The sequence below is a fragment of the Streptomyces sp. NPDC107517 genome (assembly GCF_055582645.1).
Map to the genome: position 1 here is coordinate 825,700 of NZ_JBVJPM010000002.1, position 48,726 is coordinate 874,425.

The window sequence follows — 48,726 nt, forward strand, 5'->3', positions numbered from 1 at the left end:
AACGTGCCATGCGCCACAGGGTGGGCGTCGCGGTCGCGCGGGGCGAGCGGCGGGCGGGCGAGTCGCCGCGCAATCACCCGTCTGACGCCGGGGCCACGTCCCGCAGGAGCTGGCCGAAGGCCGCCTCGTCGATGACCGGTGTCCCGTACTGCTTCGCCTTGACGGCCTTCGACGTGTACGAGTCGGGGTCGTTCGTGACGAGGACGCTGGTGAGTCGGGACAGGCTCGTCGCGATGTGCAGTCCGGCCTCGACGGCGCGGTCCTCAAGGAGTTCGCGGTCCACCGAGGTGTCTCCGGAGAACGCCACCCGCATGCCCTGCTTGAGCCGTTTGCCCGGTTCGTACCGTCCGGGGTTCGGGTACGGGCACGGCTGGCGCTTGCGCGAGGGGCGCCACGTCCCGCCGCCCCCGTACGAGGGTGACGACGGGGCCGAGCCCTGGCGGCCGATCCGTGCCGCGCCGTCCGTCCACTCCGTGAGCGGCCTGCACTCGAGCAGGGGTAGGCGCACCCCGCCGCTCGCGGCGGCCCGCAGGCTCGGCCGGAACGCCTCGGCGAGCACGCGCGCGTCGTCGAGCGCGTGGTGCGCGTTGCGCTGGACGACGCCGAAGTGCGCGGCGAGGGACTCCAGCTTGTGGTTGGGCAGGGGGAGGCCGAGCTCCTTGGACAGCGCGATGGTGCACAGGCGCTGGCGGACGGGGGCGGTGCGCTCCGCGCGGGCGTACTCACGGGCGATCATCGACCAGTCGAAGACCGCGTTGTGGGCGACGAGCACGCGGCCGTCGAGCCGGGTCGCGAACTCCTCGGCGATGTCCTTGAAGAGGGGCGCGCCTTCGAGCACGTCGCTCGTCAGGCCGTGGATCCAGACGGGGCCCGGGTCGCGCTCGGGGTTGACCAGCGTGTACCAGTGGTCCTCGACCTCGCCCCGCGCGTCGAGCCGGTAGACGGCTGCGGAGATTATCCGGTCGTCCCGGGAAAGGCCGGTGGTCTCCACGTCGACGACCGCGTATCCCTGCGGATACGCGGCCGGCCACGGAGCGGCGGACGCGGCGGTCGTCTGGTCTTCGAGCATGGTCCATGAGGATACGGGCCACGACTGACACCTCTGTCGCCCGGCCCTGCGGCTGCGTCCGTTATGTCCGTAACAGGCCTGACACCAGAGCCCTGACGGAGACGTCGAACACCTTCTCCGGGTCGGCCGGAAGGCCGAGCGCGCGGGCCAGGGCGGCGTCGCCCTCCGCCGTCCGTGCGCCCCACAGCTCCTCCTCACCGGGCCGCTGCACGGGCGCGCGCTCGCGTTGACGCTCCACCAGGACATGGCCGACGACATGGAACTGCACCGCCCGTACGACCCCGGCGGCGCGGGTCCCGCGCAGGCCCGCGGCGTGCACCTCGCGCACGAGGACCTGTTGCGCGGGCAGGAACATTCTTTCGGTCAGGCCGCGTTCGTGGACCATCGCGACGAGGTGGGGATGGTCGCGCAGCTGCCGGCGCAGGGCGCGGGCGACGGAGACGACGCGCGCCTCGGGTGTGGCGCCGCGGGGGCGGATCTCGCCGAGGTCGGCGACGGTGCGCTCGACGAGGGCTTCGAGCAGCGACTCGCGGTTGCCGACGTGCCAGTAGATGGAGGTGACGGCGGTGCCGAGTTCGGCGGCGAGCTTGCGCATCGTCAGGGACTGCGGGCCCTGCTGTTTCACCAGCTTCGAGGCGGCGGCGAGGACCTGTTCCCGGTCGAGATGCGTGCGCGTGTCTTTACCCTTCACGGAAGCTGTTGTAACTGTGTTACAGAGCATCCGCAAGTGCACGCCCGTCCACGCAAGTCCGCGCCGACGAAGGGTGGTACGACATGGCACGCGTTCGATACGGAGCACGCACGGAGGCGGAGATCTCCGCCGCGCGCACCGCGAGCTCGAAGCTCCCCGACATCTGGTCCACGGGGGTGGTGGCCGTCTGGGAGAGCGACCCGGACGCGGTCGCAGCGGTACTTCCGCCCCCGCTCAAGCCCACCGAACGCCCGCTGGTGCGGGCCAACATCAGCAAGGTCGACCTGCCCGGCTATCCCCTGGGCGCCGGCTCGGTCGCCGTCGCCGCCGAGCACGGCGGCGTCGAGGGCTGGTATCCGCTCGTCATGCCGATGACGCACGAGCGCGCCCTGATCGGCGGCCGTGAGGTCTTCGGCGAACCCAAGAAGCTCGGCGAGGTGAGCGTCGAGCGCGACGGCCTCGTGGTGCGCGCCTCACTCGCCCGGCACGGCATCGCCTTCGTGGAGGTGCGCGGCGCGGTGAGCGGCGGCCTGCCCCTGCCGGAGCCGGCGCTCAAGACGGACTTCTACTTCAAATTCCTCCCCGCGGTGGACGGTTCGGGCTTCGACATGGAGCCGGTGCTCGTGCACTGCCAGCGCAACGAGAAGGTCCGCAAGCTGGAGCGGATCACCGGGGACGTGGTCCTGCGGGAGTCGATGTACGACCCGGTCGCCGACCTTCCGGTGCGCGCCGTCGTCGAGATCACGATCGGCGAGAAGACGACCGACCAGAAGGGCAGGGTCGTCGAACGCGTCAGCGCGCAGGCCCTGCTGCCGTACATCCACCAGCGGTACGACGACCCGCAGCAGATCCTCGACGGGCCGCCCGAGGGGAGCGTCTGATGCGGCTGGAGGCGGGACAGGTCGCCGTCGTCACGGGCGCGGCGAGCGGCATCGGCCTTGCCATGGCACGGCGGTTCGCGGCGGACGGCCTGAAGGTCGTGCTCGCGGACGTCGAGGAGTCCGCCCTGGGGAAGGCCGCCGCCGGCCTGCGCGAGGACGGTGCCACCGTGCACGCGCGCGTGGTCGACGTCGGAGACCGCGGCCAGGTCTTCGCCCTCGCGGACGCGGCGTACGAGAGGTTCGGCGCCGTCCATGTCCTGTGCAACAACGCGGGCGTCGGCTCGGGTGCCGAGGGCCGCATGTGGCAGCACGAACCGAACGACTGGAAGTGGGCCTTCGAGGTCAACGTGTGGGGCGTCTTCCACGGCATCCAGGCCTTCGTGCCGCGCATGATCGAGGGCGGCGCGCCCGGCCACGTCGTCAACACGTCCTCCGGCGACGGCGGCATCGCCCCGCTGCCCACCGCCTCCGTGTACGCGGTCACCAAGGCGGCCGTCGTGACGATGACCGAGTCCCTGTACGCGCACCTGAAGGCGGAGCACGCGCGCGTGGGCGCCTCCGTGCTCTTCCCCGGACCCCACATGCTGCGCACCGGGCTGTGGGAGTCGCACCGCAACCGGCCCGAGCGGTACGCCAAGGAGAGGCCGCGCAGGACCCCGTACCGCAGCCTCGGCCAGTGGGAGTCCGCGATGAAGGAAGCGGGCCAGGAAGTGGAGTTCACGCCGGTCGAGGAGGTCGCGGACTTCGTCGCCGAGGGCATCGCGGCCGGCCGCTTCTGGCTGCTGCCCGAGAGCGAGCACAGCGACCGGCAGATCAAGGCCAGGTCCGCCTCGATGCTGGAGCGCGCGAACCCGGCGTACCTGGAGAGCTTCATTCTGGACTGAAGGGCATGTGATGACCGACCAGGATCCCTACCTGATCATCTCCTCCGACTGCCACGCCGGGCTGCCCACCGAGGAGTACCGGCCCTATCTGGACAGCCGTTTCCACCGCGCCTTCGACGAGTTCCTCGGCGAGCGGGGCGCCCGCCGCGAGGAGGCGACGCGGCTCGGCATCCGCAACGACGCGTTCGCCGCCAAATGGTTCGCCGACAACTCGGAAGGCCTGCGCGGCGGTTGGGACTCCGCGCAGCGTCTCAAGGAGCTGGACGGCGACGGGGTGGCCGCCGAGGTCGTCTTCCCCGACGCGGACGCCGTGGACAGCCAGACTGCCGCGCCCTTCGGCGTGGGGCTCGGGCTCTCCGGTGACCAGGACCCGGAGCTCGGCATGGCGGGCGCCCAGGCGCACAACCGCTGGCTCGCCGACTTCGTGTCCGAACACCCCGAACGGCACTGCGGGGTCGCCCTGCTGCCCATCACCGGCGAGGTCGACCGCGTCGTCGCCGAGGTCCACCGCGCCAAGGAGTCCGGGCTCGGCGCGCTGATGATCCCCTCCATGTGGGTCGACAAGGCGCCCTACCACGACCGGCGTTACGACCCCGTGTGGGCCGCGGCCGCCGAGTGCGCGATGCCCGTGGTCACGCACTCCGGGGCGGCGCCCCGCCACGAGTACGGCGACCACCTCGGGATCTATGTCTCCGAAGTGACGTGGTGGCCGGCGCGACCACTGTGGTTCATGCTCTGGTCGGGCGTCTTCGAGCGCCACCCGGGCCTGAAGTTCGGCGTCGCGGAGTCGGGCTGCTGGTGGCTGCCCAACCTCCTGTGGTTCATGGACCGCCTCTACCTGGGCGCGCACGGCGGCAAGAAGCTCTCGCCGTTCGCCGAGCTCAAGCGCTCCCCGCACGAGTACCTGGACCGTCAGGTGTTCATCTGCGCCACCAACACCAAGCGCCGCGAACTAGCCCAGCGCTACGAGATCGGCGTCGACAACATCCTCTGGGGCAGCGACTTCCCGCACCCCGAGGGCACCTGGCCCGACACGCGCACGTGGCTGAGGAAGACCTTCCACGACATCCCGGTGGCGGAGACCCGGCGCATGCTGGGCCTCGCCGCCGCCGAGGTCTTCGGCTTCGACACCGGGAAGCTGGCCCCGCTGGCCGCCCGCATCGGCCCGACCCCCGCCGAGCTCGGCCAGGACGCCGACCAGTCGGCCGTCGAGGCCTCCTGGGCGCGCTCGCGTGAGGTGGGCCGCCACTGGCTGACCGACCACGACTTCCCCACCCTGGGGGTGACCTCATGAGCGAGCGCTACACCGTGATCTCCGCGGACTGCCACGCGGGAGCCGATCTCCTCGACTACCGGCCCTACTTGGAGTCCCGCCACCACGACGCGTTCGACGCGTGGGCGGCGAGCTACGTCAATCCGTACGCCGATCTGCTCGCGGACACCGCCGACCGCAACTGGAACTCGGACCGGCGCATCGCCGAGCTCGAACAGGACGGGATCGTCGCGGAGGTCGTCTTCCCGAACACGATCCCGCCGTTCTTCCCGTCCGCGTCCCTGATGGCCCCGGCCCCGACCCGCGAGGAGTTCACGCGGCGCTGGGCGGGGCTGCGCGCCCACAACCGCTGGCTCGCCGACTTCTGCGCCGCCGCCCCGGGGCGCAGGGCGGGCGTCTTCCAGATCCTGCTCAACGACGTCGACGAGGCCGTCAAGGAGATCAGGTGGGCGGCTGCCGCCGGGCTCAGGGGCGGCCTGCTGCTGCCCGGCACCCCGCCGGGCTCGGGCCTTCCCGAGCTGTACTCGGCCGCGTACGACCCGATCTGGGCCACCTGCGCCGAGCTCGGTGTGCCGGTCAACCACCACGCGGGCTCGGCGTCCCCGCCGCTCGGCGACGAACCGGCGGCGCGCGCCGTGTTCATGGTGGAGACGACGTGGTTCTCGCACCGGGCCCTGTGGCACCTGGTGTTCGGCGGCGCGTTCCGCCGCCATCCCGGCCTGAAGCTGGTCCTCACCGAACAGGGCTCGGGCTGGATCCCCGGGGTCCTGGACATGCTGGACTACTACCACGGGCGACTCGTGGCGGCGGCGACGCGGGCGAACACGGCGGAGTCCAAGTTCGGTGCGGGGCTCGCCGACTCCATGGGCAAGGGGCCGTCCGAGGTATGGCGGGAGAACTGCTACGTGGGGGCCAGCTTCATGCGCCCGCACGAGGTGCCGCTGCGCGACCGCATCGGCCTCGACAAGATCATGTGGGGCAGTGACTACCCGCACGACGAGGGCACGTACCCGTACACGCGTGAAGGGCTGCGGATCGCGTACGCGGGGCTGCCGCGCGAGGAAATCGCCGCGATGGTCGGCGGCAACACGGCCCGTGTCTACGGCTTCGACCTCGCTCTGCTCGACCCGATCGCCGCCCGCGTCGGACCGACCGTCCAGGAACTGGGCGAACCCCTCGACGAGGCGCCGAAGGACGCGACAAGTCCCGTGTTCGCCCGGGGAGGGTCGGTCCGGATCTGGTGACCCAGGTGCGATGCTCGTCGGGTGACTGACGATGTGCAGGACGCACCGCACGAGGAGTCCCACGGTGGCGCGCTCGGAGCGCGGCTCAACTGGCTGCGCGCCGCCGTGCTCGGCGCCAACGACGGCGTGGTGTCCACCGCCGGGCTCGTCGTCGGCGTGGCCGGCGCCACGCAGGAGCGCGCCACGCTCCTGACGGCGGGCCTGGCCGGGCTCCTCGCCGGCTCCATGTCGATGGCCGTGGGGGAGTACGTCTCCGTGTCCACGCAGCGCGACTCGGAGAAGGCGGCGCTCGCCCAGGAGAAGCGGGAGCTGCGCGAGTACCCCGAGGCCGAACTCATCGAGCTGACCGGGCTGCTGGAGGAGCGTGGGCTCACCTCCGAAGTGGCGCGGGAGGCCGCCGAGCAGCTCACCTCGCGCGACGCGCTGCGGGCGCACGCGAGCGTGGAGCTCGGTATCGACCCCGACGACCTCACCAACCCGTGGCACGCGGCCTGGGCGAGCTTCCTCGCCTTCACCGTGGGCGCGCTGCTCCCGCTGCTCGCGATCGTCCTGCCGCCGAGCGCCTGGCGGCTGCCCGTCACCGTGGTCTCCGTGCTCGCGGCGCTCGCCCTCACCGGCTGGAGCAGTGCCCGGATGGGCTCGGCGGCGGTGCGGCCCGCGGTGTGGCGGAACATGGCGGGCGGGGCGCTCGCGATGGCCGTGACGTACGGGGCGGGGTCGCTCCTGGGGGCGGCCGGGGTCTGAGCCAGCGATCGGGAACCGGCGGAGATCAATGGGGGAAGGCGCCAACAACGAGCGTCTTACCTCAGGTAATACTTGTCGGTAACACCGTCTAGCCGTGGCCCGTCCGTGGCTCTACGGTGCAGGCATGTCGCCGAACCTGCCCGATGTCGTGCTCTGGTCGATCCCGGCCTTCGTGCTGCTCACCGTCGTCGAGATCGTGAGTGTGCGCATCCATCCCGATGACGACGCCGCAGGCTACGAGACCAAGGACGCCGCGACGAGTATCGGCATGGGGCTCGGCAGCCTGTTCTTCGACTTCCTGTGGAAGATCCCGATCGTCGCGATCTACACGGCGGTCTACGAGCTGACGCCGCTGCGCGTGCCGGTCCTGTGGTGGACGATCCCGCTGATGCTCCTCGCGCAGGACTTCTTCTACTACTGGTCGCACCGCGGGCACCACGTCATCCGCATCCTGTGGGCGTGCCACGTCGTGCACCACTCCAGCCGCAAGTTCAACCTGTCGACCGCGCTGCGCCAGCCGTGGACGAGCCTGACCTCGTGGCCGTTCTACCTGCCGCTCATCGTGTGCGGCGTACACCCGGCCGCGCTCGCGTTCTGCTCGTCGGTGAACCTCGTCTACCAGTTCTGGATCCACACCGAGCGCATCGACAGGCTGCCCCGCGCCTTCGAGTTCGTCCTCAACACCCCCTCGCACCACCGCGTCCACCACGCCTCCCAGGGCGGCTACCTGGACCGCAACTTCGGCGGCATCCTCATCGTCTGGGACCGCCTGTTCAGGTCGTTCGTGTCCGAGGCCGAGCGTCCGGTGTTCGGCCTGACCAAGAACATCAGCACGTACAACCCGCTGCGGGTCGCCACGCACGAGTACGTGGCCATCGCCAGGGACCTGAGGGCGGCCGGCAGCTGGCGCGAGCGGGGCGGCAGGGTGTTCGGCGGGCCGGGGTGGCAGCCGAAGGACGCACCGGCGCCGGCCCCCGCCCCCACCGCGGGCCAGGCCGCCGAGACGGCAGCCGAGGGTGCCGCATGACGCCGGCTCCGGCCCCGGCGCCCGGGGACGTGCCCGCACCCGCTCGTGAACGCGCGGCCCGCCTCCTGCTCGCCGCCTTCGCGGTGGCGACCGCCGTCGACCTGATCGCCCTGCTCGCCGGGGCCGACCTCGTACACACCGTCGCCAAACCGCTCCTCATGCCGCTGCTCGCCGCGTCCGTCGTCGTGCGCGGCGGCCCGCGGCTCCTGACTGCCGCGCTGCTGTTCGGATGGGGCGGCGACCTGCTGCTGCTCTTCGACGCCGATGTCGCGTTCCTCGCGGGCATGGGGTCCTTCGCCGCCGGACACGTCTGCTACCTCGTGCTCTTCAAGCGCGCGGGCAGGCCACGCGCGCGTGGCGGGCTGCTCGCCGCCGCGTACGGCATCGCGCTCGTGACGACCGTGGCGCTCCTGTGGCCCGACCTGCCGGCCGACATGCGCGGGCCCGTCACCGGTTACAGCCTGCTCCTGACGGCCATGGCGTACGGCTCCTCGCGCATGGGCCGCACGGCGGGGTGGGGCGGCGCGCTGTTCCTGCTGTCGGACACGCTCATCGCGACGGGCATCGCCGACTGGCCGCAGCTCCCGCGGCCCGGCTTCTGGGTGATGCTCACCTACGTGGCCGCCCAGTACCTGCTGGCGCGCGGCGTGCTCGGACACCCCCTCGATGCGCGGGCGACACCGGTGGCGGCGTACCGTGAAAGGCGCACGACCACTTCCTGAGGCGCCCCGCACGCGATCCGTCAGCGGCGCCTTGACCGGCACGAAGGACCCCCACTCATGCGCGCCACCACCATCCACGCCCCGTTCGACATGCGCGTGGAGGACGTGCCGGAACCCGTCGTCCAGCTCCCCACCGACGCCGTCGTCAGGGTCCTGCGGGCCTGCATCTGCGGCAGCGACCTGTGGGCGTACCGCGGCGAGGCGGCCCGCCGGCCCGGCCAGCGCATCGGACACGAGTTCCTCGGCATCGTCGAGGGGACCGGCTCCGAGGTGACCGGCGTCCGGCGCGGCGACCTGGTCGTCGCCCCCTTCATGTGGTCGGACGGGGTCTGCGACTACTGCACCGAGGGCCTCACCACCTCCTGCGAGCACGGCGGCTTCTGGGGCGCGGTCGGTTACGACGGCGGCCAGGGCGAGGCGGTCCGCGTCCCGTACGCGGACGGCACCCTCGTGCAGCTGCCCGCCGACGCCGCCTCGGACGACCACCTCCTGTCCGCGCTGCTCACGCTCTCCGACGTCATGGGCACCGGCCACCACGCCGCGCTCGGCGCCGGTGCGCGCGCGGGTGCCACGGTCGCCGTCGTCGGTGACGGCGCCGTCGGCCTGTGCGCCGTCCTCGCCGCCAAGCGGCTCGGCGCCGAGCGGATCATCGCGCTCGGCCGCCACCAGGTCCGTACCGACATCGCGCGCCGCTTCGGCGCCACCGACGTCGTCGCCGAGCGCGGCGACGCGGCGATCGAGGCCGTCCGTGAGCTGACCCGCGGTCAGGGCGCCCACGCCGTGATCGAGGCCGTCGGCACCGAGCAGTCCATGAGCACGGCCGTGAACATCACCCGCGACGGCGGCGCCATCGGCTTCGTCGGCGTGCCGCACGGCAGCGGCACCGGTCTCGACCTCAGCGTCATGTTCGACCGGAACATCGCCCTGCGCGGCGGTGTCGCGCCCGTGCGGACGTACATCCCGCAGCTGCTGCCCGACATTCTCGACGGCAAGATCGACCCGTCGCCCGTCTTCGACCTGACCGTCGGCCTCGAAGGTGTCCCGGACGGCTACAAGGCGATGGACCAGCGCACCGCCCTCAAGGTGCTCGTCACCAACTGACGCCCCGCGCGCGGGGGTTCACGACCAGCGGATCGGGAGCGGCAGCGCGGTCAGGACGGCCGACACCGCGACCACCACGCCCAGGACCGCCACCTCCGCGCGCGCGGGCGCGTACGCGGCCTCCAGGCCGCCGCGGCGCTGCCGCCCGCGCGCGACCAGGGCGAGCACGGAGACGACGGCCACGAGGATCACCTTCGCGAGCAGGCTGCGCCCGTACGCCGTCGTCACCAGCTGATCGAGGACCGTGCTCGCCGGCATCCGCCGCAGCGTGCTGCACACGCCCGTGGCGGTGATGGCGGCGAGCAGGACGGCCGCCACGCGCGCGTAGAGCCCCAGCAGCGCGGCCCCCGCCTCAGGAGCCGTCGTGCGCCAGCGGCGCAGCGTCCGCAGGACGTGCAGCAGGCCGCCCGCCCACAGCGCGGCACACGTCAGATGGACGAGGGTCAGGGCCGAGCCCAGGTACGCCGTGTGCTCGGCCGGCGGGTGGGCGCGCAGCGCCTCGCCCACGACGACGGCGGCCAGCGGCGCGAGTGCGGTCGCCGGGCGGCGTGAGCGGGCGCACAGGGCCGCTGCCACGAAGGCGTTGACCTCGAGGAGGGCGAGGGTGCCGTCCCTGGTCCCGTAGAGCCCGGCGATGTCCAGGTCGGAGAGCGCCCGCGGCACGAGGTTGCCGTTCGCCACGATCGACGCGAGTCCCAGCGCGGCCAGGAACCCCGCCCAGGACGCGTACGCCGACCAGCTGCGCGGTCCGTCCCCGGGCGGCGCCCCGGGCACCCGCCGGGTCAGCCGGGCCGCGAACACCTCGCCCAGCTGCACACAGAGGGCGGCGAACAGGAGCGTTCGAAGGAGCGCCACACAGGTGACCCCGGGCGCCGCCGCCTCACCCGTGCCGTCGAGGACGGCGGAGGGCCCGAGCAGGGGGATCACCGAGGCGGCGGCCACGAGGACGAGCACGGCGACCGCCCGCCCGGTGGCGGGCCGTCGGGCGTGTGGGGCGGTGTCGTCCCCGGCGCGGGCGGGCTCCTCGGTGGTCGGTCGCATGGAACTCACCTGAAGATCTTCACCAGCTGTGACAGAGCCGGGCAAGGCCGGGAAAACAACTGGCGCAGTGGCATTCCGCCTGCGTGGCCGGCTTCAGCCATGGCGCCACTCGGGCGAGTCGGTACCCCAGAGCCCGGACGGGCGCGCCCAGTTGACGGGTCCTCCGGCGAACCCGGCCGGCGGCAGCGCGTGACGCAGCCGCCCCGCGGGACTGTCGGTCTCCGTGAGCCAGCGCGCCGGGTCCTCGGCGTCGTACGTCTCCGTGGCCGCGGTGGTCCCGTGCCGGAGCTCCCGCGTCAGCCAGTGCGCGGTCCGGGCGAGCGCCAGTCGCAACGCGCGCGTGCCGCCCTCGTCCAGCTGCTCGGTGACGGCGCGCAGGACGGCCGCCGCGAGGAGATAGCCCGTGCCGTGGTCCAGGGCCTGCGCGGGCAGCGCCCCCGGCCGCTCCCCGGACCCCTCCACGGCCGCGATGCCCGTGGCCACCTGCACCACGCTGTCGAAGCCGCGCCGCTCGCCCCACGGCCCGTACGCGCCCCACGCGGACAGCTGCGCCACCACCAGCCCGGGCCTGCGCGAGGCCAGCGCCTCGGGGGCTAGGCCGAACCGGTCGAGCGCACCGGGCCGGTAGCCGGTCACGACGACGTCCGCGCCCGTGAGGAGGTCGTCGAAGGCGCGCCGGTCCGCCGCGCCCGTCAGATCGAGCCGCGTGGACCGCTTCCCGAACCCGGTGTCCGCGTGGGCCTCCGGATCCTCCGGCAGCTGCGGGGCGTCGACGCGCAGCACGTCCGCGCCGAACAATGCGAGGGTGCGGGTGGCGACGGGACCGCCGGTGACCCGCGTCAGGTCGAGGATGCGCAGCCCGGACGCGGGCAGCAGCGGGTCTCCCGTGAGCGGGGGCAGCGACCGGGGCGCCGCCTTGTCGAGCCGCTCCCGGTCGAGCAGCGGCCGCCCGGCGACCGCCTCCCCTTGGGGGTGCGCGGCCCACTCCTCCATGGTCCGCAGGGCGACGGCCAGGCCACCGGCGGCATACACGGTCTCCTCGACCTCGGCGGCCGACCGCTCCGCGAGCAGCGCGGCGACCCGCTCCACGGACGTGTCGTCGCCGAGCCCGAGGGCGGCCAGCAGACGTGCGCGATGGTGCGGATAGTTGGCGTGGGTGCGCAGCCATCCGTCCGCCGTGCGCCAGAACCGGGACAGCGGCGCGAAGTTGACCGTCGCGCGACCGTCGATCAGCAGATGCCGCTCACTGACGAACGCGGTGGCCAGTGCCCCGTCGTCGAGGACCACGCGCGGCAGCGGCCGTCCGGCGCGCCGGACGGCCAGCTCGGCCGCGGCCAGCGAGCACGCGCCCACGCACGCGCGCGCCAGGTCGATCACGGGCAGCCGCGCGGGCAGTGACCCGTCGCGTACGGCGGACGTGATGCGCGAGGTCAGGGCCGGGTCGCCGCCGAGAGCCGCCCAGGCCGTCCGCGTTCCCTCACCCACCGGTGCATGTGTCATGCAGGCACTATCGCGCACGGCGCGAGGAACGAAACAGGTGGGCCGGACGCAGCCGCCCGGCCCACCTGAACTGCATTGCCTGTGCGGCTACTTGGTCACCGCGTCCAGGGCGTCGGCGATGCCGTGCCCGTAGAAGCCGTTCTTGTTCTTGCCGCCCTCGCACACCGCGTCGACCTTGCCGTCGCCGTCGATGTCGTACGGGTCGGTGCACGGCGTGGCGTCGGCCTGCGCGTACAGGAGCGCCTTCACGGCCGCCGCGGAGGCGTGCGGGTGCGTCGACTTGATCAGCGCGGCGACACCGGCGACGTGCGGGGACGCCATCGACGTACCGGCCATGTAGCCCCACTTGCCGCCGGGCAGCGGGCCGAGGATCAGGCCGCTCGTGGCGGGCGGCGCCGGCGTCTGGTACGCCGTCGAGTCGCCGCCGGGGGCCGCGATGTCGATGATGCCCTGACCGTAGTTGGAGAACGACGACTTGAGGCCCTTGGCCCCGGTCGCCGCGGTCGTGACGACGCCCGGCAGCTGCGTCGGGATGTCGAAGCACTTGGACGGGTCGACGACCCGGTCGCCCGGCGTCGTGTCGTTCGGGCTCGACGGGTCGGCGATCTCGTCGGACGCCAGGTCGTAGCTCTCGTTGCCCGCCGCCGCGACGTTCACGGCGCCCTTCTTCTCCGCGTACTGCGAGGCCCGCGCGACGGCCTTCACCAGGGCCTTCTGGTCCGGGTCGTCGGTGCAGTTGAAGTACCACGGGTCGGTGTAATAGCTGTTGTTGGTGACGTCCACGCCGTGCTCGGCCGCGAACACGAAGCCGCACACCACGGCCTCCGTGTAGAAGAAGCCGTCCGGGTTGCCCACCTTGATGCCCGAGACCTTCACGCCGGGCGCGACACCCGTGATGCCGAGGCCGTTCTTGGCGCCCGCGATCTCACCCGCGACATGCGTGCCGTGCGGGCTCTCCGAGGCGCTGGGGCGCCACGAGCCGTCTGTCGTGTCCGGCTTGCCCGACACGCAGTTCGCGGACGCGCCGCGGTCGAAGTTCGGCGCGATGTCCGGGTGGGTGTCGTCGACGCCGGTGTCGATCACGGCGACGGTGACCTTGCTGCTGCCGAGCGACTTCTCGTGCGCCTTGTCCGCCTTGATGGCGGGCAGGTCCCACTGCAACGGCTCCAGCGGGTCCTGTCCGGCGGCTGCCTGACCGGCCGTGGCGGCCAGCTGGGCGGCGGTCAGCGCCTTCGGGGTGCCGAGGTCGGCCGTGGACTGGGCGGGCAGCGGAGCGGTGCGTGTGGCACCCGCCGAGTCGACCCCGCGGGCCTTGCGGATCGTCTTCGCGAAGTCCGGGTTCGAGGAGTGCGCGACGATGACACCGATCTTGTCGTACGCGACGACGACGGTGCCGCCGGCCTTGGCGATCTCCTTCTGGACGGCGCCCGAAGTGCCATGTCCCGAGCGCACGTTGACGACATAGCTGAGCGACGGGCCGTCCGTGGCGACCGGCGCCTGAGGGGCCTGTGCGGCCTGCTCTGCGGCCGACGCGGTGACGTTCGGCAGGAACGCGAGAGCCGTGGCCATGGCCATCCCGGCCGGGACGGCTATCGAACGGCGGATGGAGCGGGAGCGCGCGAGGGGCGCCGTCATGGTGTCTCCTGGGGTCGTTGCGTTCGGGATGCGTGGAGCGGCGGGCAGCCGTGGCCACCCCAAGTGCCGGTGATGCGTGGCTGCTCGACGGTTCGGGGTCCGCGTCACTTCTTGACGGCGTCGAGCGCGTCGACGATGCCGAAGCCGTAGAAGCCGTTGACGCGCTTCCCGCCCTCGCAGGTGGCGTCGACGACACCGTCGCCGTCCCCGTCGTACGGGTCCGACGGGCAGCCCGGGTTGTCGGCCTCGGCCTTGAGGAGCGCCTGGAGCTGGGCCGGAGTGGCCTTCGGGTGGGTCGACTTGAGCAGCGCGGCGACACCGGCGGCGTGCGGCGACGCCATCGACGTGCCCTGCAGGAAGCCGTACTGGCCGCCCGGCAGCGTCGAGAGGATGCGGCCGTTCTTCGACGGGGTGTCCGGGACCTGGAACTTGTCGCCGCCCGGCGCCGCGATGTCGATGACACCCTTGCCGTAGCTGGAGTAGTACGACTTGGCGCCCGTCGGGCCCGAAGCGCTGACGGTGACGACGCCCGGCAGCTGCGTCGGGATGTCGAAGCACTTGTGCGGGTCGATCGTGCGGTGGACCGGCGTCGAGTCGTCGGGGCTGGAGTCGTCGACGAGCGCGTCCGAGTCCAGGTCGTCGTTGGAGTTGCCGGCCGACGCCAGGTTGAGCGTGCCCTTCTTCTGGGCGTACTGCTGGGCCCGGTCGACCGCGTCGACGATGGCCTTCTGGTCCGGGTCGTCCATGCAGTTGTAGAGCCAAGGGTCCACGTAATAGCTGTTGTTGGTGACCTCGACGCCGTGGTCGGCGGCGAACACGAAGGCGCAGACCACGTTCTCCGGGTAGAACAGACCGTCGTCGGGGTCGCTGACCTTGATGCCCGCGACCTTCACGCCGGGAGCGACCCCGGCGACGCCTGTGCCGTTGCGGGCCGCGGCTATCTCACCGGCGACGTGCGTGCCGTGGTAGTCCTCGGCCGGGTCGTAGGGGCGCCAGGCGCCGGGCGAGCTGTCCGCCTTGCCGCCGACACAGTTCGCGGACTGCGACGCGGAGAAGTTGGGGGCGAGGTCCGGGTGTGTGTCGTCCACGCCGGTGTCGATGACGGCGACCGTGACGTCGCGGCTGCCCGGGTTGATCCTCGCGGCCCGGTCGGCGCCGATCGCCCGCAGGTCCCACTGGTCGGCCTCGAGCGGCTCGGTGCCCGAAGCGGCGTGCGCGGCAAGGGACGTGGCCTGCGCCTTCGACAGGACCTGGGCGCCGCCCTCGTCCGTGGTGCCGGCGGCGACCAGCGGGGACGTGCGCGTGGCGCCCGCCGACTGCACGCCCTTGACGGCACGGATCCGCTTGCCGAAGTCCGGGGCGGACGCGTGGACGACGATCACGCCGATCCGGTCGTACGAGGCGACGACGGTCCCGCCGGCCTCGGTGATCGCCCTCTTCACGGACGCGAGGGTGCGGTGGTCCGTCCTGGTGTTCACGACGTAGGCGAGGGCCCCGGCGTCGGCGGTGGCCGAACCGGCCGTGGCGGCACGGGAGTCGGCGGGTACGGCCGACGCGGCGCCGGGCAGGAAGCCGAGGGACGCGGTGAGGGCGAGGCCGAGCGGCAGGGTGAGCGCCAGCCGGCGTCTGGAGCGCAGATGAGCCATGGGATCTCCACATCATCCGTCGTATATGGAAAAGCCCGAACACAGTTGGTGCCCGGGCAGGTACATGACGCGTGGTGCTCGGGTGAACGTATCCCGGGTCCTCGCAGGCCAGCAATGAAATCCCAAAGAAAACGCATGACTGGGCAACGCGGTTGAACCGGTGCGCGCATGCCCCCGTGACGTTGAGCAGGGGGCATGCGCACGATCCCCGCCCCCTGTCGGATCACCTCGGGGGGCCCTACCATCGCCTCCCGGCCCAGGTGATCCAGATCACTGTGAGGTCTGAGAACCACATGTCCGTTTCACCCGCCGCACCCGCACCACGAGGAGACTCCGTGGCCACCGATGCACCGCCACCGTCGCAAAGCGGCTCCAGCACCCGGTCCGCACCGCCCTCCACGGAGGAATTCGTCGCGGAGCAGGAGAGCGCGGAGTTCGCCGAACTGCGCCACGCGCACCGCTCGTTCGCCTTCCCCCTGACCGTCGCCTTCATCGCCTGGTACCTGCTGTACGTCCTGCTGTCGAACTACGCGGGCGACTTCATGGGCACCAAGCTCTTCGGCAACATCAATGTCGCGCTGGTCCTCGGCCTCGCCCAGTTCCTGACCACGTTCCTCATCGCCTGGTGGTACTCCCGCCACGCCGCCACCAAGCTCGACCCCAGGGCTGAAGCGATCAAGTCCCGGATGGAGGGCGGCGCATGAGCTCCGCAGTCACGCAGGTGATCGCCGCGGGTGAGGCGAGCGAGCACCGGCCGCTGATCATCTCCCTGTTCGCGGTGTTCGTCCTCGCCACCCTGGTGATCACCGTCTGGGCGGGCCGCCAGACGAGGAACGCCTCCGACTTCTACGCGGGCGGGCGTCAGTTCACCGGCTTCCAGAACGGACTCGCCGTCTCCGGCGACTACATGTCCGCGGCCTCGTTCCTCGGCATCGCCGGAGCCATCGCCCTCTTCGGCTACGACGGATTCCTCTACTCCATCGGCTTCCTCGTCGCCTGGCTCGTCGCCCTGCTCCTGGTCGCCGAGCCGCTGCGCAACTCCGGCCGCTACACGATGGGCGACGTCCTCGCGTACCGGATGCGCCAGCGCCCGGTCCGCACCGCCGCCGGCACCTCCACGATCGTCGTCTCGATCTTCTACCTGCTCGCGCAGATGGCGGGCGCGGGCGTCCTCGTCTCGCTGCTCCTCGGCATCACGTCCGACGCGGGCAAGGTCGGCATCGTCGCCCTCGTCGGCGTCCTGATGATCGTGTACGTCACCATCGGCGGCATGAAGGGCACCACCTGGGTCCAGATGGTCAAGGCCGTGCTCCTGATCGCCGGCACGCTCCTGCTCACCTTCCTGGTCCTCATGAAGTTCAACTTCAACATCTCCGACCTGCTCGGCAAGGCGGCCTCCAACAGCGGAAAGGGCGCCGCGTTCCTGGAGCCCGGACTCAAGTACGGCGCCACGGCGACGTCGAAGATCGACTTCATCTCGCTCGGCATCGCGCTCGTCCTCGGCACCGCCGGACTGCCGCACATCCTGATCCGCTTCTACACGGTCCCCACCGCCAAGGCCGCCCGTAAGTCAGTGAACTGGGCGATCGGCATCATCGGCGCCTTCTACCTGATGACGATCGCGCTCGGCTTCGGCGCCGCCGCCCTCATCAAGCCGGACGAGATCATCGCGTCCAACCCGGCGGGCAACACCGCGGCGCCGCTGCTCGCCCTCCACCTCGGCGGGGTCGACTCGTCGTGGGGCGCGATCCTCCTCGCGACGATCTCGGCGGTCGCCTTCGCCACGATCCTCGCGGTCGTCGCGGGCCTGACCCTCGCCTCGTCCTCCTCGTTCGCTCACGACATCTACGCGAACGTCATCAAGAAGGGCAAGGCCTCCGAGAAGCAGGAGATGAAGGCGGCCCGCTGGGCGACCGTCTTCATCGGCATCGTCTCCATCGGCCTCGGCGCCCTCGCCCGCGACCTGAACGTGGCCGGCCTGGTCGCGCTCGCCTTCGCGGTCGCCGCCTCCGCCAACCTGCCGACGATCCTCTACAGCCTCTTCTGGAAGCGCTTCACCACCCAGGGCGCGCTCTGGTCGATCTACGGAGGCCTCTTCACGGCGGTCTTCCTGGTGCTGTTCTCGCCGGTCGTCTCCGGCAACCCGAAGACGTCCATGTTCAAGGGCGTCGACTTCCACTGGTTCCCGCTGGAGAACCCGGGCATCATCTCGATCCCGGTCGGCTTCCTGCTCGGCTGGCTCGGCACCGTCCTGTCCAAGGAGAAGGCGGACGCCGGCAAGTACGCGGAACTCGAAGTCCGCTCGCTCACCGGTACGGGAGCCCACTGACCTCGGGATTCGTACGGCCGCGTCGCAGATCCTCGTAGGGATCTACGATGCGGCCGTCCCGCTCCCGTGGGATCGGGAGCGCCCTGATGCCAGGCCCATCACGTAGGCTCGCACTATCAGATCCGCATCGGAGAGGGGGCCCACGTGCTGATCGACACTTATGGCCGAGTGGCCACCGACCTCCGCGTCTCGCTGACCGACCGGTGCAATCTCCGGTGTACATACTGCATGCCCGAAGAGGGTCTTCAGTGGCTGGCCAAGCCCGATCTGCTCACGGACGACGAGATCGTCCGGCTCATCCGGATCGCCGTCACCCAGCTCGGCATCACGGAGGTCAGATTCACCGGCGGCGAGCCCCTGCTTCGCCCCGGCCTCGTCGGCATCGTGGAGCGCGTGGCCCAGCTGGAGCCCCGCCCCCAGATGTCCCTGACGACGAACGGCATCGGACTCAAGCGCACCGCCGCCGCCCTCAAGCAGGCCGGCCTCGACCGGGTCAACGTCTCGCTGGACACCCTGCGCCCCGAGGTCTTCAAGACCCTCACCCGGCGTGACCGTCACAAGGACGTCATCGCCGGCCTCGAAGCCGCGAGCGAAGCCGGTCTCACCCCCGTCAAGGTCAACTCCGTGCTGATGCCGGGGCTGAACGACGACGAGGCACCCGACCTCCTGGCCTGGGCCGTCGAGCACGACTACGAGCTGCGCTTCATCGAGCAGATGCCGCTGGACGCCCAGCACGGCTGGAAGCGCGACGGCATGATCACCGCAGGTGACATCCTCGCGTCCCTGCGCACGCGCTTCGACCTCACGGCCGAGGGCTCCGACGAGCGGGGCTCCGCGCCCGCGGAGCGCTGGCTCGTGGACGGCGGACCGCAGCGCGTCGGCGTCATCGCCTCCGTCACCCGCCCGTTCTGCTCGGCCTGTGACCGCACCCGGCTCACCGCCGACGGACAGGTGCGCACCTGCCTGTTCGCCACTGAGGAGACGGACCTGCGCGCGGCCCTGCGCTCGGACAGCGGGGACGAGGAGATCGCCCGCATATGGAAGCTCGCCATGTGGGGCAAGAAGGCCGGCTCCGGCCTGGACGACCCGAAGTTCCTCCAGCCCGAGCGCCCGATGTCCGCGATCGGCGGCTGACCCGGGGCGCTCAGCCCTCGCGGTCCCCGGACTCCCAGTCCTTCAGCGCGACCACGTCCTTCAGGAAGCCGCGCACACCGAGGAACTGGGAGAGATGCTCGCGGTGTTCGTCGCACGCGAGCCACGTCTTGCGCCGCTCCGGCGTGTGCAGCTTCGGGTTGTTCCAGGCGAGCACCCAGACCGCGTCGACGCGGCAGCCCTTGGCGGAACAGATCGGGTTTTCGTCACTCACGGGTACCGCCCCAAACACTTACGCGCCCAAACAAAGGCGACGCCGAGCAGCCACGGGGGGAGCTGCCCGGCGTCGGTCCGTCGCTCCGACGGGGGATGCGGAGCGCGTACGAAGTATGTCATGGGGGACCGGCCGCCCGGCACCGGAACTACATGATTGATCTGAGCTTTTCTTGAGCTTTGCGGATCCCGGGTGGTCAGCCGCGGTCACCCGAGTGATCACGCCGCTCCGCGTCGTGCGCACCGGCGTTGTCCTGCGGAACGGATTCCGCGGGGGCGGTGGCGGCGGGCGGTGTGAGCATCGGCCGCATCGGCGCGGTGACGAACGTCGACGGCAGCGAAGGGACGTTCTCCCGGCCCGCGTTGGCGATGACCACGGCGACGTAGGGGAGCAGCAGACCGAGGACCAGGGCCACGATCGCGACCGGGCGTTCCACGTTCCACAGGACCGCGCCGAGGATCACGGCGAGGGTGCGGACCGACATCGAGATGACATAGCGGCGCTGCCTGCCGCGGACGTCCTCGGCGAGGCCCTGCCTCGCCCCGGTGATCCGGAAGACCTCACCGCTGCTCTGCTTCCGCATCACATTCCACCGCCTGCCTGCCATGCCGGACTCTCCCCGGTCCGGACTGCCTCCACGGTACGCCCGGCTTCCTCCGTGTTCGAGACCGGGGCAGGCCCGGCCTGCGTGTACGTGCTGCGCCGTACCGCGTACGGATGCGCCCGACATGCGCCGTATGGCGGATAAGCCGAGACTGGGCGCAGATGCGCACAGAGCGCCACAGAGGAGGCGACGACATGAGCTGGTTGTGGGCGATCATCGTGGGTCTGGTGCTCGGACTGATCGCGAAGGCGATCCTTCCGGGCAAGCAGCAGATCCCTCTGTGGCTGACGGTGGTCTTCGGGATCATCGGCAGCGTCTTGGGCAACTCGGTCGCCACCTGGATCGGCGTCAACGACACCAAGGGGATCGACTGGACCCGGCACCTGCTCCAACTGGCCGGAGCCGTGGTCATCGTGTGGCTGGGAGACATGGCCTGGGTGGCCATGCGAGGCAAGAAACAGCGAGCCTGACCAGCCGGAAGGGCGGCCCCGCACCAGGTGCGGGGCCGCCCTTCCGACTGTGTCTTCGGTCCTGCCTCAGGCGCCGACGACCTCGATCGCCGCCAGGTTCTTCTTGCCGCGGCGCAGCACGAGCCAGCGCCCGTGCAGCAGCTCGTCCACCGTCGGCACCGCGTCCTCGGAGGCGACCTTCACGTTGTTCACGTACGCGCCGCCCTCCTTCACCGTGCGCCGGGCGGCCGACTTGCTCGCCACGAGGCCGACCTCGGCGAGCAGGTCCACGACCGGGCCGAGCGTGTCGACCTTCGCGTGCGGCAGCTCAAAGAGCGCGGCGGCGAGGGTCGCCTCGTCCAGCTCGCCCAGGTCGCCCTGCCCGAACAGCGCCTTGGACGCGGCGATGACGGCGGCGCACTGGTCGGCGCCGTGCACCAGCGTCGTCAGCTCCTCGGCGAGGGCCCGCTGAGCGGCGCGCGCCTGCGGCCGCTCCTCGGTGACCTTCTCCAGCTCCTCCAGCTCCTCGCGGGACTTGAAGGACAGGATCCGCATGTACGTCGAGATGTCCCGGTCGTCCACGTTCAGCCAGAACTGGTAGAACGCGTACGGCGTCGTCATCTCCGGGTCCAGCCAGACGGCGCCGCTCTCGGACTTGCCGAACTTGGTGCCGTCCGCCTTCACCATCAGCGGCGTCGCCAGCGCGTGCACCACGGCGTCCGGCGCCATGCGGTGGATCAGGTCGATGCCCGCGGTGAGGTTGCCCCACTGGTCGCTGCCGCCCTGCTGGAGCGTGCAGCCGTAACGCCGGTACAGCTCCAGGAAGTCCATGCCCTGCAGGAGCTGGTAGCTGAACTCCGTGTAGCTGATGCCCTCCTGGGACTCCAGCCGGCGGGCCACGGAGTCCTTGGTGAGCATCTTGTTGACACGGAAGTGCTTGCCGATGTCGCGCAGGAACTCGATCGCGGACAGGCCGGCGGTCCAGTCCAGGTTGTTCACCATCGTCGCGGCGTTCTCGCCCTCGAAGGACAGGTACGGCTCGATCTGGGAGCGCAGCCGGGACACCCAGTTCGCGACGGTCTCCGGGTCGTTCAGCGTCCGCTCGGCGGTCGGCCGGGGGTCACCGATCTGGCCGGTGGCCCCGCCCACGAGCGCCAGCGGACGGTGACCCGCCTGCTGGAGCCTGCGGACGGTGAGCACCTGGACCAGGTGGCCGACGTGCAGGGAGGCCGCGGTCGGGTCGAAGCCGCAATAGAACGTGACGGGACCGTCCGCGAGCGCCTTGCGCAGTGCATCTTCGTCGGTGGACAGGGAGAAGAGTCCCCGCCACTTCAGCTCGTCGACGATGTCCGTCACGGTCGTGTGTCTCCTTGAAAGTGCTGATGGGTCAGACATGCTGGTGCGTACTTGCCAGTGTATGGGCGAGTCTATGGGGGGTCAGACGCCCTGGCTGACCGAACTCATGTTGAAGTCCGGCACCCGCAGGGCCGGCATGGCAGCCCTGGTGAACCAGTCGCTCCACTCCCTGGGCAGCGTCTTTTCCGTCCGCCCGGCCTCCACCGCGCGCCCCAGCAGGTCGACGGGCGACTCGTTGAACCGGAAGTTGTTCACCTCGCCCACCACCTCGCCGTCCTCCACGAGGTACACCCCGTCCCGGGTCAGACCGGTCAGGAGGAGTGTCGCCGGATCGACCTCGCGGATGTACCAGAGGCAGGTCAGGAGCAGCCCGCGCCCGGTGGCCGCGACCATCTCGTCCAGGGAGCGGTCCTCGCCCCCGTCCAGGATCAGGTTGTCGATCGCCGGCGCCACCGGGAGGCCGGTGAGGCCCGCGCTGTGCCGGGTCGTCGTCAGATGGGCCAGCTCGCCCCGGTGCACCCAGTCCGTCGCCGTCAGCGGAAGACCGTTGTCGAAGACGGAGGCGCTGTCGCCCGAGGCATGGGCGAGGACGAACGGCGCCGACTCCAGGCCCGGCTCGTTCGGGTCGCTGCGCAGCGTCAGCGGCAGCTCCGTCAGCCGCTCGCCGACGCGCGTGCCGCCGCCGGGCCTGCTGAAGACGGTCCGGCCCTCGGCGGCGTCCCGGGCCGCGGCCGACCACAGCTGGTAGATCAGCAGATCGGCGACCGCGGTCGGCGGCAGCAGCGTCTCGTATCGGCCGGCGGGCAGCTCGATGCGGCGGCGCGCCCAGTCGAGGCGCTGCGCCAGCTCGGCGTCCAGCGCGCCCGGGTCGACGTCCTTGAAGTCGCGTGTCGAGCGTCCGGCCCACGCGGAACGCGTCCGGTCCGGCGACTTCGCGTTCATCTCCAGCGTCCCGTTCGGCTGGTCGTGCCGCAGGCGCAGGCCCGTCGACGTACCGAGATAGCTGGATACGAGCTCATGGTTGGCGAAGCCGTACAGCTCGCGGCCGCCGGTCCGGGCGCGGGCGAACGACTCGCCCAGGGCCGGCGCGAAGTCCGCGAAGACGGCCGAGGAGGTCTCGGCGGGCGCGTCCGTGAAGTCGCCGGAGTGCGGCACCCCGGACACCAGCGGCCCGGCGTCCTCCGCGGGCGCCGCGCCCCGGGCCGCGGCCTCGGCGGCCCGCACCAGGGGTTCGAGGTCGGCCGCGGTCACTCCCGAGCGCGAGACGACCCCGGAGGCCGTGCCCTCCTTGCCGTCGACGGTCGCGATGACGGTGAGGGTGCGCCCGCGCGTCACACCGTTCGTCGTGAGCGCGTTGCCCGCCCAGCGCAGATTCGCGGTGGACGTCTCGTCGGCGATGACCATGCAGCCGTCCGCCGAGGACAGAGCGAGGGCACGCTCGACGATCTCGTGCGGCTTGTTCGTCCGAGGACTCATAGGGCTCACCGTCCGGCCTCCTGCGTGGTGTTCAGAATGTTCACGCCCTTGAAGAGGGCGGACGGGCAGCCGTGCGACACCGCCGCGACCTGCCCCGGCTGGGCCTTTCCGCAGTTGAACGCGCCGCCCAGCACGTATGTCTGCGGGCCGCCGACCGCCGCCATCGAACCCCAGAAGTCGGTGGTCGTGGCCTGGTAGGCGACATCGCGCAGCTGTCCGGCGAGCCGTCCGTTCTCGATGCGGTAGAACCGCTGCCCCGTGAACTGGAAGTTGTAGCGCTGCATGTCGATCGACCAGGACCGGTCGCCGACGACGTAGATCCCGCGGTCGACGCCCCCGATCAGGTCCTCGGTCGACAGGCCGCCCGGGTCCGGCTGCAGCGACACGTTCGCCATGCGCTGGACGGGCACATGACCGGGGGAGTCCGCGTAGGCGCACCCGTTCGACCGGTCGAAGCCCGTCAGCTTCGCGATACGGCGGTCCAGCTGATAGCCGACGAGCGTCCCGTCCCTGACCAGGTCCCAGGACTGCCCGGCCACGCCCTCGTCGTCGTACCCGATGGTCGCGAGGCCGTGCTCGGCGGTGCGGTCACCCGTCACGTTCATGATCTCGGAGCCGTACTTGAGCTTCCCGAGCTGGTCGAACGTGGCGAAGGAGGTGCCCGCGTAGGCCGCCTCGTAGCCGAGCGCACGGTCCAGCTCGGTCGCGTGGCCGATCGACTCGTGGATGGTCAGCCACAGATTGGACGGGTCGACCACGAGGTCGTACAGGCCCGCCTCGACGCTGGGCGCCCGCATCTTCTCGGCGAGCAGCTCCGGGATCTCGGCCAGCTCGCGGTCCCAGTCCCAGCCGGTCCCGGTGAGGTACTCCCAGCCGCGGCCCACCGGCGGGGCGAGGGTCCTCGTCGAGTCGAACTCGCCGCTCGTGGCGTCCACGGCGACGGCCGTCAGCTGCGGATGCAGCCGGACGCGCTGCTGCGTCGTCACCGTCCCCGCCGTGTCGGCGTAGAACTTGTTCTCGTGCACGGTGAGGAGCGAGGCGTCCACATGGTCGACGCCGTCCGCCCCGAGCAGCCGCGCACTCCAGTCGGCGAGCAGCCCGGCCTGCTCCTCGTCCGGCACGCGGAACGGATCGATCTCGTACGAGGACACCCACGTCCGGTCCTCGTGCACCGGCTCGGCGGCCAGCTCCACGCTCTCGTCCGAACCCGCGGCCTTGATCACCTGCGCCGACAGCTTCGCCATCGCGACGGCCTGCGACGCCACCTTCGCGGCCGCGTCCATCGTCAGATCCACGCCCGACGCGAAGCCCCACGTGCCGCCGTGCACGACCCGTACGGCGTACCCCAGGTCCGTGGTGTCCGACGAGCCCGCGGGCCGCGCGTCCCGCAGCCGCCGCTCCGCGCTGCGCACCCGCTCCAGGCGGAAGTCCGCATGGTCGGCGCCGAGAGCCCGCGCGCGGGCCAGCGCGGCATCGGCGAGGGCCCGCAGCGGCAGCGCCGTGAAGGCTTCATCGATCGAATGGGGCACGGATGTTCTCCCTGCTGTCGGAGACGCTGTCGTGAGCGCCGTCAGGAGCCTCGGACACCGGCCGCTCCCGGGTGCGGGCACCGGCCGGCCCCGATCATGTCGCGTCGGCGGCCCCCGCGGCCACACTTTTCTGTAGGGACCCGACAGCGAGTCTCCTGCGCCACTGTCGGTGGTCGATTCTCCGTATCCAGGGCGGTACCGATAGGTTTTCGAGGTACCAGACCGCTATGGAAAGGGTGATCCGTTGAGCCGCTCGGTTCTCGTCACCGGAGGAAACCGGGGCATCGGCCTCGCCATCGCCCGTGCATTCGCCGACGCCGGCGACAACGTCGCGATCACGTACCGCTCGGGCGACGCCGCCGAGCTGGAGAAGGCCGGCTTCCTCGCCGTCAAGTGCGACATCACCGACAGCGAACAGGTGGAGCAGGCCTACAAGGAGATCGAGGAGAAGCACGGTCCCGTCGAGGTCCTCGTGGCCAACGCCGGCGTCACCAAGGACCAGCTCCTCATGCGCATGTCCGAGGACGACTTCACGTCGGTCCTCGACACCAACCTCACCGGCACCTTCCGCGTCGTGAAGCGCGCCAACCGCGGCATGCTGCGAGCCAAGAAGGGCCGCGTCGTGCTCATCTCCTCCGTGGTCGGCCTCCTCGGCTCCGCGGGCCAGGCGAACTACGCCGCGTCGAAGGCGGGTCTGGTCGGTTTCGCGCGCTCCCTCGCCCGTGAGCTCGGGTCGCGCAACCTCACCTTCAACGTCGTCGCGCCCGGTTTCGTCGACACCGACATGACCAAGGCGCTCACCGACGATCAGCGCGAGGGCATCGTGAAGCAGGTGCCGCTCGGCCGCTACGCGCAGCCCGAGGAGATCGCCGCGACGGTGCGGTTCCTCGCCTCGGACGACGCCTCGTACATCACTGGAGCCGTCATTCCCGTTGACGGCGGATTGGGCATGGGTCACTGATCACCATGAGCGGAATTCTCGAGGGCAAGCGCGTCCTGATCACCGGTGTGCTGATGGAGTCCTCCATCGCCTTCCACGCCGCGAAGCTGGCCCAGGAGCAGGGCGCGGAGATCATCCTCACCGCCTTCCCGCGGCCCACGCTGACCGAGCGCATCGCCAAGAAGCTCCCCAAGCCCACGAAGGTCATCGAGCTCGACGTCACCAACGACGAGCACCTCGGCCGCCTCGCCGAGGTCGTCGGCGAGGAGCTCGGCGGCCTCGACGGCGTCGTTCACTCCATCGGCTTCGCGCCGCAGGACGCCCTCGGCGGCAACTTCCTCAACACCCCGTTCGAGTCGGTCGCCACGGCCATGCACGTCTCCGCCTTCTCCCTGAAGTCGCTGACCATGGCCTGCCTGCCGCTGATGCAGAACGGCGGCTCGGTCGTCGGCCTCACCTTCGACGCCCAGTACGCCTGGCCGCAGTACGACTGGATGGGCCCGGCCAAGGCCGCCCTCGAGGCCACCAACCGGTACCTCGCGCGTGACCTCGGCAAGCAGAACGTCCGCTCGAACCTCATCTCGGCCGGCCCGATCGGCTCCATGGCCGCCAAGTCCATCCCGGGCTTCGGCGAGCTGGCCGCCGTCTGGGACGACCGCGCTCCGCTGGAGTGGGACCTCAAGGACCCGGAGCCGGCCGGCAAGGGCATCGTCGCCCTCCTGAGCGACTGGTTCCCGAAGACCACCGGCGAGATCATCCACGTCGACGGCGGTCTGCACGCGATCGGCGCCTGATCACCCGTACGTGGCCGACGCCCCGTTCCCCGCAGCGCGCGGGGGGCGGGGCGTCACCCGTTCGGCCCACTGGCCGGGCGGGCGCGACGGGTGAGCACGCAGGCTGAGAAGGCGTTCGTTCCCCCTCTCCCGTACGGCCGAGGAGGTCCCCTTGTGCGCCTTCCCCAGCGTGGTACCCCGGTACTCGCAGCCCTCGTACTCCTCTTCGCGGTGCCCTACGACGCCGCTTCCCACCCGGTCCGGACCGCGCCCCACGCGCGCGTGCCCGACAGCGGGGACGACCGCAGGACCGAGCCCTTCGGAGCGGACTGCCGGGTGACCGTCGCCGGTTCGGACGTGACGGCGTACTGCCACAACCCGTATCCGGCGACCGACGCGGTCAGCCTCCATGTCGAGTGCGAGCGCTGGTGGGACATAGACAGCGACGGCGGGCAGGTCCCGGCCGAGGCCGCCGAGACCGTGCGGCTCACCGGCCGGTGCTGGAAAGAGGTCCGCTCGGCCTGGATCAGCCACGCCAAGGTCGGCGGCTGAGCGCTGGGTCCCGGCCCGGGCTTCTGCTCAGTGAGCGGCGGGCTGGCCCGGCAGGCACAGGAACGGGTAGCGCGCCGCCTGAGCCGCGGCGGCCTCCGCGTCGCCCACGCGGATCGCGTCGAGCAGACCCGTGTGGTCCATATGGTTCTCGGGCCTCAGCTCCTCGCCCACGTCCACACGCAGGACGTCCCGCAGGACCTCGCCGAGGTCCGCGTACATCGCTGTCATCACGTCGTTGTGGGACGCGGCCACGACCGCCAGGTGGAAGGTCGCGTCGGCCGCCACGAACGCCTCGGCGTCGCCCGACGCCCACGCGTCCTCCCGGCGCACCATCAGCGCGTCGAGCTGCTTGAGATCGCGCTCCGTACGGCGCTGCGCGGCGAGGCTCGCGGCGCTGGACTCCAGGGTCGAGCGCAGCTCGGCGATGTGCCGGGGGTCGGCGTCGGCGAACCTGCGCTGCATTACGCCCGCCAGCTCGCTGGTGGCGACGACGTACGTGCCCGAGCCCTGCCGGATGTCGAGCAGGCCGTTGTGGGCGAGCGCGCGCACGGCCTCGCGCACCGTGTTGCGCGCGACTCCGAGCTGCTCGACCAGCTCGGGCTCGGTCGGGATGCGGGATCCCACCGGCCACTCGCCCGACGAGATCTGGGCGCGCAGTCCGGCGATGACCTGTTCGGAGAGAGCCGAGCGCCTGGGGGAGGTCAGCGGCATGACGGTCCTTGGTTCGATGACTGGGGCGGGCAGGGAACGGGCGCGGGCGGTGCCTAGCGCCAAGTGTGACGCAAACCGATTGGACACCCAATCATCCCATGATTCTAAGATGGGGTCATGGCCAGTGAGGAAACCCCGACGATGACGCAGACCCCGATACGCAGTGAGAGCGCACCCGAAGCGAAAACAGCCCCCACGCGCGCGTGGGCCGTGCGCCTGATGATCGTGGGCATCGTCCTCGCGGCTCTGAACCTGCGCCCCGCCATCACCAGCCTCGGCGCCCTCCTCGAAGAGGTGCGCGACGGGCTCGGTATGAGCGGCAGCGTCGCCGGCCTCCTCACCTCCGTACCCCCGCTCTGTTTCGCGATCTTCGGAGTGATGGCGCCCCGGCTCGCCCGCCGCTTCGGCCCCGGTGCCGTGGTGTGCGCCGGCATGGCCGCGATCGCCGCCGGTCTGGTCATCCGCCCGTTCACCGGCAGCACCGTCGGCTTCCTCGTCGCCAGTGCCCTCGCCCTCATGGGCATCGCGGTCAGCAACGTCCTCATGCCGGTGATCGTCAAGCGCTGGTTCCCCGACCGCGTGGGCTCCATGACCGGCCTCTACTCGATGGCTCTCGCACTCGGCACCTCCCTCGCGGCGGCCGTGACCGTGCCCGTGACGGACGCGATCGGCGGCAGCTGGAAGACCGGACTCGCCCTCTGGGCCGCGCTCGCCGTGGCCGCCGTCGTCCCGTGGATCCCGCTCGCACGCGAACGGGGCACCGAGGGCGGCGCCACCGCCGGCACCCCGCAGCGGGACGACGGCCTGCGCATCACCCGCAGCCGCACCGCCTGGGCGCTCGCCGTCTTCTTCGGCCTCCAGGCCACCGCGGCCTACATCACCATGGGCTGGATGGCGCAGATCTTCCGCGACGCCGGCGTCTCCGCGGGCACCGCGGGCGTGCTGCTCGCCGTCACCATGGCGATGGGCGTACCGCTCGCCTTCGTCATCCCACGCCTCGCCACGCGCCTGCCCAGCCAGGGCCCCATCGTGATCGCCCTCGGTGTGTGCGGCCTCGCCGGTTACGCGGGCCTCTACTTCGCCCCGGCCGGCGGCGCCTGGGCGTGGGCCGTCCTCCTCGGCATCTCCAACTGCGCCTTCCCGCTCGCCCTGACGATGGTCGGCATGCGGGCGCGGACCGGCACGGGCGTCGCCAAGCTCTCCGCCTTCGCCCAGAGCACCGGCTATCTGATCTCCATCCCCGGCCCGCTCCTCGTCGGTGTGCTCTACCAGCACAGCGGCGGCTGGGGCGTCCCGATCGCGCTCATGGCGGCGCTGATGGTGCCCCAGATCGTGGTGGGCGTCATCGCGGGACGCAACCGTACGGTCGAGGACGAGGCCGCTTCGGCCGCGGCGGTCTGACCTCGGCCCATGGCTCACCCCGGCTCCGCGAGCCGGGGCAAAGGGTGCGAGACTGACCGCATGTCGCCTGTGCTCGAGCCGAACCCCCAGAACGGCCAGAAGAAGCTCCTCATCGTGCTCGGCTCGATGCTGGCCATCACCGTAGTCATCGCGGTCATCGCCTCGATCGCCTCACCGTGATCATGGCCGCCATCGCGGTCGTCGCCTCACCGTGACAGCGGTCCCGGGCCTGTTCTCACTCGGTGTCGGTGGTGCTGGCACCACCAACCCCTAGGGGGTCAGTGTCAGGGTCAACTGGGTGGATCACCGGATGGGTTGAGTGCCTGACCTTCCGTAAATTCGAGATGTGGCCGCGAGCACCGCGGATCACGGCATCCAGCATCTCGAAGATCCCGGAGGCGTCATGTCGGCCCCTACGCACTCCCGGCCCCACCCGGCCCCAGCGGGCGGCGTCGACGTCAGGCTCCCGTGGTGGGCGATCGCCCTGCCCGCGATCACCTTCGCCGTGCTCCTGCTCCTGATAATCAACCCGGCCGACGCGCACGCCGCGACAGGCGACCCGGCGGTCGGCCGGCTCCTCGACCGCATCCAGCAGGCGGTGCTGCACGCGGCCCCGTGAGCAGCCCGCACGGGCGCGTCACCCGTGCCGGTCGAGCGCGTCAACTCCCTGCGCCCCGTGGCCGGTTTCATGCGAAGCTGGGACTCATGAGCGTCGCAGAACCCCGCAGGATTGTCCTTTTCCGGCATGCGAAGGCGGACTGGCCCCAGGTCTCCGACCACGAGAGGCCGCTCGCCGAGAGGGGCCGAAAGGACGCGCCCGTCGCCGGTCGCAAGCTCGCCGACTCCGGTATCGACCTCGACCTGGCCCTCTGCTCGACCGCCGCGAGGACCCGCGAGACGTGGAAGCTCGCCGTCCACGAGCTGCCCCACCGGCCCAGGACGGTGTACGAGGAGCGGATCTACGAGGCCTCGCCCGGTGAGCTCATCGCCGTGCTGAACGAGGCCCCGGACGACGTGCGGAGCGCGGTGCTGGTCGGCCACAACCCTGGGATCCAGGGCCTCGTCGAGATTCTCTCCGGCCAGGCCGAGGGCGACGCGGGGGAGCGGATGGCCCGGCGCGGCTTCCCGACCTCCGCCTTCGCGGTCCTGTCCTTCACCGGCTCCTGGAAGTCCCTCGAACCGGGCACCGCCACCCTCATCGACTACTGGGCACCGTCCAAGTGACCCGTCGGCCGGCGACCGGACTCTGATACGCCGACGGGCCCCGGCACCGCATGGGTACCGGGGCCCGCCGCCTCAGTGACTGTCCGCGTCGACCGGACTCAGTCGTCGTGGGCGTCCGCCGCCTCGACCTCTTCACGGGTGATGCCGAGGAGGTAGAGGACGGTGTCCAGGAACGGCACGTTCACCGCGGTGTGCGCGGCCTCGCGGACCACGGGCTTCGCGTTGAAGGCGACGCCGAGCCCCGCCGCGTTCAGCATGTCCAGGTCGTTGGCGCCGTCGCCGATCGCCACGGTCTGTGCGAGCGGTACCCCGGCCTCCGCCGCGAACCGGCGCAGCAGCCGGGCCTTGCCCGCGCGGTCCACGATCTCGCCGGTGACCCGGCCGGTCAGCTTGCCGTCGACGATCTCCAGGGTGTTGGCCTGGGCGAAGTCGAGCCCGAGCCGGTCCTGCAGATCGTCCGTGACCTGGGTGAACCCGCCCGAGACGACACCCACTTGATAGCCGAGCCGCTTCAGCGTGCGGATCAGGGTCCGCGCGCCGGGCGTGAGCCGCACCTCGGCGCGGACCTTGTCGACGACCGACGCGTCGAGCCCGGCGAGCAGCGCGACCCGCGCGTGCAGCGACTGCTCGAAGTCCAGCTCGCCGCGCATCGCCGACGCGGTGACCTCGGCGACCTTGTCCTCGCAGCCCGCGTGCGCCGCGAAGAGCTCGATGACCTCGTCCTGGATGAGGGTCGAGTCGACGTCCATCACGACGAGGCGCTGGGCGCGCCGGTGCAGCCCGGCCGCGACGACCGCGACATCGACGCCGAGCGCCGCCGACTCCGTCGCGAGCGCGGTGCGCAGGGGCTCGGTCTCGGCGCCGGAAACGGCGAACTCGACTGCGGTGACGGGGTACTTCGCGAGCCGGAAGATACGGTCGATGTTGCCGCCGGTACCGGTGATCCTGGCGGCGATGGCGGCCGTCGTCTCCGCGGTCAGCGGGTGACCGAGCACGGTGACGAGGGAGCGGCCGAGCCCGCGCGGACGGTTGTCGCCGATGCCCGAGATGATCTCGGCCTGCATCCGCATGGACTCCGCCCAGCTGTGGACGGTGGACCGCAGATCGCCCTCGAGACCGGGGGGCGGCTCCGTCACCAGGGCGCACAGCACGATGCGTCCCCGGGTGACGACCTGCTCGATGTCGACGACATCGACGGAGTAGGCGGCGAGGGTGTCGAAGAGCCCGGCGGTGATGCCGGGGCGGTCCTTGCCGAATATCTTGACGAGGAGCGTCGGGACGTCGTCCGGAACGGTGACCGGGACATCAGCGGGGTGGCGGGGCTGCGAAGCACTCATGGTGGTCCCACGTTATCCGGCCCGGGTTGCGCGGCGCGGCGGTGGTCCGCGTGGCGGACATCTGAGACGCGCATTCCGACCGGCCGGTTCGCCGTCCGCCGCTCTCCCACCCGGCTCAGCCGCGCGGGCCCCTCCGGGGTGGTGGCGGCCCTTCTTCCTCTGACGACGACTGCGATCGCGGCGGCGACGGCGGCGGCGAGTGCGGAAGCGGTGGTGGGGGAGGAGGCGGTGGCGGCACGGGCCATCCGCCCTTGCCGGACCCGGGCCGCCCCCGCGGACGAGGCGGCACCGGGGGCCTGACCGGCCCCACCATCGTCGGCGCCCCGTACAGATCGTCCGGCAGATCATCCTGCCGGTCCCGCGACCGATCATCCGACCGGTCCCGCGACCGATCGCTCGACCTGTTCCCCGACCGGTCGCCCGCCCGTTCGTCCGGCGGCTTCAGATACGGGTTGGTCCCGTCCGGCGACCCCCGGTACGGAGTGCTCGGCCGATACGGCCCTGCCTCCTGAGGCGGGACGGACGGGACGGGCCGGACGGCCCCGTCCCTCGGCGCCCCGTCCTCCAACCGCCCCTCCGGCTCCACGCCGCCCCCGCCCAGCGCGGCCGGAGCGGCTCGTCGACCCGCCGCCCCCGCCCCGTGAGCGAGCAGCGCCCCCACCGCTCCCGCCCCCGCTCCCCAAGCGGCCCCGAGCAACAGCGCCGTGCCGAGATGTCCGTGCAGCTCGATCCCGGCCCCGAAGGCGTCGAAGCCGAGCACGGACAGCGAGGCGTCCGCCGAAACGTCCGTCAGCCGCACGAGCAGCGGCAGGCCGACCGCCGTGACGGCCCCGAGCCGCAGCGCGCACCTCCCGGCGAAGCCGACGACCCCCATCGGCGGCGACCCGGGCCCGCCGGCCACCGCAGGTGTCCGTACGGCGGTCAGCACGCCCGCGAACACCATCATCAGAACCGTCGCGAAGGCCAACAGCCATACCCTGCCGTCCAGTTCGGCAAGACGGCCCAGGGTCACCGGCTCGTTCGCGCGCATCCGCAGCAGCTCGCCGACCGGATGGGGGAGGGCCTGCGCGAGTGCGCCCGTCGCCTTGCCGTCCCAGGGGACGAAGAGGCCGAGGGGAATGCCGAGCCACACCCCGTTGGGCGCCCCGAGCAGCGCGGCGCCCACGATCCGCCGCGGATGGTCGTCGCCGATCACCGCGTACGCCGCCGCCGCGAGCCCCGCGGCGACAGCTACCAGTAACACCGTGACCAGCGAAGAAGCAGCGGGACGCACCACCCGGTGCACCGCGTCCAGGGAGCGCGGGAGCGGAGTGCGTCGCGACGCGAGCAGCGCGATCAGCAGGACGCCGATCACCCACGCGGCGCCGCCCAGCAGTGAGGCCCCGGTCTCGACGGTGAACCCGACGGTCGCCTTCGCGTCCACGAGGCCGCCGATGTGATCCGGCAGGAGCCCTCCGAGGTCGAGGCCGCCCGGCAGCCTGTCCTTGATGCCGCCCGGCAGATCCCCGTCCGGTATCCGGTCGAGCCCGAGCTTCCCGCCGTCAATCGTGATGAGGTCGTGACCCGCCCAGGCGAGCCCTGCGAGCATCGCCAGAAACAGTGCGACCACGCTCCCCACGCGCGCCGCGAGTTCGGCCGGGGTGACCTCAACTCCCGCCCCGCGCAAGGAACGCAGGAAGAGCCAGCCGAGCAGCAGTGCGCCCGTGAGGCCCACGCCGAGCGGCGCGATGTCGATCGCGGTGTGGGCCTGCGCGCCCTCCAGTCCGAAGGCTGAGACGTCTCCCGACGGTGTGACTTTCCCACCCGCCCCAAGTGCCACCACAGCGGCCGTCATCGGGCCGAGCGGGCCCGCGGAATCCGCACCGAGCAGATGCAGGCCTGCCGCGGCGACCGCCGCCATCCCGATGAACGCCCAGCTCACGGAGGCGACCGCGGAGAGCAGTACGTCGCCCCAGTGCACGCCCTCGCGCCCGCTCCGCCGCACAACGGTCTCCATCAGGGCCCCCGATCCGTACAGTGATGTATCGGATGTCCCATTCGCGCATGATCCGTAGGTACTTGTGGGTGCTTACCACTCTCCGGGGCTGTTTCTGCGCCGTCAACGGGGCGGGCGCGTAGGCGCGTGGACGGTCTTCACAACGCCCGCCGCAAGGCCCGACTTTCGGTCAGGGGGCTCCGCCTGAAATAGTTCCCCACGAAGTTCGACATCCCTAGACTCCCCAAGATGGGGGCTAGCTCGGGGGACAACTCAGTGGGGCATGGAGTGCCGGAACTCGTACTGGAATTGAATGGAAGGACCTGGACGCTCGACCCGTCCAGGCCATACACCCTCGGACGTGATCCGCAGGGGGACATCGCGATCGACGATGCCAGGGTGTCCTGGCGACACGCCACGATCAGCTGGGGCGGCCGGAGTTGGGTCATCGAGGACCACGGCTCCACCAACGGCACGTTCGTACAGGGCCGGCGGATCCATCAGATGGAGATCGGCCCGGGCTCGACGCTGCACCTCGGCAACGCGACGGACGGTCCGCGGGTCAACCTCTCGGGCGGCGCCTCCGGCGCGGCCGTGCCCGCGGCGCAGCAGGCCCAGCAGCAGGCCCACCCGCAGCAGGTACCGGCCCAGCAGCCGCACACCGCGCCGCAGGGTGGCGACCCCGGCTGGGCGCACAACGCGCCGCCGCAGCAGCAGGTGCCCGCCCAGCAGAGCTGGCCGCAGCCGCAGCAGGCGCAGAACATCCCGCCCCAGCAGGGGCCCGGCGGTGTCGCGGGGGCTCCGCCGGTCTACGGAGACCGCAGCCCCACCACGTTCCACCAGCTGGCCCTCGGCCGTGTCATGCGGATCGGCCGTGCGCTCGAGAACGAACTGGTGGTCTCCGACCTCCAGGTCTCGCGCCTGCACGCCGAGTTCCACGCGACGCCCGACGGCCGCTACGAGATCCGCGACCTCGGCTCGCACAACGGCACGTACGTCAACGGTATGCCGATCGCCAAGGGCGGCTCCGCGCTGCTCGGCCCGAACGACATCGTCGGCGTCGGCCACTCGACGTTCCGCCTCGTCGGCGACCGTCTCGAGGAGTTCGTCGACACCGGTGAGGTCTCCTTCTCCGCCCGTCATCTGACGGTGACGGTCGACGGCGGCAAGGACATCCTCAAGGACGTCTCCTTCGGCGTCCCGGAGAAGTCGCTCATCGCGGTCATCGGCCCCTCGGGTTCCGGCAAGTCCACCCTGCTCAAGGCGCTCACCGGCTACCGGCCCGCCAACAAGGGCGACGTGCTCTACGACAACCGGAATCTGTACAAGCAGTTCGCCGAGCTGCGTCAGCGCATCGGTCTGGTCCCGCAGGACGACATCCTGCACAAGGAACTCTCCGTCAAGAAGGCCCTCAAGTACGCGGCCAAGCTGCGCTTCCCCTCGGACACCAGCGAGCAGGAGCGCGAGCAGCGCATCGACGAGGTGCTGCGCGAGCTGAAGCTGGACATCCACAAGGAGAAGAAGGTCACCTCCCTCTCCGGTGGCCAGCGCAAGCGCGTCTCCGTCGCCCTGGAGCTGCTCACCAAGCCGTCGCTGATCTTCCTGGACGAGCCGACCTCCGGCCTCGACCCGGGCATGGACCGCGACGTCATGCAGCTCCTGCGCGGCCTCGCCGACGACGGCCGCACGGTCCTCGTCGTCACGCACTCGGTCGCCGAGCTGGCGATCTGCGACAAGCTCCTGGTGATGGCGCCGGGCGGTTCGGTGGCGTACTTCGGTCCGCCCGAGGAGGCCCTGAACTTCTTCGGCTACGGCACGTGGGCCGATGTCTTCTCCGCCTTCGAGAACTACCGCGACTACGACTGGGCGGGCCGCTGGAAGGGCTCGCAGCACTACCAGATGTACGCCGCGGACATCGACGCCGTCGCCGCACAGTCCGTACACATGCCGCCACCGCAGGCGATGAAGCCGCCCAAGCCGCAGGGCTGGGGCTCGCAGCTGTGGACCCTGATCCGCCGCTACACGTCGGTGATCGCGTCCGACAAGGGCTTCCTGGGCCTGATGGTGATCCTGCCGGCGGTCCTCGGCATCGTCAGCACGGTGATCCCGGCCGACTTCGGCCTGGGCCCGCCCAAGCCGCCGTCCCGGTTCAACGGGGACGCCGGCACGATCATGCTGATCCTCGCGGTCGGCATGTGCTTCTCGGGCGCGGCCAACTCCGTACGTGAGCTGATCAAGGAACGCGTCATCTACGAACGGGAGCGGGCCACCGGCCTGTCCCGCTCGGCGTACCTGATGTCCAAGGTGATCGTCCTCGGCGTCGTCACGGCCATCCAGGGCGTGATCATCTGCGCCATCGGCTTCGTCCCGCGCGACCTGCCGGCCGAGGGTCTGATGATGCCGCCGGCCGTCGAGCTGTGCATCGTGATCATCGCGCTGGGCTTCACGTCGATGATGTTCGGCCTGGTCATCTCCTCGCTGGTGAAGACCGCCGAGAAGACGATGCCGCTCCTGGTCATGTTCGCGATCGTCCAGGTCGTCTTCACCGGCATCCTGTTCCAGGTGTACGGCTCGCCGGGCCTGGAGCAGTTCGCCTGGCTGATGCCGTCGCGCTGGGCCATCGCCGGCGCCGGCTCGACGCTGGACCTCGCGCACCTCATGCCGCCGTGGGACCAGGCGCACCCGAACGACCTGGACCCGCTGTGGGAGCACTCGGTGAGCCAGTGGGGCATCAACCTCGCGATCCTGATCGCGCTCGGTGTCATCTGCGGCTTCGCGGTCGCGCGCCTGCTGCGCCGCCACGAGCCCGAGGTCATGCGCAAGTAGCGTGACCCGCGCACGGATGAAGGGCGGCACCCCGCACGGGGTGCCGCCCTTCGGCGTTCACGAAGACCCTGAGGTCCAGGGAGAGTCTCAGTAAGCGCTGTTCACGTTGTCCATCGAGCCGTACTTGTCCGCGGCGTAGTTGGCGGCGGCGGTGATGTTGGCGACCGGGTCGTAGATGTTCCACGAGGTGCCGGGGACGTGGTACGCGGTGAAGGTCGGGGGGATGACCTGCAGCAGACCTTTCGAGGGGATGCCGTTGATCGCGTTGATGTCCCAGTTGTTGATCGCCTTCGGGTTACCGGAGGACTCGCGGATGATGTTGCGGTGCAGGCCCTCGTAGGAACCGGGGATGCCCTTGGACTTCATGATGGCCAGGGACTCGCGGATCCAGCCGTCCAGGTTGTTCGCGTAGACGGGCTTGCGGGCGGCGGCGCGGCTGGCGGCCTCCCTGACGGCACGGTCCTTCTCGGCCTTCGCCTTGGCGGCGGCCGCGGCCTTGATCTTTGCGGCTGCGTCGGCCTTGGCCGGGGCGCTCTGCGCGGCCTTCAGCTTGGCGGCCGCGCTCTTGGCCTGCTGGTCGGCGGTGGCCATCTGGTTGGTGACGCTGGCGTGCACGTCCTTGATCTGGGGCTTGCCGGCGGCCGCCTCGAAGGCGACGGGAGCCGCCGATATCGTCTCGGCCTCCGCGGTGGAGTTGCCCGGCACCAGCGTGAACGCGAGGGCAGCGGCGCCGAGGGTGGCGATACCGGCGATCGAGTACTTGTGGGTCTTCGTCAGGGGACTATGACCGGAGAAGCTGAGCTTGGACATGGAGGACCTCTTCGAATCGGGGAAGTCGCTCACCGGTCCAAAGCAGGACCGTTCATGTTTCGGACATGAACGCTGTGGGTAGCGGCCCACGCTGTCGAGCAACGAGAGCCATTGTTAGCGGCCGCAAAATTGCGTGGCAATCATGTGACGTACGAAGCCAGGTAGTGGATCAGGCCCCCCGTTGAGGTCCGTTTCGCCCCTCCTGCCCCGGTGTCTCCGCCCACAGCTGATTCCTAGCCGCCTTCGTACGTGACGTGGGTCCTATGCGCGGGCTCACATCGGGCACGTTACGAACTCACCAAGCGTTGCCATTGCAACGCGCTACGTAACCGGATTCATCGGCAAGTATGAGGTTGAGGTCTCCGAACTCATGCCACAGGTAAAAATGTCCCAATGCTTCCGCATATGTACGGGTTATTGCCTCAGATCCTGCTACGGCCTCCAACATCAGCAGATGTGAGGCCTCAGGCTCGTGCAGCCCCGTGAGGAGCCCGTCCACCACCCGCACCCCCCGCTCGGGCGTCACCACGAGGTCCGTCCAGCCCGAGGCCGCCCGCACCACCCCGTCCGGCCCCGCGGCCGACTCGACGGCCCGGACGGCCGTCGTACCGACCGCCACCACCCGCCCGCCCCCGGCCCTCGCCGCGTTGATCAGCCGCGCCGACGCCTGCGGCACCTCGAACCGCTCCGGATACGGCGGCTCGTGCGACTCCGCCGACGCCACCCCCGTATGCAGCGTGATCGGCGCGAACTGCACCCCTCTGCTGACCAGCTCCGCCACGAGCCGCGCCGTGAACGGACGCGCCGCACTCGGCATCTCCGCACTGCCCGCCCCGTCGGCGTACGGCAGCGCGAACACCGTCTGATAGACGGAGAGCGGCTGATCGCGCTCCGTATAGGAGTAGCGGATGGGTCTGCCGTGGCGCAGCAGCAGCGCGGACACGTCCCCCGCGACCCTCACCCACCACAACCGCGCCCCGCCGCCGGCCAGCGGCTCCTCCCAGATGAGACGTACGCCCCCGGGGAGCACAGCCACTGTCCCCTTCGGACCGCCCGCACGCGGGCGCGTGGTGCCATGCCCGTCCGGATCCCGCAACTCGACGGCCCAGCGACCGTCATCGCCACGCGTGGAGAAGTGCACCACCACGCGCGCGTGCCCGATCCGCCCGTCGGCCGCCGCGGCCAGCGTCGGCGACGTATTGACCACGAGCAGATCCCCGGCCCGCAGCTCTCCCGGCAGCTCGGCGAAGTCCCGGTGCGTGACGTCCGTGCCGCGCGTAACGAGCAGCCGCACCGCGTCCCGGTCCAGGCCGGGCCCACGCTGCTCCGCCGGCACCCGGGCCGACAGCTCCTTCGGCACCCGCACCGAGACCGTCACCGCGCCTCCAGAAGAAGAGAGGGGGCGGCATACCGCCCGCTGTCCGGCCGTTCGTCGAGCAGCCGCAGGAACGCCGGCACCACCGTCTCCGGCAGCGGCCGGTCAGAGTCGTCGTCGAGGGGGGCCGCCGCCCGATAGAGATCCGTGCGCATGTCGCCCGGATCCACCGCCCACACCCGCAGCCCCGGCTCCTCCACCGCGAGGACCGCGGACAGCTGGTCGAGCGCGGCCTTCGAAGCGCCGTAACCGCCCCACGTCTCGTACGCCTCCGCCGACGCGTCCGAGCTCACCGACACGACCGCGCCCCCGGCCGACCCCCGCAGCAGCGGCAGCGCCTCCTGCACCAGACCGAGTGCCGCCACGACATTGACCTCGAGGGCACGCCGCAGCCCCTCCATCGGCAGTGCGTCAAGACGCACCAGCGGCTCGGCCCCCAGCGCGCTCGCGTTGTTCACCAGCAGATCGAGACCCCCGAGACCGCGCGCCGCCGCCACCAGCTCCGCGCGGTGCGCCGTGTCCGTGACATCCCCGGGCAGCGCCTCCACCCTCGTCCCGTACTTCCCCGCCTCGTCCGCGGCCTCCCGCAGTACCGCCCCGGACCTGGCGTCGAGCACCAGATCCCAGCCGCGCCGCGCGAGAGCCACGGCGAGCGCGCGGCCGAGCCCCTTCGAAGCCCCCGTGATGATCGCCACCGGCATGACATCCGTCCCCTCGGGCCCGTCGGGCCGCCCTGTCGCCTACATGCTTCGATCCGCCTCCAACGTAGGAACCCACCTGCCCCGGGCGCCTCGTCCGCGGGCCGCACCTCACGAGGGCCCTTCGCCCTACGTCCACCGGACCAGAAGGCGGCCGCCGCGGGCCCGATACGCGCTGTCACACCCCGCCGGTACCTTGAGGTCATGAGTCACGGCCCACGATCCGGCCTCTCCGCGGTGAGTTCCGCGCTGCTGGCCATGAGCAGACACCTCGAGGTGCGCGACGTCCTCAAGACGATCGTCGCTTCGGCCCGCGAGCTGCTCGACGCCGAGTACGCGGCCCTCGGAGTGCCGGACGACCACGGAGGCTTCGCCCAGTTCGTCGTCGACGGCGTGAGCGACGCGCAGTGGAAGGCCATCGGCCCGCTCCCGCGTCAGCACGGCATCCTCGCCGCGATGCTGCGCGAGGCGAAGACCGAGCGCCTGGGAGACGTGCGCGAGGACCCGCGCTTCGAGGGCTGGCCGTCCGCACACCCCGAGATGTCCGACTTCCTCGGCCTGCCCATCCGTGACGGGGACGAGGTCATCGGCGCCCTCTTCCTCGCCAACAAGAAGTGCCCGAAGCCGCAAGGGGGCTGTGGCTTCACCCTGGAGGACGAGGAACTGCTGACGATCCTCGCCCAGCACGCGGCCATCGCCCTGACGAACGCCCGCCTGTACGAGCGCAGCCGCGAGCTCACCATCGCCGAGGAGCGCTCGCGCCTCGCCCATGAACTGCACGACGCCGTGAGCCAGAAGCTCTTCTCCCTGCGCCTGACCGCCCAGGCCGCCGCGGCCCTCGTCGACCGCGACCCGTCGCGCGCCAAGGGCGAGTTGCAGCACGTGGCCGAGCTGGCCGCCGAAGCCGCCGACGAACTGCGCGCCGCGGTGGTCGAGTTGCGCCCCGCAGCGCTCGACGAGGACGGACTGATCGCCACGCTGCGCACGCAGATCCAGGTCCTCGACCGGGCCCACTCGGCCCACGTCACCTTCGACTGCGGCGGCATCCGTGCCCTGCCCGCCGCCCAGGAGGAGGCCGTGCTCCGCGTCGCCCAAGAGGCGCTGCACAACGCGCTGCGCCACTCGGGCGCCGAGCACGTCGGCGTGACGCTCGACAAGCGAGGCCCCGGGGCCGTCCTGCGCGTCACCGACGACGGCAGCGGCTTCGAACCCCACGCGGTCCGGCACGCGGGACGCCACCTCGGCCTGGTCTCGATGCGCGACCGGTCCAGTGGCGTCGGCGGCCGTCTGACGGTGGAATCGGAGCCCGGCAAGGGCACCACGATCGAGATGGAGGTCCCCGGTGGCTGACAACAGGATCCGGGTGCTGCTGGTCGACGACCACCAGGTCGTCCGCCGGGGGCTGCGCACGTTCCTCGAGGTCCAGGACGACATCGAGGTCGTGGGGGAGGCGTCCGACGGTGCCGAGGGCGTCGCCCTCACCGAGGAGCTGAAGCCCGACGTCGTCCTGATGGACGTCAAGATGCCCGTCATGGACGGCGTGGAGGCCCTGCGCAAGCTGCGCGAGCTCGCCAACCCCGCGCGCGTGCTCATCGTCACCAGCTTCACCGAGCAGCGCACCGTGGTCCCCGCCCTGCGCGCGGGCGCCGCCGGGTATGTCTACAAGGACGTCGACCCGGACGCCCTGGCCGGCGCCATCCGCTCGGTGCACGCCGGACATGTGCTGCTCCAGCCGGAGGTGGCCGGCGCCCTGCTCTCGCAGGAGGAGACCAATGGCGGGCAGGGGAGAGGCAATTCCCTGACCGAGCGGGAGCGCGAGGTGCTCGGCCTGATCGCGGACGGCCGCTCGAACCGCGAGATCGCCCGCGCCCTCGTCCTCTCCGAGAAGACGGTCAAGACCCATGTGTCCAACATCCTGATGAAGCTCGACCTGGCGGACCGCACCCAGGCCGCCCTGTGGGCCGTACGCCATGGGGCGGCCGGCTGAACCGCGCCGCGGCTGAGGGACGGTGTGCGGCTCTGCCGGGCCGGACGAGGGGGACGGCAATTCGAATGGTTCCGTACCGGGCTGAGATTCATACTGTCGTGTGTATGTCCCCCGGATGGCGCATCCTGCGTGAGGCTCCGGCGTTCTCCAGTGCGTGCTGCGGCGGCTCGTCGCAGTGATCGCCTAGGAGGGTCAAGAAGTGAAGAAGCTGAAGAGGGTCGCGGCCGTATCGATGGTTGCCGGTGGGCTCGTCGCCGCCGGTGCCGGTATGGCCTCCGCCACCGACGCGCACGCGGACGGCCAGGCCGTGCACTCGCCGGGCGTCGTCTCCGGGAACGTGATCCAGGCTCCGATCCACGTCCCGGTCAACGTCGTCGGCAACACCGTGAACGTCATCGGTCTGCTCAACCCGGCCTTCGGCAACCTCGGCGTCAACCACTGACGTACGTCTCAGGTCCACCAGTGACCACCGGCCCCCGGGTACCCCCCGGGGGCCGGTCCCGTTTCCGGCCCGCCGGGGCCAGTTGATCCGTAGGTGCGCGGCGCCGACCCGCCCGTGTCATCCGCCCGGCCTGCCCTTTGCACAGCGTGTGACGTCCCGGTCAACGCCACCGGAAACAGCGTCAACGTGATCGGCCTGCTGAACCCGACGTGCGGTAACACCTCCGAGAACAAAGGACACACCCCGCAGGAAGGGCCCCACGGACACGGATCCGCGGGGCCTTCCCGGCGAGTTGCGCGACTACGGAGCGGCCTGCGCTGCGGCACCCCCAACTCACGCTCGCGTTACGCCACTACCGGGCCCCGGCGCGCTCCGGCGTCCCCGGCTCAGGCGCCCCGGCGCGCATCCGGCTCCCGCGCACCGACGCTCTGCGCCCCGTCCCGACGCGCACCGCCACCTCACCGCCCCCCGCGCTCCCGCTCCTCCACGAACGCGTTGTACGCCGCGACCTGCGCCCGACGGGCCGTCCGCTCCACCGGACGCAGCGCCTCCGACCGCGCCGCCATCTCCGAGGCACTCATGGCCCCGCCGTGCCCGCTCTCGTACGCCACCGAGATCAGCAGCCCGACGCGCTGCGCCAGCTCCAACACCCTTACCGCGCGCGGCGGATAACCCGGCGCGAGGACCTCGCGCCCCCGCTCCGCCCGCGCCCGGTACGCGTCCACCGCCGCCTCGGCCACCGGCCCCGACCCGGCCACGTCGAGCCGCGAGAGCACGGCCGTCGCGTCCCGCAGCGCCTCCGCGAGCTCCCGCTCGGCCTCACCGAGCGAGGGCACATCCGCAGGGGGCGCCTCCCGCACGGGAAGGCAGTGCCACAGGACGTCGACATGGACGTCGCCGGCGGGCCCGGCCTCGTACACCTCGGGCACGAGCCCGAGCGCGACCCCCTGGCACACGACGGCCTCCTCCGCGTCGAGGGCGCGCGCGTTGAACTCGGGAGGGCCGCTCAGGCCCAGCGGATGGCCGGGCGCGGGCAGCGCCACCCGCAGCCCCGTCGCCCCCAGCGTGCGCAGCCGCCCCAGGGCGAGTGTCAGCCCCACCGGCGCCGACTCGCCGGGCATCCCCTCCACCCGGTGCACCGCGTCCTCGCCGACTATGGCGAGCGCGGCGTCATCAGGAGCAACAAACCCGGCCAAAAGGGCATTTCCCCATGAGGCCAGCCGACCTGAGCGTGGTTCCGAAAGCATGGGGTCCACCCTAAAGACCGGCCGATGGATTGGACCGGTCGACCGGTGGCGTAGGTTTTCCCTTGGGGGATGCGTCCACAAGACGCACGCGACTGCCGAGACTGCAATGGGAGACAACGCGCTCATGAGCGATGTACTGGAGCTGGTGGACGTATCCGTGGTCCGCGAGGGCCGGGCTCTGGTGGACCAGGTCTCCTGGTCGGTCAAGGAAGGTGAGCGCTGGGTCATCCTCGGCCCGAACGGCGCCGGCAAGACGACCCTCCTGAACGTCGCCTCCAGCTACCTTTTCCCCAGCCAGGGCACCACCACGGTCCTCGGTGAGACCCTCGGCAAGCCCGGCACCGACGTCTTCGAGCTGCGCCCGCGCATCGGTATCGCCGGCATCGCGCTCGCCGAGAAGCTCCCCAAGCGCCAGACCGTCCTGCAGACCGTCCTCACTGCCGCGTACGGCATGACCGCCGGCTGGCACGAGGATTACGAGGACGTCGACGAGCAGCGCGCCCGCGCGTTCCTCGACCGCCTCGGTATGAGCGACTTCCTGGACCGCAAGTTCGGCACGCTCTCCGAGGGCGAGCGCAAGCGCACCCTGATCGCCCGCGCCCTGATGACCGACCCCGAGCTCCTCCTCCTCGACGAGCCCGCCGCCGGTCTCGATCTCGGCGGCCGCGAGGACCTCGTACGCCGCCTCGGCCGCCTCGCCCGCGACCCGGTCGCCCCCTCGATGATCATGGTCACGCACCACGTCGAGGAGATCGCCCCCGGCTTCACCCACGTCCTCATGATCCGCCAGGGCAAGGTCCTCGCCGCGGGCCCCCTGGAGCTGGAGCTGACCTCCCGCAACCTCTCCCTCTGCTTCGGCCTCCCGCTCGTCGTCGAGCAGCGCGGCGAGCGCTGGAGCGCGCAGGGTCTCCCGCTGGGCTGAACCGGTGCGGGCCGCCCCCAGGGCACCCTGTCCCCGGAGGTGACCCCGGTCCTACCATGACCATGTGGCAGACATCGACGCATGGGTGTGGTGGCTGATCGGGGCGGCCGCGCTCGGCATTCCCCTCGTCATCACCGCGATGCCCGAATTCGGCATGCTCTCCGCCGGCGCCGTCGCGGGCGCCGTGACCGCCGGCCTCGGGGGCGGGATGGTGATGCAGGTCCTTGTCTTCGCCGCGGTCTCGGTCGCGCTCATCGCCGTCGTACGGCCCATCGCGGCCCGCCACAGCGCCCAGCGACCCGTGCTCGCCACCGGAGTCGATGCCCTGAAGGGCAAACAGGCCGTCGTCGTCGAACGCGTCGACGGCAGCGGTGGCCGCATCAAACTGGCCGGAGAGATCTGGTCCGCCCGCTCACTCGACGATTCCGAGAGCTACGAGCCGGGCCGCCAGGTCGACGTCGTCGACATCGAGGGAGCCACCGCGATCGTTGTGTGATCATGGTGATCTGATCGGGGAGGTGGCCTGAACTCCCCACGCTGCAGGGCCCGTTCTGACAGACTCGACCAGCAAGATCCTCAAGATCTTCCGGCGGGACCCGCCGGAACGACGACGGCACGAAGGGCACGGGAGACGCGATGTCAGCGATCATCATCGTCCTGATCATTCTGGTGGTGCTGGTCTTCATCGCCCTGATCAAGACCATTCAAGTCATCCCGCAGGCAAGCGCGGCGATCGTCGAACGCTTCGGCCGCTACACCCGCACACTGAACGCGGGCCTGAACATCGTCGTCCCGTTCATCGACTCGATCCGCAACCGGATCGACCTGCGCGAACAGGTCGTGCCCTTCCCGCCCCAGCCGGTGATCACCCAGGACAACCTGGTCGTGAACATCGACACCGTCATCTACTACCAGGTGACCGATGCCCGCGCCGCGACCTACGAGGTCGCCAGCTACATCCAGGCCATCGAGCAGCTCACCGTCACCACCCTGCGCAACATCATCGGCGGCATGGACCTCGAGCGGACCCTGACCTCCCGCGAGGAGATCAACGCGGCCCTGCGCGGCGTCCTCGACGAGGCCACCGGCAAGTGGGGCATCCGCGTCAATCGCGTCGAACTCAAGGCGATCGAACCGCCCACCTCCATCCAGGACTCGATGGAGAAGCAGATGCGCGCCGACCGCGACAAGCGCGCCGCGATCCTCACCGCCGAAGGTATCCGCCAGTCGCAGATCCTCACCGCCGAAGGTGAGAAGCAGTCCGCGATCCTGCGCGCCGAAGGTGAGGCCAAGGCCGCCGCCCTGCGCGCGGAGGGCGAGGCCCAGGCCATCCGTACGGTCTTCGAGTCCATCCACGCCGGCGACGCCGACCAGAAGCTCCTCGCCTACCAGTACCTCCAGATGCTCCCGAAGATCGCCGAGGGCGACGCCAACAAGCTCTGGATCGTGCCCAGCGAGATCGGCGACGCACTCAAGGGACTCTCCGGCGCCATGGGCAACTTCGGCCCGCTGGGCGGCGGTTCGGCCCCCGCGGGCGCCGAGCGCCGCGAACAGCCTCCCATCGACTGAGCCGACTGACCCGCTCCGCACACGAAGAAGCCCGCCCCGGCACCCCGAGGCGGGCTTTTCCGTGCGTCACCGCGTCCCGGGCTACGCCGCCGAACGCGCCAGCCAAGCCGGCAGCGCCTCCCGCTCGGACTGCCCGAGCGTCAGCAGCATCGCGTCGGCCGGCGTGGGCTCGAACGGCTCCCGCAGCAGCGGCATCCCCGCCTGCTCCGGAGTCCGGTCCGCCTTGCGGTGGTTGTCCTCCGCGCACGAGGCGACCGTGTTCAGCCAGGAGTCCGCACCACCGCGCGACCGAGGCACCACGTGGTCCACAGTCGTCGCCCGCCGCCCGCAGTACGCGCACCGGTGCTGGTCACGCACCAGCACACCCCGCCTCGACCACGGCGCTCGTCTTCGGAAAGGCACCCGTACATATCTGCAGAGCCTGATCACCTGCGGCACCGGTATGTCCACGGCGGCCGCACGCACACGGAGTCCGGGGTGGGCCTGCTCGACGACGGCCTTGTCCTGCAGCACCAGCACGACGGCCCGGTTGAGCGTCACCGTCGACAACGGCTCGAAGCTGGCGTTCAGTACCAGCGTGTCCCGCATCTCGCCCACCTCCCGTACGTCCCCGGCCCACCCCCATGGCGGGCTTGGATCAACTCTGGCCGGGCGCGCCGAGATGGACAACGCAATAAAAATGCCCGTCCCCGATCACTTCCATGACCGGGGCCGGGCAAACAGACGATGAACGCTAGCTGTCCGCGGAAGCCGCGTACTCAGCGATCACCTGCGCACGCGCGAGCGCGTGAAAGCGCAGGTTGAACCCGACGACAGCCGGCGAGGCGTCCGAGTCGGGACCCAGCTTCTCCTGATCCACCGCGTACACGGTGAAGACGTAACGGTGGGCCGGGTCACCGGGCGGCGGCGCGGCGCCCCCGAAGTCCTTCGTCCCGTAGTCGTTGCGCACCTGCACCGCACCGGCGGGCAGCCCCTCGAACTTGCCGGTGCCCGCACCGGCCGCCAGCTCGGTCACCGAAACCGGGATGTCGAACACGGTCCAGTGCCAAAAACCACTGCCCGTAGGGGCGTCCGGATCGAAACACGTCACCGCGAAGCTCTTCGTCCCGGCGGGGAAGCCCTCCCACCGCAGCTGCGGCGAGGTGTTCCCGGCCGCGTACACCTGAGCGTCCTTGAGGACGGCGCCCGGCTCGAAGTCCTCGCTCACCACCGTGAACGACGGCACCTGCGGATGGAAGTCATGGGGAAGCGGCGGCCTCTTGAGGTCGGTCACGTCGGCACCTCCTGATCGGCGAAAACTCTCGGTGCCGAGCCTATGCCCGGGCCGGCCGGCGGCGGACAGCGCCGCCACCGGCCAACCGCACCGGGTCAGAACCAGTTGCGCTTGCTGCCGACCTCGGACAGCCACTGGTGCAGATACGCCGACCAGTCCGTCCCCTGGAAGTCGTTGTGCCCGACGACGAACGACCGGAACGTGTCACTGCTCTCGCTGAAGAGCCCCGGCTTCTTGTCCATCTCCAGGACGACGTCCATCTCGCGGTCGTCCGCCACGAAGCTCAGCTCGACCTGGTTGAGCCCGCGGTACTGCTGCGGCGGGAAGAACTCGATCTCCTGGTAGAACGGCAGCTTCTGCCGCGTCCCCCGGATGTGCCCGCGCTCCATGTCGGCGCTCTTGAACCGGAAGCCCAGCCCGATGAACGCGTCCAGGATCGCCTGCTGCGACGGCAGCGGGTGCACATTGATCGGGTCGAGGTCACCGGAGTCCACGGCGCGCGCGATCTCCAGCTCCGTCGTCACACCGATGTTCATGCCGCGCAGCTGCTGCCCGTCGATCGTCGTGACCGGCGTCTCCCACGGGATCTCGAGCCCGAACGGCACCGCGTGCACCGCGTTCGCCTGCAGCTGGAACGCCCCGCCGAGGCGCAGCTTCGTGAACTCGATGTCCTGCTTGGTCTCCTGGTCGGCGCCCTCGACCTCGACGCGCGCCTGCAGACCGACCGACAGACCTTCGATGTCCTGGTCCACGGACCCGCCCTGGATCCGCACCTCACCCTGGACGACGCCACCCGGCACCACATTGGCCTCGGTCAGCACCGTCTCGACCGACGCACCACCCGCACCGAGACTCGCCAGCAGCCGCTTGAACCCCATGACTCCACTCCTCCCCGTGCCACACCCGTGGCCCGTGTCTTCCTGTCGCGATCCTTGATCTCTACCAACGCGATAGACCGGTGACCGGTTCCGCGCGGCTCACCCTGGCAAGCAACGAAGCCCGAGGGCTACCCGTCCACGCCGATTGGCCGCACTTCTCCGTCACTACTCCGTTCGACTACGCTCGTCCGCCATGATCGCGGCCCCTGACCGTACGCCCCTCCCACGGGAGTTCTTCGACCGGCCCGTACTGGAGGTCGCTCCCGATCTCCTCGGGCGCGTCCTCGTCCGCAACACCGCGGAAGGCCCGATCGAGCTACGCCTGACAGAGGTGGAGGCCTACGACGGCCCGAACGACCCCGGCTCCCACGCGTACCGCTCCCGCACCGCCCGCAACGACGTGATGTTCGGTCCGCCCGGACACGCGTACGTCTACTTCACCTACGGCATGTGGCACTGCCTCAACCTGGTGTGCGGCCCGGAAGGCACCGCGAGCGGAGTCCTGCTCCGCGCCGGCGAGATCACGAAGGGCGCCGACCTCGCGCGTAAACGTCGACTATCGGCCCGCAACGACAAGGAACTGGCCAAAGGCCCGGCACGCCTGGCCACGGCCCTGGATGTGGACCGCGCACTGAACGGCACAGACGTCTGCGCCTCCCCGGACTCCCCGCTCGCGATCCTCGCCGGCACCCCCACGCCACGCGACCAGGTACGGAACGGTCCGCGCACGGGCGTGGCCGGCGAAGGAGGCGTCCACCCCTGGCGCTACTGGACCGTCAACGACCCAACGGTGAGCCCGTATCGGCCGCACACGCCACGCCGCCGTTCAACTTGACTCGCCCCTGGGGGATCCGTAATGTAGCCCGAGCCGCTTGACCCGGTTACGGCAATCTGCCAGCAGCCGAAAGCGGCCAAACCACTACCTACGACTTCCCCTCAGCGGGGGCTTATTCGGCGTGCCTGCATGTCCGAATTCGAATCCGCGGGACTCGATTATGAGGCTCAAGGGAAATCCGCTAACGTAGTGGACACGCCGAAAGGCAGCCGAAAGGCAAAGGCCCCCAACGGCCACCGGAAATAAATTCCGAACCGGAAACGGAACGGAAAACGGATCTGGTAGAGTTGGAAACGCAAGACCGAAGGGAAACTGCCCGGAGGAAAGCCTGAGAGAGTCTCTCGGGTGAGTACAAAGGAAGCGTCCGTTCCTTGAGAACTCAAC

At 70.9% G+C, this 48,726-nt stretch carries 49 protein-coding genes and 1 pseudogene (1 of these 50 only partly in view); 28 read left to right on the plus strand and 22 right to left on the minus strand.

The window, feature by feature from the left end:
• The 3 genes from ACZ67T_RS07505 to ACZ67T_RS07515 form a co-directional block, all read right to left on the minus strand.
• Positions 1-10, minus strand: partial view of a hypothetical protein gene (locus ACZ67T_RS07505; RefSeq protein WP_100592621.1) — the start only. 224 nt of this gene lie to the left of the window's left edge; only the first 10 of its 234 coding nucleotides appear in the window; its start codon is at positions 8-10; its stop codon lies off the left edge, out of view.
• Between the two features lie 63 nt (positions 11-73).
• Positions 74-1,069: a DEDDh family exonuclease gene (locus ACZ67T_RS07510; protein WP_469982164.1), complete on the minus strand. Its 996-nt coding sequence runs from the start codon at positions 1,067-1,069 to the stop codon at positions 74-76.
• Positions 1,070-1,130: 61 nt separating this feature from the next.
• Complete coding sequence (locus tag ACZ67T_RS07515; RefSeq protein ID WP_469982166.1) at positions 1,131-1,760, minus strand: TetR/AcrR family transcriptional regulator; 630 nt, start codon at positions 1,758-1,760, stop codon at positions 1,131-1,133.
• 83 nt (positions 1,761-1,843) lie between these two features.
• Here ACZ67T_RS07515 and ACZ67T_RS07520 point away from each other — a divergent pair, with 83 nt between their 5' ends.
• The 8 genes from ACZ67T_RS07520 (at position 1,844) to ACZ67T_RS07555 (ending at position 9,636) form a co-directional block, all read left to right on the plus strand.
• Positions 1,844-2,641 (plus strand): acetoacetate decarboxylase family protein, encoded by a 798-nt coding sequence (locus ACZ67T_RS07520; protein WP_469982168.1) that lies wholly within the window; start codon positions 1,844-1,846, stop codon positions 2,639-2,641.
• Positions 2,641-3,525, plus strand: a complete 885-nt coding sequence (locus ACZ67T_RS07525) for an SDR family NAD(P)-dependent oxidoreductase (protein WP_469982170.1) — start codon at positions 2,641-2,643, stop codon at positions 3,523-3,525. The genes ACZ67T_RS07520 and ACZ67T_RS07525 overlap by 1 nt, the downstream gene beginning before the upstream one ends.
• Positions 3,526-3,535: 10 nt before the next feature.
• Entirely contained in the window at positions 3,536-4,819 is a 1,284-nt protein-coding gene (locus ACZ67T_RS07530) for an amidohydrolase family protein (RefSeq protein WP_469982171.1), read from the plus strand.
• Positions 4,816-6,042 carry an amidohydrolase family protein gene (locus ACZ67T_RS07535; RefSeq protein ID WP_469982173.1) on the plus strand — a complete coding sequence of 409 codons (1,227 nt, stop codon included), beginning with the start codon at positions 4,816-4,818 and terminating at the stop codon, positions 6,040-6,042. The genes ACZ67T_RS07530 and ACZ67T_RS07535 overlap by 4 nt, the downstream gene beginning before the upstream one ends.
• Positions 6,043-6,063: 21 nt before the next feature.
• Positions 6,064-6,786 carry a VIT1/CCC1 transporter family protein gene (locus ACZ67T_RS07540; RefSeq protein WP_469982174.1) on the plus strand — a complete coding sequence of 241 codons (723 nt, stop codon included), beginning with the start codon at positions 6,064-6,066 and terminating at the stop codon, positions 6,784-6,786.
• 124 nt (positions 6,787-6,910) lie between these two features.
• A complete protein-coding gene (locus tag ACZ67T_RS07545) occupies positions 6,911-7,813 on the plus strand; it encodes a sterol desaturase family protein (RefSeq protein WP_469982175.1) in 903 nt (300 codons plus the stop codon).
• Positions 7,810-8,535 (plus strand): lysoplasmalogenase, encoded by a 726-nt coding sequence (locus ACZ67T_RS07550; protein ID WP_469982177.1) that lies wholly within the window; start codon positions 7,810-7,812, stop codon positions 8,533-8,535. Before ACZ67T_RS07545 ends, ACZ67T_RS07550 begins: the two co-directional genes overlap by 4 nt.
• A gap of 57 nt (positions 8,536-8,592) precedes the next feature.
• Complete coding sequence (locus tag ACZ67T_RS07555; protein ID WP_469982178.1) at positions 8,593-9,636, plus strand: zinc-dependent alcohol dehydrogenase family protein; 1,044 nt, start codon at positions 8,593-8,595, stop codon at positions 9,634-9,636.
• Positions 9,637-9,654: 18 nt separating this feature from the next.
• On the opposite strand, the gene ACZ67T_RS07560 is transcribed toward ACZ67T_RS07555, so the two are convergent.
• The 4 genes from ACZ67T_RS07560 to ACZ67T_RS07575 form a co-directional block, all read right to left on the minus strand.
• Positions 9,655-10,677, minus strand: a complete 1,023-nt coding sequence (locus tag ACZ67T_RS07560) for a CopD family protein (protein WP_469982180.1) — start codon at positions 10,675-10,677, stop codon at positions 9,655-9,657.
• Between the two features lie 93 nt (positions 10,678-10,770).
• Positions 10,771-12,177: a CoA transferase gene (locus ACZ67T_RS07565; RefSeq protein WP_469982182.1), complete on the minus strand. Its 1,407-nt coding sequence runs from the start codon at positions 12,175-12,177 to the stop codon at positions 10,771-10,773.
• An 87-nt stretch (positions 12,178-12,264) separates the two neighbouring features.
• Complete coding sequence (locus ACZ67T_RS07570; protein ID WP_469982183.1) at positions 12,265-13,812, minus strand: S8 family peptidase; 1,548 nt, start codon at positions 13,810-13,812, stop codon at positions 12,265-12,267.
• Positions 13,813-13,916: 104 nt separating this feature from the next.
• A complete protein-coding gene (locus ACZ67T_RS07575) occupies positions 13,917-15,458 on the minus strand; it encodes a S8 family serine peptidase (RefSeq protein ID WP_469982184.1) in 1,542 nt (513 codons plus the stop codon).
• Positions 15,459-15,793: 335 nt separating this feature from the next.
• Here ACZ67T_RS07575 and ACZ67T_RS07580 point away from each other — a divergent pair, with 335 nt between their 5' ends.
• The 3 genes from ACZ67T_RS07580 (at position 15,794) to moaA (ending at position 18,921) form a co-directional block, all read left to right on the plus strand.
• On the plus strand, positions 15,794-16,162 hold the full coding sequence (locus ACZ67T_RS07580) for a DUF485 domain-containing protein (protein ID WP_469982186.1): 369 nt from the start codon (positions 15,794-15,796) through the stop codon (positions 16,160-16,162).
• Positions 16,159-17,787 (plus strand): solute symporter family protein, encoded by a 1,629-nt coding sequence (locus ACZ67T_RS07585; protein WP_469982187.1) that lies wholly within the window; start codon positions 16,159-16,161, stop codon positions 17,785-17,787. The genes ACZ67T_RS07580 and ACZ67T_RS07585 overlap by 4 nt, the downstream gene beginning before the upstream one ends.
• Positions 17,788-17,931: 144 nt before the next feature.
• Positions 17,932-18,921: a GTP 3',8-cyclase MoaA gene (gene moaA, locus ACZ67T_RS07590; protein WP_469982189.1), complete on the plus strand. Its 990-nt coding sequence runs from the start codon at positions 17,932-17,934 to the stop codon at positions 18,919-18,921.
• A gap of 10 nt (positions 18,922-18,931) precedes the next feature.
• Here the strand turns inward: moaA and ACZ67T_RS07595 are convergent, their stop codons facing one another.
• Positions 18,932-19,153, minus strand: a complete 222-nt coding sequence (locus tag ACZ67T_RS07595) for a hypothetical protein (protein WP_100592515.1) — start codon at positions 19,151-19,153, stop codon at positions 18,932-18,934.
• Positions 19,154-19,349: 196 nt separating this feature from the next.
• Positions 19,350-19,760: a DUF3099 domain-containing protein gene (locus ACZ67T_RS07600; RefSeq protein ID WP_469982191.1), complete on the minus strand. Its 411-nt coding sequence runs from the start codon at positions 19,758-19,760 to the stop codon at positions 19,350-19,352.
• Positions 19,761-19,951: 191 nt separating this feature from the next.
• Here ACZ67T_RS07600 and ACZ67T_RS07605 point away from each other — a divergent pair, with 191 nt between their 5' ends.
• A complete protein-coding gene (locus ACZ67T_RS07605; RefSeq protein ID WP_469982193.1) occupies positions 19,952-20,227 on the plus strand; it encodes a GlsB/YeaQ/YmgE family stress response membrane protein in 276 nt (91 codons plus the stop codon).
• 66 nt (positions 20,228-20,293) lie between these two features.
• Here ACZ67T_RS07605 and tyrS read toward each other — a convergent pair whose 3' ends face one another.
• The 3 genes from tyrS to ACZ67T_RS07620 form a co-directional block, all read right to left on the minus strand.
• Positions 20,294-21,562: a tyrosine--tRNA ligase gene (gene tyrS / locus ACZ67T_RS07610; RefSeq protein ID WP_469982195.1), complete on the minus strand. Its 1,269-nt coding sequence runs from the start codon at positions 21,560-21,562 to the stop codon at positions 20,294-20,296.
• 81 nt (positions 21,563-21,643) lie between these two features.
• Positions 21,644-23,038 (minus strand): metallopeptidase TldD-related protein, encoded by a 1,395-nt coding sequence (locus ACZ67T_RS07615; RefSeq protein WP_469982196.1) that lies wholly within the window; start codon positions 23,036-23,038, stop codon positions 21,644-21,646.
• Between the two features lie 5 nt (positions 23,039-23,043).
• The gene (locus tag ACZ67T_RS07620) at positions 23,044-24,567 is read right to left on the minus strand and encodes a TldD/PmbA family protein (RefSeq protein WP_469982198.1); all 1,524 of its coding nucleotides are present in this window, start codon (positions 24,565-24,567) and stop codon (positions 23,044-23,046) included.
• Positions 24,568-24,811: 244 nt separating this feature from the next.
• Between ACZ67T_RS07620 and fabG the strand changes: the two genes are divergently transcribed.
• The 3 genes from fabG (at position 24,812) to ACZ67T_RS07635 (ending at position 26,832) form a co-directional block, all read left to right on the plus strand.
• Complete coding sequence (fabG, locus tag ACZ67T_RS07625; protein ID WP_469982200.1) at positions 24,812-25,528, plus strand: 3-oxoacyl-[acyl-carrier-protein] reductase; 717 nt, start codon at positions 24,812-24,814, stop codon at positions 25,526-25,528.
• 5 nt (positions 25,529-25,533) lie between these two features.
• Positions 25,534-26,301, plus strand: a complete 768-nt coding sequence (gene fabI / locus ACZ67T_RS07630) for an enoyl-ACP reductase FabI (protein ID WP_326713693.1) — start codon at positions 25,534-25,536, stop codon at positions 26,299-26,301.
• A gap of 153 nt (positions 26,302-26,454) precedes the next feature.
• Positions 26,455-26,832, plus strand: a complete 378-nt coding sequence (locus ACZ67T_RS07635; RefSeq protein WP_469982202.1) for a hypothetical protein — start codon at positions 26,455-26,457, stop codon at positions 26,830-26,832.
• Positions 26,833-26,859: 27 nt separating this feature from the next.
• Here ACZ67T_RS07635 and ACZ67T_RS07640 read toward each other — a convergent pair whose 3' ends face one another.
• Positions 26,860-27,543 (minus strand): FadR/GntR family transcriptional regulator, encoded by a 684-nt coding sequence (locus ACZ67T_RS07640; protein WP_469982204.1) that lies wholly within the window; start codon positions 27,541-27,543, stop codon positions 26,860-26,862.
• A gap of 117 nt (positions 27,544-27,660) precedes the next feature.
• Here ACZ67T_RS07640 and ACZ67T_RS07645 point away from each other — a divergent pair, with 117 nt between their 5' ends.
• The 4 genes from ACZ67T_RS07645 (at position 27,661) to ACZ67T_RS07660 (ending at position 30,168) form a co-directional block, all read left to right on the plus strand.
• Positions 27,661-28,944 carry a CynX/NimT family MFS transporter gene (locus ACZ67T_RS07645; RefSeq protein WP_469982206.1) on the plus strand — a complete coding sequence of 428 codons (1,284 nt, stop codon included), beginning with the start codon at positions 27,661-27,663 and terminating at the stop codon, positions 28,942-28,944.
• A gap of 60 nt (positions 28,945-29,004) precedes the next feature.
• A complete protein-coding gene (locus ACZ67T_RS07650; protein ID WP_469982207.1) occupies positions 29,005-29,124 on the plus strand; it encodes an SGM_5486 family transporter-associated protein in 120 nt (39 codons plus the stop codon).
• A gap of 223 nt (positions 29,125-29,347) precedes the next feature.
• Complete coding sequence (locus ACZ67T_RS07655; RefSeq protein ID WP_469982306.1) at positions 29,348-29,563, plus strand: hypothetical protein; 216 nt, start codon at positions 29,348-29,350, stop codon at positions 29,561-29,563.
• An 86-nt stretch (positions 29,564-29,649) separates the two neighbouring features.
• The gene (locus tag ACZ67T_RS07660; protein ID WP_469982209.1) at positions 29,650-30,168 is read left to right on the plus strand and encodes a SixA phosphatase family protein; all 519 of its coding nucleotides are present in this window, start codon (positions 29,650-29,652) and stop codon (positions 30,166-30,168) included.
• 98 nt (positions 30,169-30,266) lie between these two features.
• Here the strand turns inward: ACZ67T_RS07660 and serB are convergent, their stop codons facing one another.
• Both serB and ACZ67T_RS07670 read right to left on the minus strand, forming a co-directional pair.
• Positions 30,267-31,505 carry a phosphoserine phosphatase SerB gene (gene serB / locus ACZ67T_RS07665; protein ID WP_469982211.1) on the minus strand — a complete coding sequence of 413 codons (1,239 nt, stop codon included), beginning with the start codon at positions 31,503-31,505 and terminating at the stop codon, positions 30,267-30,269.
• Positions 31,506-31,620: 115 nt separating this feature from the next.
• Positions 31,621-33,501 (minus strand): streptophobe family protein, encoded by a 1,881-nt coding sequence (locus tag ACZ67T_RS07670; RefSeq protein WP_469982213.1) that lies wholly within the window; start codon positions 33,499-33,501, stop codon positions 31,621-31,623.
• Between the two features lie 267 nt (positions 33,502-33,768).
• On the opposite strand from ACZ67T_RS07670, the gene ACZ67T_RS07675 reads away from it, so the two are divergent.
• The gene (locus tag ACZ67T_RS07675) at positions 33,769-36,306 is read left to right on the plus strand and encodes an ABC transporter ATP-binding protein/permease (protein ID WP_469982215.1); all 2,538 of its coding nucleotides are present in this window, start codon (positions 33,769-33,771) and stop codon (positions 36,304-36,306) included.
• A gap of 87 nt (positions 36,307-36,393) precedes the next feature.
• Here ACZ67T_RS07675 and ACZ67T_RS07680 read toward each other — a convergent pair whose 3' ends face one another.
• The 3 genes from ACZ67T_RS07680 to ACZ67T_RS07690 all read right to left on the minus strand — a co-directional run bounded on the left by ACZ67T_RS07680 (position 36,394) and on the right by ACZ67T_RS07690 (position 39,192).
• On the minus strand, positions 36,394-37,116 hold the full coding sequence (locus tag ACZ67T_RS07680; RefSeq protein ID WP_469982217.1) for a transglycosylase SLT domain-containing protein: 723 nt from the start codon (positions 37,114-37,116) through the stop codon (positions 36,394-36,396).
• Positions 37,117-37,411: 295 nt separating this feature from the next.
• Positions 37,412-38,494 (minus strand): S-adenosylmethionine:tRNA ribosyltransferase-isomerase, encoded by a 1,083-nt coding sequence (locus tag ACZ67T_RS07685; protein ID WP_469982218.1) that lies wholly within the window; start codon positions 38,492-38,494, stop codon positions 37,412-37,414.
• A complete protein-coding gene (locus ACZ67T_RS07690) occupies positions 38,491-39,192 on the minus strand; it encodes an SDR family NAD(P)-dependent oxidoreductase (protein ID WP_469982220.1) in 702 nt (233 codons plus the stop codon). Before ACZ67T_RS07690 ends, ACZ67T_RS07685 begins: the two co-directional genes overlap by 4 nt.
• A gap of 201 nt (positions 39,193-39,393) precedes the next feature.
• On the opposite strand from ACZ67T_RS07690, the gene ACZ67T_RS07695 reads away from it, so the two are divergent.
• The 4 genes and pseudogenes from ACZ67T_RS07695 to ACZ67T_RS07710 all read left to right on the plus strand — a co-directional run.
• Positions 39,394-40,539, plus strand: coding sequence for a GAF domain-containing sensor histidine kinase (locus ACZ67T_RS07695; RefSeq protein ID WP_469982221.1), 1,146 nt, complete (start codon positions 39,394-39,396; stop codon positions 40,537-40,539).
• Entirely contained in the window at positions 40,532-41,176 is a 645-nt protein-coding gene (locus ACZ67T_RS07700) for a response regulator (protein WP_100592532.1), read from the plus strand. Before ACZ67T_RS07695 ends, ACZ67T_RS07700 begins: the two co-directional genes overlap by 8 nt.
• 199 nt (positions 41,177-41,375) lie before the next feature.
• Positions 41,376-41,618, plus strand: coding sequence for a chaplin (locus ACZ67T_RS07705; RefSeq protein ID WP_266668995.1), 243 nt, complete (start codon positions 41,376-41,378; stop codon positions 41,616-41,618).
• A 114-nt stretch (positions 41,619-41,732) separates the two neighbouring features.
• A pseudogene (locus tag ACZ67T_RS07710) lies at positions 41,733-41,837 on the plus strand (chaplin family protein); the annotation flags it as partial.
• A gap of 239 nt (positions 41,838-42,076) precedes the next feature.
• Here ACZ67T_RS07710 and ACZ67T_RS07715 read toward each other — a convergent pair.
• A complete protein-coding gene (locus tag ACZ67T_RS07715; RefSeq protein ID WP_469982223.1) occupies positions 42,077-42,865 on the minus strand; it encodes a hypothetical protein in 789 nt (262 codons plus the stop codon).
• Between the two features lie 124 nt (positions 42,866-42,989).
• On the opposite strand from ACZ67T_RS07715, the gene ACZ67T_RS07720 reads away from it, so the two are divergent.
• From ACZ67T_RS07720 to ACZ67T_RS07730, 3 genes are all read left to right on the plus strand, one after another.
• Positions 42,990-43,787, plus strand: coding sequence for an ABC transporter ATP-binding protein (locus tag ACZ67T_RS07720; protein WP_469982225.1), 798 nt, complete (start codon positions 42,990-42,992; stop codon positions 43,785-43,787).
• 64 nt (positions 43,788-43,851) lie between these two features.
• The gene (locus ACZ67T_RS07725) at positions 43,852-44,283 is read left to right on the plus strand and encodes an NfeD family protein (protein ID WP_469982227.1); all 432 of its coding nucleotides are present in this window, start codon (positions 43,852-43,854) and stop codon (positions 44,281-44,283) included.
• A gap of 140 nt (positions 44,284-44,423) precedes the next feature.
• Complete coding sequence (locus ACZ67T_RS07730) at positions 44,424-45,356, plus strand: SPFH domain-containing protein (protein WP_469982229.1); 933 nt, start codon at positions 44,424-44,426, stop codon at positions 45,354-45,356.
• Positions 45,357-45,437: 81 nt separating this feature from the next.
• Here the strand turns inward: ACZ67T_RS07730 and ACZ67T_RS07735 are convergent, their stop codons facing one another.
• The 3 genes from ACZ67T_RS07735 to ACZ67T_RS07745 form a co-directional block, all read right to left on the minus strand.
• Positions 45,438-45,944 carry an HNH endonuclease gene (locus ACZ67T_RS07735; protein WP_469982231.1) on the minus strand — a complete coding sequence of 169 codons (507 nt, stop codon included), beginning with the start codon at positions 45,942-45,944 and terminating at the stop codon, positions 45,438-45,440.
• A 145-nt stretch (positions 45,945-46,089) separates the two neighbouring features.
• Entirely contained in the window at positions 46,090-46,629 is a 540-nt protein-coding gene (locus tag ACZ67T_RS07740) for a YbhB/YbcL family Raf kinase inhibitor-like protein (protein ID WP_469982233.1), read from the minus strand.
• Between the two features lie 95 nt (positions 46,630-46,724).
• Positions 46,725-47,507 carry a sporulation protein gene (locus ACZ67T_RS07745; protein ID WP_469982235.1) on the minus strand — a complete coding sequence of 261 codons (783 nt, stop codon included), beginning with the start codon at positions 47,505-47,507 and terminating at the stop codon, positions 46,725-46,727.
• Positions 47,508-47,700: 193 nt separating this feature from the next.
• Here ACZ67T_RS07745 and ACZ67T_RS07750 point away from each other — a divergent pair, with 193 nt between their 5' ends.
• Positions 47,701-48,342, plus strand: coding sequence for a DNA-3-methyladenine glycosylase (locus ACZ67T_RS07750; protein ID WP_469982237.1), 642 nt, complete (start codon positions 47,701-47,703; stop codon positions 48,340-48,342).
• The last annotated feature ends 384 nt before the right edge of the window (positions 48,343-48,726 follow it).

What these genes read in the sequence shown, in the direction of transcription:
- ACZ67T_RS07510 (WP_469982164.1), bottom strand. Translation starts at nt 1,069, where the DNA reads ATGCTCGAAGACCAGACGACCGCCGCGTCCGCCGCTCCGTGGCCGGCC.
- ACZ67T_RS07520 (WP_469982168.1), top strand. Translation starts at nt 1,844, where the DNA reads ATGGCACGCGTTCGATACGGAGCACGCACGGAGGCGGAGATCTCCGCC.
- ACZ67T_RS07525 (WP_469982170.1), top strand. Translation starts at nt 2,641, where the DNA reads ATGCGGCTGGAGGCGGGACAGGTCGCCGTCGTCACGGGCGCGGCGAGC.
- ACZ67T_RS07530 (WP_469982171.1), top strand. Translation starts at nt 3,536, where the DNA reads ATGACCGACCAGGATCCCTACCTGATCATCTCCTCCGACTGCCACGCC.
- ACZ67T_RS07535 (WP_469982173.1), top strand. Translation starts at nt 4,816, where the DNA reads ATGAGCGAGCGCTACACCGTGATCTCCGCGGACTGCCACGCGGGAGCC.
- ACZ67T_RS07545 (WP_469982175.1), top strand. Translation starts at nt 6,911, where the DNA reads ATGTCGCCGAACCTGCCCGATGTCGTGCTCTGGTCGATCCCGGCCTTC.
- ACZ67T_RS07550 (WP_469982177.1), top strand. Translation starts at nt 7,810, where the DNA reads ATGACGCCGGCTCCGGCCCCGGCGCCCGGGGACGTGCCCGCACCCGCT.
- ACZ67T_RS07555 (WP_469982178.1), top strand. Translation starts at nt 8,593, where the DNA reads ATGCGCGCCACCACCATCCACGCCCCGTTCGACATGCGCGTGGAGGAC.
- ACZ67T_RS07560 (WP_469982180.1), bottom strand. Translation starts at nt 10,677, where the DNA reads ATGCGACCGACCACCGAGGAGCCCGCCCGCGCCGGGGACGACACCGCC.
- ACZ67T_RS07565 (WP_469982182.1), bottom strand. Translation starts at nt 12,177, where the DNA reads ATGACACATGCACCGGTGGGTGAGGGAACGCGGACGGCCTGGGCGGCT.
- ACZ67T_RS07570 (WP_469982183.1), bottom strand. Translation starts at nt 13,812, where the DNA reads ATGACGGCGCCCCTCGCGCGCTCCCGCTCCATCCGCCGTTCGATAGCC.
- ACZ67T_RS07575 (WP_469982184.1), bottom strand. Translation starts at nt 15,458, where the DNA reads ATGGCTCATCTGCGCTCCAGACGCCGGCTGGCGCTCACCCTGCCGCTC.
- ACZ67T_RS07585 (WP_469982187.1), top strand. Translation starts at nt 16,159, where the DNA reads ATGAGCTCCGCAGTCACGCAGGTGATCGCCGCGGGTGAGGCGAGCGAG.
- ACZ67T_RS07600 (WP_469982191.1), bottom strand. Translation starts at nt 19,760, where the DNA reads ATGGCAGGCAGGCGGTGGAATGTGATGCGGAAGCAGAGCAGCGGTGAG.
- ACZ67T_RS07605 (WP_469982193.1), top strand. Translation starts at nt 19,952, where the DNA reads ATGAGCTGGTTGTGGGCGATCATCGTGGGTCTGGTGCTCGGACTGATC.
- ACZ67T_RS07615 (WP_469982196.1), bottom strand. Translation starts at nt 23,038, where the DNA reads ATGAGTCCTCGGACGAACAAGCCGCACGAGATCGTCGAGCGTGCCCTC.
- fabI (WP_326713693.1), top strand. Translation starts at nt 25,534, where the DNA reads ATGAGCGGAATTCTCGAGGGCAAGCGCGTCCTGATCACCGGTGTGCTG.
- ACZ67T_RS07640 (WP_469982204.1), bottom strand. Translation starts at nt 27,543, where the DNA reads ATGCCGCTGACCTCCCCCAGGCGCTCGGCTCTCTCCGAACAGGTCATC.
- ACZ67T_RS07645 (WP_469982206.1), top strand. Translation starts at nt 27,661, where the DNA reads ATGGCCAGTGAGGAAACCCCGACGATGACGCAGACCCCGATACGCAGT.
- ACZ67T_RS07650 (WP_469982207.1), top strand. Translation starts at nt 29,005, where the DNA reads ATGTCGCCTGTGCTCGAGCCGAACCCCCAGAACGGCCAGAAGAAGCTC.
- ACZ67T_RS07655 (WP_469982306.1), top strand. Translation starts at nt 29,348, where the DNA reads ATGTCGGCCCCTACGCACTCCCGGCCCCACCCGGCCCCAGCGGGCGGC.
- ACZ67T_RS07660 (WP_469982209.1), top strand. Translation starts at nt 29,650, where the DNA reads ATGAGCGTCGCAGAACCCCGCAGGATTGTCCTTTTCCGGCATGCGAAG.
- serB (WP_469982211.1), bottom strand. Translation starts at nt 31,505, where the DNA reads ATGAGTGCTTCGCAGCCCCGCCACCCCGCTGATGTCCCGGTCACCGTT.
- ACZ67T_RS07670 (WP_469982213.1), bottom strand. Translation starts at nt 33,501, where the DNA reads ATGGAGACCGTTGTGCGGCGGAGCGGGCGCGAGGGCGTGCACTGGGGC.
- ACZ67T_RS07680 (WP_469982217.1), bottom strand. Translation starts at nt 37,116, where the DNA reads ATGTCCAAGCTCAGCTTCTCCGGTCATAGTCCCCTGACGAAGACCCAC.
- ACZ67T_RS07690 (WP_469982220.1), bottom strand. Translation starts at nt 39,192, where the DNA reads ATGCCGGTGGCGATCATCACGGGGGCTTCGAAGGGGCTCGGCCGCGCG.
- ACZ67T_RS07695 (WP_469982221.1), top strand. Translation starts at nt 39,394, where the DNA reads ATGAGTCACGGCCCACGATCCGGCCTCTCCGCGGTGAGTTCCGCGCTG.
- ACZ67T_RS07715 (WP_469982223.1), bottom strand. Translation starts at nt 42,865, where the DNA reads ATGCTTTCGGAACCACGCTCAGGTCGGCTGGCCTCATGGGGAAATGCC.
- ACZ67T_RS07720 (WP_469982225.1), top strand. Translation starts at nt 42,990, where the DNA reads ATGAGCGATGTACTGGAGCTGGTGGACGTATCCGTGGTCCGCGAGGGC.
- ACZ67T_RS07730 (WP_469982229.1), top strand. Translation starts at nt 44,424, where the DNA reads ATGTCAGCGATCATCATCGTCCTGATCATTCTGGTGGTGCTGGTCTTC.
- ACZ67T_RS07735 (WP_469982231.1), bottom strand. Translation starts at nt 45,944, where the DNA reads ATGCGGGACACGCTGGTACTGAACGCCAGCTTCGAGCCGTTGTCGACG.
- ACZ67T_RS07745 (WP_469982235.1), bottom strand. Translation starts at nt 47,507, where the DNA reads ATGGGGTTCAAGCGGCTGCTGGCGAGTCTCGGTGCGGGTGGTGCGTCG.
- ACZ67T_RS07750 (WP_469982237.1), top strand. Translation starts at nt 47,701, where the DNA reads ATGATCGCGGCCCCTGACCGTACGCCCCTCCCACGGGAGTTCTTCGAC.